The following is a 57,671-nucleotide window of genomic DNA, read 5'->3' as shown; positions in this document are numbered from 1 at the left end:
ATCATCTGCTCCAGCCATTGCCATACAGCGGGCGTCTCACGCGCCTCGGTCGGCAGCACCAGCGCCATTTCGCCGGTCGGCAGCGTCACCAGTTGCGCGTTGAAGAGATAGCTTTTGATCGCATCGGCCAAGCTTACCGCGCTGGCGGGCACCTCGACAATCTCGACGCAGGGCAGGGCGGCGCGCAGATCGGCGTAGAAGCCTTCCTTGTCGGCAAAGGCCAGTTCATGGGTGAACAACACCCGCTCATTGGCCACCGCCACCACATCATTGTGGAAGGCCCCAGCGGCAATCGCTTCTTCGGACTGCTGCACGAACAAGGTCCGCGCCGGGTCCAGTCCATGCCGCCGCGCGACCGCCTTGCTCGCCTCGACATGCTGGCGCGCGGGGAAGGGGCCGCCGGACTGGCCATAGACGAATATCTCCACCCCTGGCTCGTCATGCCGTTCGCACAGCCGCATATGATTGGCCGCGCCTTCATCGCCAAAGGGCGGCGGCACCGGGCCATGGACGGCAAAGACGCTCTGGTCGGAAAAGGCGACCCGCAATTGCGCCAGCGTTTGCGGCCATTCATGGCTGCGATGCGCCATCGTCACCAGGTTCGCGACGGTCAAGTGCGTGCGCCCGTCGCCTGTGTCGCTGGCGGGGGAGACCGTCGCCGCATTGGCCGCCCACATGGACGAGGCCGACATCGCCGCCGCGCGGATATGCGGCTCGGCCGCGCCGACATCGGTTCCAAGCTGCGCCAGCCACGCCCCATCGGGTCGCCATTGCGGCAGGAAGATGCCCTGCGTCAGCCCCAGCCGGATGTTGCCGCGCATCTTTTCGATACCCTGCAACGCCGCCGCGCGCGGATGCGACACCGCGCCTGCATTGCGTGCCGAGGCCAGATTGCCGACGCTTAAGCCCGCATAATTGTGGCTTGGCCCGATCAGCCCGTCGAAATTAATCTCGGTAACGCTCATGCCCGCCCCGCCATGGTAAAAGCCGCGCCCGGTTCCAGCCCGATCCGCGCTGCGCTTGGCCCATCGAGCGACACGACGCCGTCCGCTTCCTGCACGAAACCCCAGGTGCAGCGATAGTCAGTGAGGCGCCCGGTCGCGATCAGCATCTTGTCGCCGCCCTTCTCATGCGTCGCGCCCAGCGTCACGTCGCGCGCGCCCGCGATCGTCTTCAACTGGTCGATCTGCCCCACCATCGTCGGGCCACCATCGAAAATATCGACATAGCCCGCATTGTCGAACCCCTCGGTCTCCAACATCCGCATCGCTGCCCGGCCATTGGGATGGGGCAGGCCGATGACGGCGCGCGCGCTGTCAGTCAGCATCGCGGTATAGATGGGCGTTTTGGGCATCAGGTCGGCGATGAACTGGTTGCCGTTGACGGCATTAAACTCGTCCGCCTCCTGAAAGCTCATCCCGAAAAAGCGCCCGGCCAGCCCGTCCCAGAAGGGCGACCCGCCCGCTTCGTCGATCACCCCGCGCAATTCGGCAATCACCCGGTCGCCGAAACGCTGCCGATGCCCGCGAATATAGAGATAACGGCTGCGCGACAGCAGCAGGCCCAGCCCCTCGGCCCGTTCGCGCGGATGCAGGAACAGCCCGCCAACCTCGACCGACCCTTCCAGATCGGTGGTCAGCGACAGCATCTGCGCCCGGAATGTCCGGCCCAGTTCGCGACTATGCTGGGTCAGCATCCCCAGTCGGTAGGAATAGAAGGGCCAGCTTTGCCCCACGGTCGAGAAAATCTGGCATGTGCCGCGCACTTGCCCCGTCTCGACATTTTCCAGCACCATGACGATCAGTTCGTCGGCAATGCCCTCATCGTCCCGCGCCAGCGCCGCTTCGGTCCGCTCCAGCTTGGCGGCGAGCGCCTTGCGGTCGGGCGGCAGGTTGGTGAAGCCACCCCCGGTCAGCTTCGCCATTTCATAGAGCGTTTGCAAATCCTCCGCCCGCGCGGTTCGCATGATGAAACTCAAGCGCTTACCCTCTCTTCTTCATATCTTACATCGTCCTTGCGCGATCCGCAGCAGCGCCAGCGCCGACAATTGCGCCCGTTCGGGCAGGCTGTCGGCGATCAGAAATTCGGCATCGCTGTGGATGCTCCCGCCGCGCACCCCCATCGTGTCGACCACCGGCACACCGCAGGCCGCGATATTATTGCCGTCGCACACCCCGCCGGTATCGCGCCAGCCAATCTCCAGTCCCAGGTCAGCGCCGCATTGCCTGACCAGTCCGAACAGGCGCTCGGCCTTGGCATCCATCGGCTTTGGCGGTCGCCCGAAACCGCCATGGAGATGCAGGCTGACCTCATGGTCGCGCGCCACATCGGCGATCGTCCGTTCGATCAGCGCCCGTGCCGCCACCTCGTCCTGCGGCGTCCGGGGCCGGAAATTGACGCGCAGCACGGCATGGTCGGGCACGACATTATTCGGCCCGCCGCCCTCGATCTTCGCCGGATTGCACGAACAGCCGGGGCCGCTCCCGGCCTTGAGCCGCAGCGCCAGGTCCGCCGCCGCCAGCAGCGCGTTGCGGCCGTCATCGGGATTGCGCCCGGCATGGGCGCTGCGCCCGGTCACGACGATCGAGAAATTGCCGCTCCCCGCCCGCGCGCCCGCCAGCGTGCCATCGGGGAGGGCCGGTTCATAGGTGAAGGCCGCGATCTTGCCTGCCGCCACCGTCCGCAACAGGCCAGCCGAGGAGGGGCTGCCCACTTCCTCATCGCTGTTGAGGATGACGTCATAGCCAAGCATCTGCGCCGCCTCCGTCCCCTCGATCGCCCGCAACGCCGAGAGCATCACCGCAATCCCGCCCTTCATGTCGGCGACGCCTGGACCGTTCAGGACGCCCGGTTCGATCCAGCGTTGCGCCTGGAACGGGTGATCGGCGGCAAAGACGGTATCCATATGCCCGGTGAGCAATAGCTGCACCGGCGCGTGCGGCCGCACCGACAGATGGAGATGTTGCCCATGCAGGATGGTTTCGACCTGTCCGTCGGCGCGCATCGTTTCGACCGGCGTTGCATCGACCAGCGTCACGTCGCCCGGCAATGGCGCAAAGGCGTCGGCCAACGTCGCCGCCATCCGCGCCAGCCCCGCCAGGTTACGCGATCCGCTGTTGATCGCGGACCACTCCTGCACCTGCGCCAGCATCGGCGCATCCGCAGCCCGCTCCAGCATTGCAGCTTCGACCGTTGATAAGGGGTTCATGGCAAGGGTCTATCAGAGCGCGGCGCGCGTCTCCACCCCTGCGCGTCAGAAGTCGTAGGTCAGCGTCAATCGGCTGAGCGTATCGAAATCGCGGGCGCTCAGCAGCGTTTCCGATTCATATTGGACGTTATAGGACAGGGCAGCAGAGAGACGCGCCGCCACCTTCGTTTCGATCGACGTCAGGGAATTGAGCGAGTAGACTTCGCTTTCGGCATAGCCCGCCGCTGTCTGCTTGACCGTCAGCGTCGGCGACAAGCGCCATACCGCCGCCATCGACCCGCGCGCACCCAGCTTGGTCTCCCGCTCGCCGATCAGATATTTGGCGTGGCGGACGGACGGGCCGATATCGACCTGCAAATCCAGCGGCTGGCTGACGATCAGCTTGTAGCCGACACCGATCGACCCGGTATAGCGTTCGTCATAGCCGATCGACGTGTCCCGCTCGAACTGGGCGAGGCCATAGGCAAAGCCGCGCGGGTCGAACTGAAAGCGCGGTTCATAACCGGCGAGATAGCGTTCGCGCGATGTGACCCCGTTGGCGCGGCGATAATCCGCCGTCGCGCTCAGCTTGTGCGACCATTGGAGGCCTGCGCGGGTCGCCGTGGCCGTGCCGCTCAGGCCCAGCTCGCTGGTGGAGCCGGTCGACCGGAAACCACCCGCTTCGATCCGGCCGGTCCATAATTCGGTAAAACGCGCCTCGCGAATCACGGTGTCGTGAGTCGCCTTGGTTCGTTCCTTCCAGCTATTGACCATGCGCTGGATCTCGTCGCCGGACGCAGGATTGGTCTGCCGCGCGATCTTGGCGACGGTGGCGATCTCCGTCTCGCTGCCATTGGCAATCGCCGCCTCCAGCATTTCGCGCACCGACGGCGGTAGCAATATGGGGTCTGCGGCCATGGCGGGCGCAGAAAACAGGAAGGAGATCAGGATCAAACAAGCGCGCATGCGTCCGTCATACCCGCTCGACCGGAAAACTTAAGCCCCTAAGTGCCTGTTTTCCGCACGGCCCGTCGCAGGAACGGTGTCGCAACGGTTCAGATCAACGATTTGAATTCCTGCAGGATATCGCGGTAGAGCTTGCGCTTGAACGGCACGATAAGCTCCGGCAGCGATTCAGGGGTGGCCCATCGCCAGGCGCGAAATTCGGGATGCTTGGTCTGGATATTGATATCGCTATCCTGCCCCAGAAAGCGGGCGAGATACCAATATTGCCGCTGGCCGCGATATTTCCCGCCCCATAATTTGCCCAGCAATTCGGGCGGCAGGTCATAGAAATGCTCGTCCTTGGCCTTGGCGATGATCTCGACATGCTCCGGCCCAATGCCGGTTTCCTCGCCCAGTTCGCGCAGGGCCGCCGCCTTGGCGTCTTCGCCCTCGTCAATCCCGCCTTGCGGCATCTGCCAGGCTTCCACGACATTATCGAGCCGCTGGCCGACGAAGACCTTGCCATCCCTGTTGACCAGCATGATGCCGACGCACGGCCGATATGCCATTTCCCGTTCATTGGGCGTGGAAGCCATAAATCCCCTGAATCTTTCTCACATGATGCCACACACCCCAGCAGGGCATCGGGCCTAAGGATAAGCGCGCCGCCTGCGCGCGTCCATGGATCGAATCGCGCATGGCCTGATTTGCGACGGGCCGTTGGTCCACAATATGCCCGATAGGGTGGTTGGAACCCGGCCCGGTGCCGCGCATTGCCTCACCATGTCAACCAACGCCCCCGTCCTCCTCTGGCTCCGCCAGGATCTGCGCCTGTCCGATCAGGCCGCGCTCGCCGCTGCGGTGGAGGAGGGGCCGGTCATCCCGGTCTATATATTGGACGACGACACCCCCCGCACATGGGCGATGGGTGGCGCATCGCGCTGGTGGCTGCACCACAGTCTGACCAGCCTGGACGAGCGGCTGCGCGAGAAGGGGTCGCGCCTCATCCTGCGGCGCGGGTCATCGGCCGAGATATTGGCGCAACTGGCGCAGGAAACCGGCGCACGCCGCGTCCATGCCCTGCACCATTATGAACCCTGGTGGCGTAACGCCGAAAAGGCGGTAGCCAAGAGGCTGGACCTTTGCCTTCATGATGGTGGTCTGCTGTTGCCGCCCGGCGCCGTGCGGACCGGGGCAGGGGGCATTTATCGCATCTACACGCCCTTTTCCCGCGCGGTGATGGAACATATGCCGCCGCCCACGCCGACCCGCGCGCCAGCCACCATCCCGACACCTGATCAGTGGCCTGTCAGCGACACGCTGGAGGACTGGGCCTTACTGCCCACCAAGCCCGATTGGGCGAGCGGCTTCACCGAAGACTGGACGCCCGGCGAAGCAGGCGCACGCGCGCATCTCACTGCCTTTCTCGATGCAGTCGGCGATTATCCGGTCGCGCGCAATCTGCCCTCGGTCGAAGGCTCCTCGCGCCTGTCGCCCCATCTCCACTTCGGCGAGATATCGCCCGCCACCGTCTGGCACCGCGTCGCGGATTCAGGTCAGGATGCAACTATCTATCTCAAGGAATTGATCTGGCGCGATTATGCCCATGTGCAGATTTGCCAGATGCCGACCTATGGCTCGGAAAATGCCCGGTCCGATTTCGATGCACTGCAATGGCGCGACCTGCGCAGCGCCCGGTCCGACTTTACCGCATGGAAGACAGGTCAGACTGGCTACCCGATTGTCGATGCGGGCATGCGCCAACTTTGGGCAACCGGCTGGATGCATAACCGTGTGCGCATGATTGCGGCCAGTTTCCTGATCAAGCACCTTCTGATCGACTGGCGGCATGGCGCGCGCTGGTTCTGGGACACGCTGGTCGATGCCAGCTACGCCAATAACAGCGTCAATTGGCAATGGGTTGCGGGCAGCGGCGTTGACGCCAATCTCTTCACCCGCATCATGGCCCCGCTCAGCCAGTCGGAAAAGTTCGACGCCGCCGCCTATATCCGCCGCTGGGTGCCCGAACTGGCGGACCTTCGCGATAGCGTCATCCACGACCCTGACGCCCATGGCGCGCGCCCCGCTGCTTATCCGCCCAAGATCATCGACCATCGCGAAGGCCGCGAGCGCGCCCTGGCCGCCTATCGCCACGCAAAGGGGTGATTGCAGCGCCCGCCGGCTTCGGGCAGGAATGACGCCATGAATGCAGTCGATCCCCGCCGCGGCCGCCGCGCCTTGTCTGTGCGTCAACCGCCCCGTTCCGGCAAGCCCAGCCGGATGGGCCGCGCGCTGGGACCGCTCTTCCATCGTCTGCTCGACCGGATAGACCGGGGGCTGGATCAGGGGTCGCTCGACGCCACCCTGCCCGACGGCACGCGCCGGATGCTGGGCGGACGTGCGCCGGGACCGCATTGCGAAGTCCATCTCGTCCATTGGCGCGCGCTGGTGCGGCTGGCGACCGGCGGATCGGCGGGCTGGTATCGCGCCTGGGCGGCAGGGGAATGGAGCAGTCCTGATCCGGTGCCACTCTTTGCCCTGTTCATGGCCAATGCCGTCGCGCTCGGCCGGGTCGCGCGGCCAAATGGCCCGACCCGCTGGACCGGCCGCGCGATCCACTGGGCGCGGCGCAACAGCCGCACCGGATCGCGCCACAACATCGCCTATCATTATGACCTGGGCAATGATTTCTACCAGCTCTGGTTGGACGAACTCATGCATTATTCCAGTGCCTTATTCAGCAATCCTGACAGCGAAACCGAGACTCTGGAACAGGCCCAACGGCGCAAGGTCGATGCGATTCTCGACCGGCTGGCGCTCAAGGATGGCGATAGCCTGCTCGAAATCGGCTGTGGCTGGGGCGGCCTCGCCGAACAGGCGATGGAGCGGCAGGCGATCGCCTATACCGGCCTCACCCTCTCGACCGAGCAGGCCGACTATGCCCGCGACCGCCTCGGCTCCGGCGCGCAAATCTGCCTCACCGACTATCGCGATGCGCAAGGGCAATATGACGCCATCGCCAGCGTCGAAATGGTCGAAGCCGTGGGCCAGCGCTACTGGCCCGCCTATCTCGCCGCCATCCACCGCCTGCTCAAGCCCGGCGGCCGCGCCGCGATCCAATATATCCTGATAGATGATGCGATTTTCGACCGCTATGCGCGCGGCGCAGATTTCATCCAGAGCTACATCTTCCCCGGTGGCATGCTGATGTCCGAAAGCCGCTTCCGCGCGCTCGCTGAACAGCAGGGGCTGGAGTGGCGCGACGTCCACCGCTTCGGCCAACATTATGCGCAGACGCTCCGCCGTTGGCGCTTGCGCTTCGACCAGGCGATCGAGCAGGGCCTGCTACCCACCAGTTTCGACCAACATTTCGTGGCCTTATGGCGCTATTATCTGATGTATTGCGAAGGCGGCTTCCGCGGCGGCGGCATCGATGTGGCACAAGTGACGCTGGTGAAATCCGCCTAAAGCCGTCGTTCGTGTCGAGCGCAGTCGAGAAACGCCCGCGCTACGTTCAGCCCTCGACCCGCATACGATGCCCGGTAGGCGTGTCCGTCGCGACCAGTCCAACAATCGCGTCGGCGACGACTTCCGGCCCCTTGAGCGTCGCCGGGTCTTCGCCCGGAAAGGCCCGCGCGCGCATCGCCGTGCGGGTCGCGCCGGGATCGACGATATGGGTGCGGATGGCCGAGATATTCTTCATCTCCTCGCCATAGGCCCCCACCAGCGTCTCCAGCGCCGCTTTCGACGCGCCATAGGCACCCCAATAGGCGCGCGGGCTGACGACCGACGACGTCACCGCCACCACCCGCGCATCGCCGCTCTTGCGCAGCATCCCATCGAAGGCCGCAATCAGCGCTTGGGGCGCCGCGATATTGAGGGTCAACAGCCGCGCAAATTCCTTGGCGTCGATCGCCGGCACCGCCGCCAGCGCGCCCAGCGTCGCGGCGTTCAGCACCAATATATCGAGCGCGTCCCAGCGCCCGCCGATCGCCTGCGCCAGCCGCCCGATGCTTTCGCCATCAATCAGGTCGAGCGGCGCGATCGTCGCGCTGCCGCCTGCTGCATGGATGCGTTCCTCCACCTCTTCCAGACCGCCGGTCGTGCGCGCGGTCAGCACGACATGCGCGCCCGCCCGGCCCAACGCCTCGGCCGTCGCTGCACCAATACCCCGGCTCGCCCCGGTAACGAGCGCGAGTTTACCGGAAAGGGGGAGCATGTCAGTCATAGCATCTCGTCATTTTCAAACTGATTTATGATCCGTTCGCCCTGAGCTTGTCGAAGGGCCTCACTTCTAGAAGAAGAAAGGGGCTTCGACAGGCTCAGCCCGAACGGATCTTTTAGGTTCGGAGAAAAGCGCAAGGAAAGCCTGTCAGGCCACCCGCTCGGCGAGCAATTCCAACTGGTTGGTCACCACCACATCATCCTGATCGGTCAGCGCGGTGGGATAGTCGCCGGTGAAGCAGGCATCGCAATATTGCGGCCGCGTGTCGGCCCGCTTCGCCTCGCCCAGTGCCTTGTACAGGCCGTCGATCGAGATGAAGGACAGACTGTCGGCATGGATGAAATCCTGCATCCCGCCCACGTCCAGCTTGTGCGCCAGCAACTTGGTGCGTTCGGGCGTATCGACACCATAGAAGCAGCTATGCTTGGTCGGCGGCGACGCAATCCGCATATGCACCTCGGCCGCGCCCGCCTCGCGCATCATCTGCACGATCTTCAAGCTGGTCGTCCCGCGCACGATCGAATCGTCGATCAACACGATCCGCTTGCCTTTGATCAGCGCGCGATTGGCATTATGTTTCAGCTTCACGCCCAGATGGCGCACCTTGTCGCCCGGCTGGATGAAGGTCCGCCCGATATAGTGCGAGCGGATGATGCCCAGCTCGAACGGGATGCCCGATTGCTGGGCATAGCCGATCGCCGCGGGCACGCCGCTGTCGGGCACGGGGATCACATAATCGGCCTCGACCGGATTTTCGATCGCCAGTTGCGCGCCGATCGCCTTGCGGACCGAATAGACGCTCGACCCGTCGACGATCGAATCGGGACGGCTGAAATAGACATGCTCGAAGATACAGGGGCGCGGATGCACCGGGCCGAACGGCCGATGCGACCGAATTTCGCCTTCATTGGTGACGATCACCAGTTCGCCCGGTTCGATCGTGCGCAGATATTCGGCACCGACCACGTCGAGCGCCACCGTTTCGGACGCGAAGATCGTTGTATCGCCGAGCTTGCCCATCACCAACGGCCGGATGCCGAGCGGATCGCGGCAGGCGATCATCCCTTCGGGCGTCATGACGATCAGCGAATAGGCACCCTCGACCTGCTTCAACGCATCAATGAACTTGTCGAGCAAGGTACGATAGCTGGACGTCGCCACCAGATGGATGATGACCTCGGTATCCGACGTCGACTGAAAGATCGACCCGCGCCGAATCAGTTCGCGCCGCACCTTCATCGCGTTGGAGATATTGCCATTATGGGCGATCGCGAATCCGCCTGAGTTCAACTCGGCATAGAGCGGCTGCACATTGCGCAGCGATGTCTCGCCCGTGGTCGAGTAGCGCACATGGCCGCAGGCCGCGTCGCCCGGCAATCCGCGAATCACCTCATCCCGGTCGAAATTCCCCGCCACATGGCCCATGGCCCGGTGGGTATGGAAATCATGCCCGTCCCAACTGGTGATACCCGCGGCTTCCTGGCCCCGATGCTGGAGCGCGTGAAGGCCAAGCGCGACGATAGCGGACGCCGTATCAGCGCCCGAAACGCCGAAAATGCCGCATTCCTCGCGCAACTTGTCGTCGTCGAAGGGGTTCGTAGTCATCATGGGTGCGAGCGGTTCCATAGCCGTTCCTGACAACCCATAAGGAATATCCAGGGGCCGTCGTTGAGCGCGCATATAGTCACTCCAAGCCGCTTTGTCGCCCTCCTGTCACAAAAAAGCGTCGAGGCGCGATTTCGCTCCGCGGGGACTGCACCGCCGGACCCCGTCATCACGGCGCGATCAGCCATCCGGCCAGTGCCCCGCCAGCGACGATCGCGGGCGTCACCCATGTCCCCTTGACCCGCCAAGCCACGGCCAAAGCGGCCATGAACAGCAGGATCGCGAAGACCGGCTTGTCCACCCGCGCGCCCGTCGCCTGGGCCAATTGCACGAATGTCGCGGCGATGACGCCCACTACGGCCGCCGCTACGCCGGTCAGCATCCGGTGCAGCGCCGGATTTTCGACCACTGCTTCCAGCCGTTCGAAGAAGATCATCGAAAAGGCGAAGGCCGGCAGGAACATCCCTGCCGTCACCGCCAGCGCGCCGACCGGCCCGCCCGCAACATAGCCGACGAACGTCGCAAAGATGACCAGCGGCGCAGGCAATATCCCTGCCAGCGCGATCCCGTCGAGGAACGCCGAATCGCTGATCCACCCGCGCCCGACCGTATCGGCGCGGACATAGGGGATGGCGGTATAGGCGCCACCAAAGGTCAGCAGGCCACCCTTCAACCCCGCGATGAACAGCATCGCCACGGTCGCGGGCGCAGCGGCTACCATCGGCGCGGCCGTCTCTGCCTCACCCGCAAAATGGCCGATCATCCCTGCGCCGACGACCGGCACGATCAGCACTAGCGCGGCGATCACCGGCCTGTCGGCCAGCGCATAGGCGACTCCGCCCGCGATCAATATGACCCAGAATGGCACATCCACCAGCGTCGAGACCAGCGCCACCATGGCAATTACCGCCAGCATCCGATCCTCGATGATATGCTGACCAATCCGCACGACGGCCCGCAAGATGATGGCCAGCACCACGATCTGCACGCCAAGCAACACGCCCGCGAGTCCTGCATTGCCTGCGATCCAGCCGACATAAAGCCATCCCGCGACCATCATCAGCGCCAGTCCCGGCAGCATGAAGCCCAGCCCGGCAAGCAGCCCGCCCAGCCGCCCGCGCGCCATCATCCCCAGATGGACGCACAGCTCATGTGCTTCGGGTCCGGGCAATATCTGCAACACCGCGAGCAACCGGTTGAAGCGCCCGGACGTGATCCAGTGCTCCTCCTCGACCAAGGCCTGCCGCACCATCGCGATCTGCGCCACCGGCCCGCCAAAGGCGAGTACCCCGAACCGCAGGAATTTAAGGAACAGCGCGATCAGGCTGATGCGCGGCGGCTGTATGTCGGCAATCGGGTCGGTCATCTAACGCTCCTCACGCCGCAGGCGCGGCGAATGGAACGGACTTGGACGGACTCCGTCTGACCGGGCGTCCGTGCCGGCCCGATGGGTCTGGCTATCGACGAAGTAAGCGCGGATTGTCAATCTCGTCGCTGCGCTTCCCAAATCCCCGTCCATCCGCAAAACGCCCCACTGGCTTTGCCCTTCATGCCCCGCTACAGACGCAGCCCTGATGCATCGTTTCGCCAATCCCGCCCGCTTCCTCAAGATCGCGCGCCCATTGACGGGCTGGCTGTTCTGGCCGGGGCTTGCCCTGTTGCTGGCGGGCAGCGCCTGCGGCCTGTGGCTGACGCCTGCCGACTATTTGCAGGGGCAGACGGTGCGTATCCTCTACATCCATGTGCCTGCCGCCTGGCTCGGCATGGGCGGCTGGACAGGCATCGCCATCGCAGCGCTGATGCAACTGGTGTGGCGGCATCCGCTCGCCGCCGTGGCAGGCCGCGCGATCGCCGCGCCCGGTGCGCTGTTCACTGCCATCTGCCTTGCCACCGGATCGATCTGGGGCCGCCCGACCTGGGGCACCTGGTGGGAATGGGACGGGCGCATGACCTCCATGCTGGTCCTGCTGTTCCTCTATCTTGGCTATATCGCGCTCGCCAATGCCAGCGTTCGCCAAGGGGCCGGGCAGGGCGGCGTCAGCACCGTCACCGCCATCTTCGGCCTCGTCGGCGCGGTCAATATCCCGATCATCAACCGCTCGGTCGTGTGGTGGAACAGCTTGCATCAGGGGCCGTCGATCACGATGCGCGGTTCCAGCATCGACATGGCGATCCTGTGGCCGCTCGGCCTGACGCTGCTCGGCTTTACGCTCTGGTTCGGCGCAATCATACTGATGCGGATGCGCGCGATCCTGGCGCAGAACAAGGTCGAGGCGCGCATGCAGCGTCTCGCGAGAGGGTGACCCCGATGCAGCAATGGACCTTCGTCATCGCCGCCTATGCGGTCACCTTGCTGGGCACGGCAGCGGCAAGCTGGCAAAGCTGGCGCGCGATGTGCCGTGCCGAGGCCCAGGCTGAACAATTGGCGGACCGCGCATGAAGGCCAAGCATCAACGGCTGATCCTCGCGCTCGCCGCGCTGGTCGCGCTCATCGGTGCCGGCCTGCTGGCGGCGTCCGCGCTCAAGGATGAGGCTGCCTATTTCTATGCGCCGGGCGATGTGAAGACCAAGGGTGTCGAACCCGGTAAGGCGATCCGCCTGGGCGGCATGGTGGTCAAGGGCAGCCTCAAGCGCGGGGCCGATGGCATCACCATCACTTTCGATGTCACTGATGGCAAGGCGACCGTCCCCGCCAGATTCAGCGGCATCGCGCCAGACCTGTTCAAGGAGGGCAGCGGCGTCGTCGCCGAAGGATCGTTCGACGCCAAAGGCACCTTCATCGCCACCAACCTGCTCGCCAAACATGACGAACGCTATATGCCGCGCGAGTTGGAAGGCATGAGCTACAATGAAACCACCCGCGAGATCGAGGTGGATCAGTGAGGCTGCGCGATATTCTCATCCTCCCCTGGCAGGGGAGGTGGCAACGCGAAGCGTTGACGGAGGGGTGTCACGCTCTCGATAGCGGGAGACCCCTCCGTCTGGCCTGCGGCCAGCCACCTCCCCCACAGGGGGAGGGTCTTTTTTGCGTGGATAAGACCCCATGATCGCCGAAATCGGCCTCGCCGCGCTCTGGCTCGCCGCTGCGCTCGCGCTGCTGCAACTTGTCCTCGCTTTCACGGGCCTCAAGGGCAACAAGCCCGACCTGCTCGCCGCTGTGCGTCCTGCCGCCGTGGCACAGGGCGTGTTGACCGCCATCGCCTTCATCGCGCTCGTCACGCTTTTCCTGCGCTCGGACATGTCGGTGCTGCTAGTCGCGACCAACAGCCATTCGGCCAAGCCGTGGCTCTATAAATTCGCGGGCACCTGGGGCAATCATGAAGGCTCGATGCTGCTCTGGGTTACGGTCATGGGCGTTGCCGGGGCCGCCGTCGCTCTGTTCGAACGCGCGCTGCGCCGCGATACCCATATGGCGACGCTGGGCGGGCAGGCAGCAATCAGCCTTGGTTTCTACGCTTTCCTGCTCTTCTCCTCCAACCCCTTTGCCCGCATCGCCCCGGCCCCAGCGGACGGGCAGGGGCTGAACCCGCTGTTGCAAGATCCCGGTCTCGCCTTCCATCCGCCGACCCTCTACATCGGCTATGTCGGCCTCTCGGTCGCCTTCTCCTTCGCTATCGGCGCGCTGCTGACGCGGCAGGTCGATGCCGCCTTTGCCCGCGCGATGCGCCCTTGGGTGCTGGCCGCCTGGGTCATGCTGACGCTGGGCATCACAGCGGGCAGCTATTGGGCCTATTATGAATTGGGCTGGGGCGGCTGGTGGTTCTGGGACCCGGTCGAAAACGCCTCGCTGATGCCCTGGCTCGCCGCGACGGCCTTACTCCACAGCGTTACCGTGCTGGCGACCCGCGATGCCCTGCGTGCCTGGACGGTCATGCTGGCGGTCGTCGCCTTTTCCATGTCGATGGTCGGCACCTTCCTTGTGCGTTCAGGCATCCTCACCAGCGTCCACGCTTTCGCGGTGGACCCGGAACGCGGCAGCTTCATCCTCGGCCTGCTCGCCCTCTATATCGGCGGCGCGCTGGCTTTGTTCGGCTGGCGCATCGGTGCCGTGCGCGAAGGTGCGCCATTCGAACTGGTCAGCCGCGAAACCATGTTGGTTATCAATAACTTGCTGCTGACGGTCATATTGGGTCTGGTCCTGATTGGCACCCTCTATCCGCTGATGACCGAAGCCTTCGGCCACAAGGTCTCGGTCGGCGCGCCCTATTTCGACCGGATCGCCGGGCCGATCGCGCTGGCGCTGATGATCGCCATGGCCGTCGGGCCGCTGGTGCGCTGGCGCAGGGACGATGCGCGGGTGGTGACCAAACGTTTGTTAATCCCCTTTCTCATAGCGCTATCCTTGTCCGCTTCGCTGTCCGTTTTGGCTTGGGGCCGCATCGGTATCCTGCCCTTCCTCGGCCTCGTCATCGCCGGAGCCGTCGGCGTCGCCAGCCTTGCGCCGTTGTGGAAACGCAATCTGCGCCGCACCCCGCTCTTCACCTATGGGATGGTCATCGCGCATCTCGGCTGTGCCGTCAGCTTGGGCGGCATGGCCAGCGACTCCGCCTTCACGGTCGAGAAGCTGGTCGCCGCCCGCCCTGGCGACATGATCCAGACCGCAGGCTGGCAACTGCGATTCGTACAGATCCAACCCATCGCGGGCGATAACTGGACCGCGCTTCAAGCCGACATGGAGGTGCGTCGCGGCGGTCGCCCGGTGATGATCCACCCCCAGTCCCGCTTCTTCGCTTCGCCCCCGACCACCACCAGCGAGGCCGCTTTGCTCACCCGCTGGAACGGCCAGCTTTACGTCGTGCTGGGCGAAGAGGTCGAAGGTGGCCGCTGGCAGTTGCGCATCTGGTGGAAGCCCTTTGTCACCCTCATCTGGTTCGGCGGCATCCTGATCGCGCTGGGTGGCTTCCTTGCGCTGCTCGGCCGCGAACGGCGCGGCTGGTTGATGAAGTGGCGCGCCAGGGCGGCGACTGCATGAGAAAGCTCCTGATCTGGCTGCCGCTTGGACTTTTCCTCGGCTTCATCGCCCTGTTCGCCAGCGGCTTGTTCCAGCCCGACGACCGCGTCATCCATTCCCGCCTGGTCGGCCAGCCGCTCCCGGCCTTCACGCTGCCCGCTGCCGCCAGCGACCGGCCGCCGCTCGCCAGCGCGCAGATGGCGACCGGCCAGCCGCGTCTGCTCAATATCTTCGCCAGTTGGTGCGTCCCCTGTGCCGCCGAAGCGCCGCAGTTGCTGGCGCTCAAACAGGCCGGTGTCCCGATCGACGCCATCGCCATCCGCGACGCCCGGCCAGATGTCGATGCCTTCCTCGCCCGCTACGGCAATCCCTATGCCCGCATCGGCCTCGACGCCCGCAGCGCCGTCCAGATCGCGCTCGGATCGTCCGGCGTGCCTGAAACCTTCGTCATCGATGGCAAGGGGCGCATCGCCTACCAGCATATCGGCGACATCCGCGCCGACGATGTGCCGATGATCCTCGAAAAGCTGAGGGCCGCGCAATGAGACTCATCCTCGCGTTCCTCTTCGCGCTGATCGTGACCCCGCTCGCTGCCCAGACCGCGCTGCCGCCTGCGCCCTGGGCCGATCGGCAACTCGCCGACCCCGCACAAGAGCGCAAGGCCAAGGCGCTGATGGAAACCATCCGCTGCCTCACCTGCCAGAGCCAGTCGATCGCCGACAGCAATGCTAGCATGGCCGGTGACATGCGCTCGCAAATCCGCGAACGGATCATGGCGGGCGAGCAACCCGAAGCGATCCGCACCTGGCTGATCGCCCGCTATGGCGACTGGGTCAGCTACGAGCCCACCGCCGCCCCCATTCTCTGGCCGCTCTGGGGCGCGCCGTTGCTGCTGCTTGGCCTCGGCCTGCTGCTGCTGCGTGGCCGGATCAAGCGAAAGGCGCGGTCATGACCGGATGGTTCCTCGCCTTCGGCCTCGCGGCACTGGCCTTCCTCGCCATGCTGCTGCTCGGTCGCATTCCCCGTTCCGCGCGGGAGATCAGCGCGGCCGCGCTCCTGCTGGGGCTGGCGGGTTATGCGTGGCAGGGTAATCCCGGCCTCGCCGGTGCGCTGCGTTCGACCAAGCCGGTCGAAGGCCAGTTTGACGAGAAGTTGGCCGAAGAACGGCGCAACCTCGGCGAACGCTTTGGCCCGACCGGGCAATGGTTGATCCTGTCCGATGGACTTGGTCGTCAGGGCAAGACCAAGGACGCCGCCAACATCCTGCTGTCGGGCCTGCGCGCCAGGCCCGATGACGCCACGCTGTGGCTCGGTCTCGGCAATGCGCTCGTCGCCCATGCCGATGGCATATTGTCGCCGGGCGCGGATTTTGCGTTTCGGCGTGCCATGGCGCTCGATGCCGATGGCCTTGCCCCCCGGTATTTCTACGGGCTTGCCCTGGCGCGCAACAACCAGTTGCAGGCCGCGCGTGGAATGTGGGCACCGCTGGCAGAGAGCGCGCCCGAAGGCAGCCGGATCAAGGCGGAACTTCAAGCCAACATCGCGCGTATCGACGCCCTTCTGGCTCAGGATGGAACGGTCGCACCCTAGGCACAAAGCGTCGCATTGCGCACCCCTGGTGGGCATGATAGGGCGCGGCGGTTTGTGGGGTGGCAGGATTGTCCGTCATCGCCTCTCAACGGATGTCGACACAGTATGACCATTGCGTTTTTCCTGCATGGCTGACCTGCTTCCCAACACCGCGCCAACGTCCGGCGAGGAAGAAACAGGCCACGGCCATGCCCGGCAGAAGGCCACCGTCAAACTGGTGGTCGGCGCGATCGGCATCGTCTTTGGCGACATCGGCACCAGCCCGCTCTACGCCTTTCGCGAGACATTTGCCGGGCACCATGAACTGACCCTCGATCCCGACCATATATTGGGCGTTATCAGCCTGATGTTCTGGTCGATGATGCTGGTGGTGACGTTGAAATATGTCAGCATCATCATGCGCGCCGATAATAAGGGCGAAGGCGGCAGCCTGGCGCTGCTGGCGCTGATCAACGGCCAGACCAAGACACAGCGCTGGTCGCGCGGCATCGTCCTGCTCGGCGTGTTCGCGACCGCGCTCTTCTACGGCGACTCGATGATTACCCCCGCCGTTTCGGTCCTGTCGGCGGTCGAAGGGCTGGCCATCTACAATCCGGTTCTTGCCCCGGCGATCATACCCGTCGTGATCCTGATTCTGGTTGGCCTGTTTTGGATACAGGGTCTGGGCACGAACAAGGTTGCAACGCTGTTTGGGCCGATCATGCTGCTCTATTTCGTGACGATCGCGACGTTGGGCATATTGTCGATCATCAAGACGCCGGGCATCCTCTACGCCTTCAACCCTTATTGGGCCGTCATGTTCTTCGTTACCGATCCGCTGCCCGCCTTTTTGGCGCTGGGCGCGGTCGTGCTGGCGGTGACAGGGGCAGAGGCGCTTTATGCCGATATGGGCCATTTCGGCCGCAATCCGATCCGCGTGTCCTGGCTCGCCTTCGTGCTGCCCGCGCTGATGCTCAACTATATGGGCCAGGGCGCGCTGCTCTTCCGCGAAGGCGCGGCGGCGCTCGACAGCCCCTTCTACAATCTGGCACCGCAATGGGCACAGTTACCGCTGGTCGCCATGGCGACGATGGCGGCGATCATCGCGTCGCAAGCGGTCATTTCCGGGGCCTTCTCGGTGACGCAACAGGCGATCCAGCTCGGCTTCATGCCGCGCCTGCGGATTGCGCATACCAGCGCGGCGACGGCTGGCCAAATCTACATCCCCCTCGTCAACTGGGGCTTGATGGTGATGGTCATCCTGCTGGTGCTGACCTTCAAGACCTCATCCAACCTGACCGCCGCCTATGGTATCGCGGTCACTGGTGCGATGTTCATCGACAACGTCCTGCTGACCGTCGTGCTGTACCGGCTGTGGAACTGGAAATGGTATTATGCCGCGCCGGTACTGGCCGTTTTCTACATCGTCGATGGGGCCTATCTCGCGGCGAACCTGACCAAGGTGCCCGATGGCGGCTGGTTCCCGCTGCTGATCGGCTTCATCATCTTCACTCTGCTGACCACCTGGTCACGCGGTCGCCGCTTGGTGCAGGATCGTTTGCGCGAAGCCGCCATGCCGATCCCGGTGTTCGTGGCGTCCGCCGCCAACAGCGCGGTGCGTGTGCCCGGCACGGCGGTCTTCATGACATCGACGCCCGATGGCGTGCCTCATGCGCTGCTCCACAACCTCAAGCATAACAAGGTGCTGCACGAGCGGGTCATCCTGCTGACGGTCAAGATCAAGGATGTGCCGGTGGTCGAGGATGACGGCCGGTGCAAGCTGGAGGATCTGGGCCGGGGGTTCTTCCGCATGGTGCTGCAATATGGCTTCATGCAGGAACCCGATGTGCCCGCCGCGCTCAAGAATGTGTCGGGCTGTGGCCAGGCGTTCAAGATGATGGACACCAGCTTCTTCCTGGCGCGGCAAACCCTGCTGCCGTCGTCCAAACCGGGCATGCCGCTATGGCGCGAAAAAATCTTCGCCTGGATGCTCCGCAACGCGGAAAGCGCGATGGAATTCTTCCGCCTGCCCACCAACCGCGTGGTCGAGCTGGGCAGCCAGGTCGAGATATAGAAAAGGGCGCGGCCTTCGCAAAGGCCGCGCCCCACAGGCTTACGTCATTCCGCCGCTCAGGCGGCGTCGCGGTCCTTGGCGGTGATCTCCACAAGCTGACCGCCATTGATGGCGATCTTCTTGGGCTTCATCGCTTCGGGCACTTCGCGCAGCAGGTCGATCACCAGCAGGCCATCGGCCAGGTCGGCCTTTTCCACCCGCACGAAATCGGCGAGTTCGAACCGCCGCTCGAAGCTGCGGTTGGCGATGCCGACATGCAGATATTTGGACCGATCCGAAGCCGACCCTTCATCCTTGCGACCGATCACCTGGAGCAAATTCTGCTGTGCGGTGATGTCGATCTCGTCGGGACGAAAACCGGCAACCGCCAGCGTCACGCGATAGCGATCCTCCGACAGGCGCTCGATGTTGAACGGCGGGTAATTGTCACCCTGGCTCAACCGGGCATTGTTTTCGATCAGGTCGAACAGACGATCGAAACCGACGGTGGAACGACGATAGGGGGTAAGGTCAAATGCACGCATTGTCATAATCTCCCAAAGAGCAAAATGAACGTGCCGGACCCGAAACAGGCGTCCGGCGATACTGCGCCCAACCCCATATGGCGGCTGGACAGCGTGGATATGGTTTTGTGCCCGGAGGTTTCAAGAGGGCGAAACGGGCGTGAGACACACAGAAAAATGCGGCCCTTGGACCTTTTGTCCAATGGTGATCGTTTGGCGCGAAGGACAAATAAAAAGCGCCCGGATCGTGTTTTCACGATCCGGGCGCTTCATAGACGATTGCTCGTCTCCCCCTTGGTCTGCCTCAACCGCTTCTCAGCCCCCTAAGCTCGAAGCGGGATGCAGTATCCCTGAACCACGGCCTTTTACCTGTGCTTCTAGGGTCTTGCTATGACTGCGGCGGGCCGGAGTCACGGGCAAAATGGGCCGTCTGTGATTTTGCGGTGCGCCCTGTGGCCGTGATGCAACAATCTGGCAATGCTTGCCGTTCGGCCCCGCCATGCCTAGACGATCAGCCTATCCTTCCACAGGGGCCGTCCGCGCCACATGATTCTTTCCCGCTACGAACGCATGATCGCCAAGCGCTACCTTTTGCCCGGCAAGGGGGAGGGGTTCATCTTTCTTGTTGCCGGCATCAGCCTGGCTGCGGTGATGCTCGGCGTCGCCGCGCTCATCATCGTGATGAGCGTCATGAACGGCTTTCGCGCCGAACTGTTCGACAAGATTGTGGGGCTGAACGGCCATGCGGTGGTGCAGGGCTATGGCGGGCGCCTGCCGGACTGGCAGTCGGTGTTGGCGCAGGCGAGGGCGACGCCCGGCGTCACCAACGCCACGCCGATGATCGAACAGCCCCTGCTCGCCACCTTCAACGGCCGGGTGGAGGCCGTGCTGGTGCGCGGCATGACGGTGCCCGACATCCGCACCAACAAGACGCTCAAGGGCAAGGTGCTGGCGGGCACGCTTAATAACCTGACCGCCAATAGCAGCCGTATCGGCATTGGTTCGCGGCTGGCGGAAAATCTCGGCATCCAGTTGGGCGACAGCCTGACCATCATCAATCCGGCCGGTCGGGCCACCCCGTTCGGCACGGTGCCGCGCCAGGTCGCCTATCAGGTCGCCGCCATCTTCGAAGTTGGCGTTTATGACTATGACAAGGCCATGGTGGTCATGCCGATCGAGGATGCGCAGACGTTGCTGCTGCTCGGCGACGTGGTCGGCATGATCGAGGTCGAGACGGTCGATGCCGATCGGGTGGGCCAGATATTGCAGCCATTGGCGGCAAAAGTCGCGGGACGTGCCGTTGTCACCGACTGGAGACAGATGAACGCTTCGCTGTTCGAGGCGCTGGCGGTCGAGCGTATCGCGATGTTCGTCGTCCTCTCGATCATCGTGCTGGTCGCCGTGTTCAACATCCTTTCCTCGCTCATCATGCTGGTCCGCGCCAAGACGCGCGACATCGCCATCCTGCGGACGATGGGGGCCAGCCGGATCGGCCTGGTCAAGATCTTCATGACCGTGGGCGTCACCATCGGCACGCTGGGCATGGTGGCGGGCATGGTGCTGGGCTTCACCTTCCTCTTCTTCCGCCAGGGGATCGTCAACGCGATCCAGTTCGTGACGGGGCAAAATCTCTGGGATCCCTCGATCCGCTTCCTGACCGAACTGCCATCGCAGCCTGATCCGGTGGAAATCGCCAGCATCTGCATCATGGCGCTGGTGTTCAGCTTCCTTGCCACCCTTTATCCGGCCTTCAAGGCCGCCAATACCGATCCGGTCCAGGTGCTGCGTTATGAATGACATATTGAAGGTCACGGGCCTCACCCGCAGCTTCACCCAGGGCGGCGTCACGATCGAGGTGCTACGCGGCGTCGACCTCAATGTGGGGCCGGGCGAGATCGTGGCTTTGCTGGGGCCATCGGGGTCGGGCAAATCGACGCTGCTCCAGGCAGTGGGTTTGCTGGAGGGCGGGTTCGACGGTTCGATCCGTATCGGCGGCGAGGAAGCGGCCAAGCTCGACAATGACGGCCGCACCCGCCTGCGCCGTGACGCACTGGGTTTCGTCTATCAGTTCCACCATCTGCTGCCCGATTTCAACGCGGCCGAGAATGTGATCCTGCCGCAGGTAATCCGCGACGTGGACATGGGCGCAGCCAAGGCGCGTGCCGAATCGCTGCTGACCGCACTTGGTCTCGGCCACCGGCTCGACCATCGCCCCAGCCAATTGTCAGGCGGCGAGCAGCAGCGCGTTGCCGTCGCCCGCGCGCTCGCCAACCGCCCCGCGCTGGTGCTGGCCGACGAGCCGACCGGCAATCTGGACGAGCGCACCGCCGACATCGTTCTTGCCGAATTTTTAGGGCTGGTCCGTGGGGAAGGTTCGGCGGCGCTGGTCGCCACCCATAATGAACGGCTGGCGTTGAAGATGGACCGGGTGGTTCGCCTGCACGAAGGACGGCTGGAACAACATTAAGGCAAGGCGCGACACCAACAGGGGTGTCGCGCCTTGTCTATCACTGCGCCAATGCGGCCAGCTTCTCCGGGCCGATCGTCTGTACCGCAGACTTGAGTTCGTCGATATTGGCCACGGTGCCGCTGGCGGACAGCATGAAGCGATTGGCAATGCTCGTCGCATATTTGCCGTCGCGGCTTTCCTTATCCCAGCTTTCGTTGACCAACTGTCCATCGACCGTCTGGGTGCGCTCATAGCCGGTCGCTGTTTCGCGGTTGGACTGGACGTTGAACGCTGCGCCGATCCCGGTCATCGCGCCCATCGCCGCCATGTCGATGATTTCCACCTTCATTTCGTCGTCGCCTGCCCGATAACGTGCGCTGGCCTGCGCGCCGCCAGCCATTCCCGCGCTTTCGATTTCGGTCCGCTCGAACTGGCCGATTCGGTCAGGCAGCAACGCCTGTAGCGCGGACGGGGAAAGGGCGACGGCGGGCGCGCCAGTCTTGGCCGCGTCCTCCATCTTGCGCGCGGCTTCCTCCATCTTCTTGCCGGCGGCGTCGAGCTTGCCCAGATCGACCGTGCCGACACCCGGAATGGTCATTTGCCCATCGACTGTGGAGTCGCCCAACGACGGCGCGGCCAATCGCGAAAAGGGCGCAGCGACAGCACCGGCAAGGAGGGACAGCAATATGGCGGCGACGATCGTCACGACCGTATAAGGCATGGCCTTGTCGGCTGGTGCCCGCATCAATCGCGGCAGGCCGAGATACAGGAGATAGAGGCTGTAGAGCCCCAATATACTCAATATGCCGAGCATCGGCAGCAGCAGGAATATCCCGGCCAGCCAACTTGCCGTCGCCGAATAGGCCGCCACCTTGACCGCCTTGACCATATCCTTCTGGCCGCCGAACCGGGGTGCCAGCATGTTGATCAGCCAGGCCAGCACGAACAGGCCGATCAGCGAAAACACATATTGGGCAATGGCGCTGCCGACGGCGCCGACCAGCGATGGCCGGAACATGATGCCAAGCGCGCCATAGCCGAACATCTGGCCACCAATCAGCCCGGCCAGCGGTGGTATCGCGGCCAGGATCATCGCATAGCCAATGAAGATGCTGCCGACGCTGGCAGGTTCGGCGTCGATGACCTCCCATTCGCTTTTGGGTTTGATCAATATGGATTTCGCCCTGTCGATTAGTCCGGGGGGCGTGGAAACCGGGTTCATGTCCGTCATGATGGCCTTCTCCCTGTTTGTCGCGGAATTTGACCAGCAGGACGCCGCGAACGCAAGATCAATATGCGATTTCGAAGAATGATCGGCAGGGGGCTGGCGTCGAATCGCGGCAGGTGCATATTGGGGCCATGCCTCATGCCGCTTTCGTTCCCCTTCGTATCTTCTCCTCCTACACCATGCTAGAAGGCGCGATCGACCCCAAGGTCATCGCCAAACAGGCCAAGGCGCTGGGCTTTCCTGCCGCCGCCATCACCGACCGCAACGGCCTTTATGGCTCGATGGCCTTTTCCGACGCCTGCAAGAGCGACGGGGTGCAGCCGATCATCGGCGCGATGCTCGGCATCCTGCGGCCTGGCCGCCCGGCCAATGCGTCAGCGGTCCATGACTGGCTTGCCCTCTATGCGCAGGATGCGACGGGCTATGACAATCTCTGCGCGCTCGTTTCCATGGCGCATCTCGACCGGCCCTTGGAAGAAGTGCCCCATGTCGGCCTCGACGTGCTGGAGGGCCGCACCGAGGGCTTGATCGCGCTGACCGCAGGTGGGGAGGGGGCGTTGGCGCGCCTCTTTGCCGAGGATCAGCCGGACGCGGCTTTTGCCTATGCCGACCAGCTACAAGCCTTGTTTCCTGACCGGCTCTATATCGAACTGTGTCGCCGCCTCGATCCCGTCGAGGGTAAGGCCGAGCCGCATCTTCTCGATCTGGCCTATGCGCGCGACCTGCCTTTGGTGGCTACTAATCCGACCTGCTTTACCGAGCCGCATTTCCACGCGGCGCATGACGTCATGCTCTGCATCGCCGATAGCGCCTATGTCGATATGCCCGACCGGCGCACCAGTTCGCCCGACGCCTGGATGAAGCCGACCGGCGAGATGAAGCGGCTGTTCGAGGATCTGCCCGAAGCGCTCGCCAACACGCTGGTCGTGGCGCAACGCTGCGCGGTCGCCGCACCCAAGCGCAAGCCGATCCTTCCGAGCTTGGCAGGTGACATTGAGGGCGAGGCGCGGATGCTGCGCGACTTGGCGAGCGCAGGCCTTGATGCGCGGCTCGCCAAGCTGGGTATTATCGACAGTGCCGCCCGTCAGCCCTATCTGGACCGGCTCCAGTTCGAGACGGACATCATCATCCAGATGGGCTTTCCCGGCTATTTCCTGATCGTCGCCGACTTCATCAAATGGGCCAAGGATCATGATATTCCGGTGGGTCCGGGCCGTGGTTCGGGTGCCGGGTCGGTCGTTGCCTGGGCGCTGCTGATCACCGACCTTGATCCACTGCAACTGGGCCTGCTGTTCGAACGCTTCCTGAACCCGGAACGTGTGTCGATGCCCGACTTCGACATCGACTTTTGCGAAACCCGGCGCGGGGAGGTGATCCGTTACGTCCAGCAGAAATATGGCGTCGATCATGTCGCGCAGATCATCACGTTCGGAAAATTGAAGGCCCGCGCCGTGTTGAAGGACACCGGCCGCGTTCTGCAGATGAGCTATGGCCAGGTAGATCGCCTTGCCAAGCTGGTGCCCAACCACCCGACCGACCCCTGGACGCTGGAACGCTCCTTGAACGGCGTTGCCGAGTTCCGCGCGGAATATGACAATGATGCGCAGGTCAAACGGCTGATCGACTATGCGATGAAGCTGGAGGGCTTCCCGCGCCACAGTTCCACCCATGCGGCGGGCGTGGTGATTGGCGACCGACCGTTGCAGCAGCTCGTGCCGCTCTATCGCGATCCTCGGTCCGACATGCCCGTCACCCAGTTCGACATGAAATATGTCGAGGGCGCTGGCCTGGTGAAGTTCGACTTTCTGGGCTTGAAGACGCTGTCGGTGCTGCAAAAGGCGGTTCAGTTGCTGGCGGCGCGTGGGGTGACGGTCGATCTCGATACCCTCGCCTGGGACGATAGTGCCGTCTACGAGCTGCTTCAGCGTGGCGACACCGTGGGCGTGTTCCAGTTGGAATCGGAAGGCATGCGCAAGACGCTGGCCGCCGTCCGACCGACCAATTTCGGCGACATCATCGCGCTCGTCTCGCTCTACCGTCCCGGCCCGATGGACAATATTCCGATGTTCGGCCGTCGCAAGAACGGGCAGGAGGCGATCGAATATCCCCACATATTGCTGAAACCGATCCTCGAAGAAACCTATGGCATCTTCGTCTATCAGGAACAGGTGATGCAGGCCGCGCAGATCTTGGCGGGCTACAGCCTTGGCGATGCCGACCTGTTGCGCCGCGCCATGGGCAAGAAGGTCAAGGCCGAGATGGACGCGCAGCGCTCGCGCTTCGTCGAAGGCTGCGCCGCCAAGAGCGACATTCCCAAGGCCAAGGCGAACGAACTGTTCGACTTGATCGACAAATTTGCAGGCTATGGTTTCAACAAGAGCCACGCCGCCGCCTATGCGTTGCTTGCTTACCAGACGGCCTGGCTTAAGGCGCATTATCCGGCGGAATTTTACGCCGGGTCGATGGCTTTCGATATTCATCTGACCGACAAGCTGACGATCTTCGTCGATGATATGCGCCGCATGGGGCTGACCTGCCTTGCGCCCGACATCAACCGCAGCCAGGCGGACTTTTCGGTCGAGGCGGTGCCTTATGAAGGCGAAGACCCCCGTTTGGGCTTTGCCGTGCGCTATGCGCTGGGTGGCCTCAAAGGCGTGGGCGAGAAGGCGATGGACCAGTTGGTCGCGGAGCGCGATGCGGCCGGGCCATTCAAATCGCTGGACGATTTCGCTGACCGCATCGAACCGCGCCTGCTCAACCGGCGTCAGTTGGAAAGCCTGGCGGCGGCGGGGGCGTTCGATGATGTCCATCCCGATCGCGCGGGAGTCCATGCGGCGGCGGAAACGATTCTGGCTGTGGGCGTCAGTGCGGCGCAGGCGCGGGAGAGCGGGCAGGGCGGCCTGTTCGGCGACGTTGAGACGCCCCATGCCGATGTCCGCATTCCCCCGCATCAGGCCTGGACCGTGTCCGATCGCATGGCGCAGGAAAAGGAGGCGTTCGGCTTCTATTTCTCCGCCCATCCAGTCGATCGCTACCGCCATCTGGCCGATGCGCGTGGTGCGCGCAGCTATGGCGCGGTCTGTCAGCAGCCGGTGGGCATGCCGAACGAGGAAGGGCGCGTCATGACCATCATGGCGGCCATGGTGGAAGATGTGCGCTGGCGCGAAACCAAGCGCGGCGCGCGTTATGCCAACGCCACCTTCTCCGACAGTAGCGGCCAGTTTCAGGCCAGTTGTTTCGAGGAGGATGCCTGTAAGGCGATCGAGGAATTGGCGCGCGACGGTGATTGCGCCTTGCTGGTTGTCGAACTGGACCGGCTACCGGGCGAGGAAACGCCGCGCGTCACGGTGCGCGGCGTCGAACCTTTCCGCCAGATCGCCAGTGCCTCGCGCATGGAATTGACGGTCGATGTGGAAACGGCGGAGGCGGTTGCCAAATTGGCGGAGATATTGGGGCAGGCCGAAGGCGGGCGCAGCGAAATCTTCCTGCGCGCGCCGGTCAGCGATGGCCAGGCGGCGCGCGTCTTCTTGGGCGACAGGTTCAGCCTGGGCGCGGATCAAGTAGATGCAATCGGGGCTATCCGGGGTCTGACCATCCATCGCTTCGAGCGGATGGACGTGAAGGCGGACGGCTATAAGACGCGCACCCGCCGGTCGGGCATGCGGTTGGTGGGCTGATTAAAAGAGCCGCAGCTGCGCGCCTTCGGGCGGGCGGAACAGGTCGGTGCGCAAGGTCAGCCGCTCGTCGCCAAAGCCGGCCTTCCGGCGGGCCTTGACGAAGCGGCTGCGGATCAGGTCGGCCCACACGCCTTGCCCACGCATCCGGCTGCCGAAATTGGGGTCATTATCGCGCCCGCCGCGCAGGTCGCGGATGATGGCCATTACTTTGGCCGCGCGGTCGGGATGATGCGCGTCGAGCCAGGCGCGAAACAGCGGCACCACCTCATGCGGTAGGCGGACGAGGATATAGTTGATATCTCGCGCGCCCGCCGCTGCGACACGGGCGACGAGGCTTTCGATTTCATGGTCGTTGATGGCGGGGATGATCGGCGACATGTTGGCTGTCACGGGAATGCCCGCCTGCGCCAGTTGCGCGATCGCCTCCAGCCGCCGTTCGGGATGGGGTGCGCGGGGTTCCAGCGTGCGGGCGACCTTGGGGTCGAGCGTGGTGACGGAAATCATGACCGCCACCAGATTGTCGCGGGCCAGGTCCGCCAGCAGATCAATGTCGCGCAGGATGCGATCGGACTTGGTCGTGATGAAGGTCGGGTGCCGCGTTTCGACCAGCACTTCCAGCACCTGCCGCGTGATCCGCCAGTCCTTTTCGATCGGTTGATAGGGATCGGTATTGGTCCCCATCGCGATCGGCGCGACGCTGTAATTTTTCCTGGCCAGTTCGGTGCGCAGCAGGGCTGCTGCATCCGGCTTGGCGAAGAGCTTGGTTTCGAAATCCAGCCCCGGTGACAGGTCATGATAGGCGTGGCTGGGCCGCGCATAGCAATAGATGCAGCCATGTTCACAGCCGCGATAGGCGTTGATGGATCTGTCGAAACCGATGTCGGGAGAGGCGTTGCGGGCGATGATGGTGCGTGACCGTTCGACCGTGACTTCGGTGCGGAGTCGCGGGAGTGCGCCTTCCAGCATGGCCAGGTCGAGCCAGTCGCCATCGACCGCCCGCTGCGGTAGATTGAAGCGTTGGCTTTCGCCGTTGACGGTCGCGCCTCTGCCCTTTTCGATGGTCATGACCAAGATTAGAACAAATAAGGAACGATGGCAACAGGGTGGTCGAGCATCGGTTCGGACCAGAGCACTGGCGTCACGCGGGCGGCGTGCCTATAGCTAAGTGCATGGCATCAACCCAAAAGCACAAGACACCGGACAAGGTCCGCCCCGCAGGCTTCCCGACGCGCGATCAGGTGATGGATTTCATCACCACATCGGACCAGCCCGCGGGCAAGCGGGAGATCGCCAAGGCCTTCGGCCTCAAGGGGCAGGAGAAGATCGCGCTCAAGGCGCTGCTCAAGGATATGGCCGACGAAGGGCTGATCGACCTTGGCCCCGCGCGCGCCTTTCACAAGCTGGGCGGCGTGCCCAAGGTGACGGTGCTGCGGATCATTGATGTCGATGACACGACGCTGATCGCGACGCCCGAACGGTGGGAGGCCGAAGGCCAGCCCGCGCCGCGCCTGCGCATCGTGGAGCGCGGCAAGCGCGGCGCGCTGACCATCGGCGATCGCATCCTGGCACGGACCGAGGAAGCGGGGCGTGGCTGGGTCGCGCATCCGATGAAGAAGCTCGCCAAGGCGACCGAAATGCTGCTGGGCGTGGTCGAGGAGATGGCCGACGGCAAATTATGGCTGCGCCCGGTGGACAAGCGCATCCGCAAGGATACGCCGATCAGCGACGCGGGCACCGCCAAGAAGGGCGACCTCGTGCTGGCCGAGCCTTCCGGCCGCCCGCCGCGCATTTCTGCGCGGGTGACTGACATATTGGGCGACCCCTTCGCCCCGCGCAGCTTCAGTCTGATCGCCATTCACAAACATGGCATCCCCCATGTCTTTCCCGAAGCGACGGAGGAAGAGGCGCTGGTCGCCGCTGCCCTGCCGCTGCATGAGGAGAAGCGCGAAGACTTGCGCCACTTGCCGATCGTCGCGATTGATCCGGTGGATGCGCGCGATCATGACGATGCGGTGTGGGCGGAAGCGGACAGCGACCCGGACAATAGTGGCGGGTTTCGCGCGATCGTCGCCATTGCCGATGTCAGCTACTATGTACGCCCCGGCAGCGCGCTCGATCGGGAGGCACGCAAGCGCGGAAATAGTGTTTATTTTCCTGACCTTGTCGTACCGATGCTACCGCATCAGCTATCGTCGGACATGTGTTCGCTTCGGGCCGGACAGGACCGGGCGGCGATGGCGTGCCACCTGACCATCAATGCGCAGGGGAAGGTGACGGCCTGGCGCTTTAGCCGCGCGGTGATCCGCGTTGCGTCGGTCATGGCCTATGAGGATGCGCAGGCGGCGATCGACGGCACGGGCCAGCATGATCTGCTCGAAACGGCGCTCAAGCCGCTATGGGCTTGCTGGGCACTGTTGCACAAGGCGCGGCTGGCGCGCGAGCCATTGGCGCTCGACTTGCCCGAACGGCGGGTGGTGCTGGACGAATGGGGCAAGATCGTCAGCGTCGCTGTCCGCGAACGGCTCGATGCGCATATGCTGATCGAGGATTATATGATCGCGGCCAATGTCGCGGCGGCCAAGGCGCTGGAAGCGAAGAAGGCGCCGGTCATGTACCGCGTCCATGAACCGCCAAGCCGCGACAAGCTGGTGGCGCTCAAGGAATATCTGGCGACGTTCGACATTGAATTTGCGCTGGGGCAGGTGATCCGGCCCGCGACGTTCAACCATCTGATCAAGCGGGTGGGGGAAGCGGAAGCCAAGCCGCAGATCATGGAGCAGATTTTGCGCAGCCAGACCCAGGCCTATTATAGTCCGCAGAATATGGGGCATTTCGGCCTGGCGCTTGGCTCCTATGGCCATTTCACCTCGCCGATCCGCCGCTATGCCGACCTTTTGGTCCATCGTGCGCTGGTGGGGGCTTATGGGTTGGAACTACCCGCGCCCAAGGGCGGGACCATCCCCGACCGATCCTCGCTCAGCCAGGAGGATTATGAGAATATGGGCAAGGTCGGAGAGATGATCTCCGGCCATGAACGGCGCGCGATGGAGGCCGAACGCGATACGGTCGATCGCTATGTCGCCGCGTTCCTAGCCACCCATGTCGGCGAACTGGTCAAGGCGCGGATTACCGGGGTTCAGAATTTCGGCTTCTTCGCCACTGTCGATGGCCTCGGCGGTGATGGGCTGGTGCCGGTTTCGACCATGGGCGCGGAACGCTTTTTCTATGACGAGGCGGGCAAAGCGTTGGAAGGCGTCGAGAGCGGTGATCGCTATACGGTCGGCCAGCGGCTGGAACTGCGGTTGGCCGAGGCTGACCCGATCAACGGATCGCTACGCTTCGAGCTGCCCGATCATCCCGCGCCGCGCGGCGGGCCGATGAAGCGGGACCGGACGCGGCCGGGCAGCCATCGCGGGCGGCCGATCAACATCCGGCATATGGGGGCGAAGCGGGGCAAGCATAAGCGGTAATGTGAAGTTGGGAGATGGGTTCCCGCTTTCGCGGGAATGACGGTGGATGGATCGACGCTCTAGCTCAAGCGGTCGATCGATTCCGCGTCGAGCGCGCCGGGGATGACCATGATGGGGCAGGGCATTCGACCTGCGTCTGCTCCCGCAAAATGTGACACCAGAGGGCCGGGCGGACCGCTGGCGGCGGCACCCAATACCAGCGCGGCGACATCGTCCATTTCGTCGAGTGTTTCGCGCACGACGGCGACGGCTTCGCCCTGGCGGACGGTGATGCTGGGACGTATGCCGGATTCATCCATCAATGTTCCGGCTGCACTGGTCACCAGCGCCTCGGCGCGTTGCAGCGCTTCATCCTCCATCGTCGCCTGTACGCCGCCCCACTGGACAAATTCGGCCGGCGGAATCAGGGCGAGAATGCGGACGGTGCCGCCGGTCTTGGCCGCGCGTCGCGCGGCGAAGCGCAGCGCGGTTTCAGCCTCCGGCGATTCGTCCACGACAACCAGATATGCCCGCACTGAATATTGCCCCTGCAAAGATTTGATGGCCATGCCGTTCGGTCAATCGGACCGAACGAACCATAGGGGTGAAATGTGGGCCATAATCGGCTTTGGCGCAAGGCGTCCCTTGACCGTTCCGGCGAATGCGTGAAAACGAACAGCAAATGGCGCGTGCCGCATAATTGAAGAAGAGGCCTAGAACGCATGAGCAAGACGATCCAGATGCCCGCTTTGTCCCCCACCATGGAGGAAGGGACGCTGGCTAAATGGCTGGTCAAGGAAGGGGATACGGTATCGTCCGGCGATCTGCTGGCGGAAATCGAGACCGACAAGGCGACGATGGAGTTCGAAGCGGTCGATGAAGGCGTGATCGCCAAGATCCTGGTATCGGAAGGCTCCGAGGGCGTGAAGGTCGGCACCGTGATCGCGATCATCGCGGAAGAAGGCGAGGACGTCGCGACCATCGCTGCCGGTGGTGGCGAAGCTGCGCCCAAGGTCGAGGCGGCACCTGCCAAGGCGGAAGCCGAAGCGCCTGCCGCAGCGCCAAAGGCTGCGGCTGCGCCTGCCGCTGCTGCCCCCGCTGAGGGTCGGGTCAAGGCCAGCCCGTTGGCGCGCCGTCTGGCCCAGGACAAGGGCATTGATCTGGCGGCGGTCACCGGTTCCGGTCCCAATGGCCGCATCGTGAAGGGCGATCTGGACGGGGCCAAGGCAGACACGGCCAAGTCGGCCGCTGCGCCTGCTGCCGCCCCTGCCGAAAAGGCTCCGGCGGCCCCGGCACCGGCTGCGCCGACCGGCGCGCAGGATTTCGGCATTCCGCACGAGGTCGTGAAGCTGAGCGGCATGCGCAAGACGATCGCGCGCCGCCTGACCGAATCCAAGCAGCAGGTGCCGCACATCTACCTGACGGTCGATATCCAGCTCGACAAACTGCTCAAGCTGCGCGGCGAACTCAATGCCGGGTTGGCCAGCCGCAAGGTCAAGCTGTCGGTCAATGACCTGTTGATCAAGGCGTTGGGCGTCGCATTGACCGAAGTGCCGGAATGCAACGTCCAGTTTGCGGGCGACCAGATGCTGCAGTTCAAGCGCGCCGATATTTCTGTCGCGGTGTCGATCCCCGGTGGTCTCATCACGCCGATCATCACGGATGCAGGCAGCAAGGGCGTCGCCGCCATCTCCGACGCGATGAAGGATCTGGCCAGCCGCGCCAAGGACGGCAAGCTCAAGCCGGAAGAATATCAGGGCGGCACGGCTTCGCTGTCCAACATGGGCATGTTCGGCATCAAGCAGTTCGAAGCGGTCATCAACCCGCCCCAAGGCATGATCATGGCGATCGGCGCGGGCGAGAAGCGGCCGTTCGTGGTCGATGACAGCTTGCAGATCGCGACGGTCATGTCGGCTACCGGCAGCTTCGACCATCGCGCTATCGACGGCGCCGATGGGGCGCGGTTGATGAAGGCGTTCAAGGAACTGATCGAAAACCCGATCGGCATGTTGGCCTGATGCCGTTCGTCGATGAGCAGCCGCCGGAGCATCACCCGGCGGTGCGGGTCATCGCCATGCCCGCCGATACCAATCCCTATGGGGATATTTTCGGCGGTTGGTTGATGAGCCTGATGGATTCGGCGGCAGGATCGGTAGCCGCGCGCTACAGCCATGGCCGTGCCGTGACGATCGCGGTAGAGGGCATGACGTTCCTGCGCCCGGTCGTGGTCGGCGACGAGGTTTCGGTGTTCGCTACCCTCAAATCCGTTGGGCGCACGTCGATGAAGATTGCGGTAGAAGCGTGGCGTCGTGCGCGACATGACGACCGATCCTATCGCGTGACCCAGGCGACCTTTACCTTCGTGGCGATCGGCGAGGATCGCCAGCCCCGTTCCGTTCCGCCGATCGCGGAAGCCTAATTACAAGAAGCGAGTGTGACCCATGGCTGATACCTACGATCTCATCGTCCTCGGCTCCGGCCCCGGCGGCTATGTTGCCGCGATCCGTGCTGCGCAGCTTGGCCTCAAGACGGCCATCGTCGAGCGCGAAAATCTGGGCGGCATCTGCCTCAACTGGGGCTGCATCCCGACCAAGGCGCTGCTACGCTCGGCGGAAATTTTCCATTATATGCAGCATGCCAAGGATTATGGCCTGGCAGCGGACAATATCACCGCCGACATCGAAGCGGTGGTGAAGCGGTCGCGCGGCGTTGCCAAGCAGCTTAATCAGGGTGTCACCCACCTGATGAAGAAGAACAAGATCACCGTCCATATGGGCGATGGCAAGCTGGTGGCGAAGGGCAAGCTGTCTGTCACCAAAGATGGCAAGACCGAAGAACTGACGGCGAAGAATATCATCGTCGCGACCGGCGCGCGAGCGCGCGACCTGCCCGGCACGCCTGCCGATGGCAAGCGCGTCTGGACATACCGCCATGCCATGACGCCGCCGGAAATGCCGACCAAGCTGCTGGTCATCGGTTCTGGCGCGATCGGCATCGAGTTTGCGAGCTTCTACAACGACATGGGCGCTGATGTGACCGTGGTCGAGATGATGGACCGCATCGTGCCGGTCGAAGATGCGGATGTCTCCGCCTTCCTCGAAAAGGCGCTCAAGAAGCAGGGCATGACGATCATGACCGGCGCGGGCGTCAGCGACATCAAGGTGACGGACAAGGGCGTCAGCGCGAAGTTGAAGGACAAGGCGGGCAAGGAAACGGCCGCCGAGTTCAGCCATATGATCGTCGCCATCGGCATCGTTCCGAATACGGCCGACATCGGCCTGAAGGAACTGGGCGTCGAGATGGACGATCGCGGCTTCCTGAAGACCGACGCGATGTGTCGGACCAATGTGGACGGCATCTGGGCGATTGGCGACATCACCGCGCCGCCATGGCTGGCGCACAAGGCAAGCCATGAAGGCGTCATTACAGCCGAGGCGATTGCGGGCCAGCATCCCCACGCCATGGACCCGCGCAACATTCCGGGCTGCACCTATTGCCACCCGCAAATCGCCAGCGTCGGCCTGACCGAAGCCAAGGCGAAGGAAGCGGGTTATGAGGTGAAGGTCGGCATGTTCCCCTTTATCGGCAATGGCAAGGCGATCGCGCTTGGTGAGGCCGAGGGCTTCACCAAGACGGTGTTCGATGCCAAGACCGGCGAATTGCTGGGCGCGCATATGATCGGCGCGGAAGTGACCGAGATGATCCAGGGCTATACGATCGGCAAGACGCTGGAGACGACCGAGGCGGAATTGATGCACACGGTCTTCCCGCATCCGACCATTTCGGAATCGATGCACGAAAGTGTGCTGGCCGCTTATGGTCGTGCGCTCCATATCTGATCGCTGGACAGTTGGGAAAGGCGCGGGGGCTTTGGTCCTCGCGCTTTTGTGCGTGCTGGGTATCGCGGCGATACAGCAGGCCGGGTGGCTCGACAGGCTGAATACAGGTCTGATGGGCGCGGCTGGCGACGTGCGCGACAGTGCATGGGGCGGGCCATCCATTGCGCTGATGCGGCTGGCGACGGCGATTGGCGACACGATCGGCAGGATCGCGATATTGGCGGTGGTATTTTCCTTGCTGCTGTGGCGCGGGCGGCGTGCCGATGCGCGGTGGCTGGCGCTGATGATGGCGGGAGGCACGGCACTCAACCTGATCCTCAAACAAATATTTTCCGCGCCGCGCCCCGACCTGCTGCCGCATCTCGACATCGTCCATAGCTATAGTTTCCCCAGCGGCCATGCGGCGGGCAATATGATGTTGTTCGGGGCGCTGGCGATGCTGGCCGGGCGGCCGGTCTTTTACTGGATAGCGGCGATAATGACCGCGCTGATCGGGGTCAGCCGTGTGTGGCTGGGCGTACATTGGCCGAGCGACGTGATGGCAGGATGGATATTGGGGCTGGGCTGGCTGCTGCTGTGCCGCGTATGGCTACCAGCGCGGCGAGGGCAATAGCAGCGCCCGCGTGAGGCTGTCATACGGAGGCATACCGTCGGTGGTCACAAAGCCGTGAACCCAGAAGCTGTCGACTAAGGTCGCGGCGGCGATGACGAACAGCAGCAGGGCTGTGCCTGCGAACAGGCGCGGCGCGCCGCGGATCGGTCGGTCGGGCGAAAGCGCGATCAGGACCAGGGGCAGGATCGGCAGGAAATAGCGGCCCTGTGTTCCCTGAATATAGTCGGCCCCCAGCGGCGTGCCGGTCAGATACATGGCGGTTTCGATCAGCAGGGCGATGCCGCCCGCCATCGCCAGCCACCAGAGCCGCTGACCGATGCCGAAACGCGCGCCGGTGCCGGTCGCAACGCCCGCACCGAGCATCAACAGCGCCAGCGGATAGGCGATCAGCGGCAGCAGGATGGCGTTCCAGCCGAAGCGGCCGACGATTTGCAGCGCATAGACGGGCGCGCGCTCGGTGACGCTGGAGAGGAGGATGCGGACATAGGCCAGCGGATCGCGCAAGATGACGGCCAGTTGATCGGCGAGCGGCGCGGTCATCATCGTCTCGCCGGTGCGGCGCGACTGGATATGGTAGAGCGCCTGGCTGCCGCCGGACAATGTCATCCAGAGGATGAAGCCGATGGCCCCCACCAACATCGCCCCGATCAGTAGCCATGGCCGATAGTCGCGCCGGTCCTGCGGCCAGCGCAGGCCTGCCGCGATGATGGGGAGGTAGACGCCTTTGGCGAGGGCCAGAAGTGGCGCGGTGACGAACAATCCGGTGGCGCGGGCGGGGGATGCACCCATGAAGCCGATCCGCAACGCAAGCGCTAGGCCGAGAAAGGCGAGGCCGTTGATGACCGCATCGGGCGAGAGCGACCCGGTCTGATAGGCGAAGGTCGGGAGCAAGGCCGTTGCGAGCAGGGCATTGCGGCCGAAGGGGAGGCATTGAAGCGCAGCGATCAGCAGCAGCAGGCCGGTCGCCGCGTTGATGAGGCGGCCGACATAGAAGGCATCGCGTCGCGAGAGGTCGAGCGCGTCGGCGAGATACAGGCCGACCGCACCGGGGGCGTAGAGCGTGGGCGCGTAGCTCGCCACATTGGGAAAGTCGGCGAAGGCAGTGCCGGGCCGCTGCGCATCCGCGTCGCCGCTCCGTTCCAGCATGGTGCGATCGAAACGGCGCAACGTGGGCGGCACATCCGTCGGGAAGTCGACAGCGTGAAATTCCACGGCCGCGCGCGGCAAGGTCGCGCCGATCAGATCGCCGCGCTGTTCGGTCATCACGCGGCCCTCCGACAGCAGCAGCGCCTTCATATAATGCTGGTTTTCGTCGGGCACCTGAAAGGGCGGTGTGATCAGCGCGCAGAAAAGGGTGGCGATGGCGATGGCCGCCAGCATGATTTTTTCCAGGCCGACCCATGGCGCAGACAGCAGCATGTCAGCGTCTCGCGCGCCTTTTGTCCTGATCCGTTCGTTTCGCATCGCAGCCGCATAACGTCCTTTGGTCGCGATGCTAGAGTTTAGCCCTTAATATTTCCCGTGCGTAACAAAATTTTGCTGAAGCGGTCTATCCGTCGATGTCGTCGGCCGCTACGACGGGGGGATGGAGCCGCAGCCGACTGACGCGCCGTCCGTCGCTGGCCAGAATTTCCAGTTTCCAGCCGCTCTGTTCATGATCGAGAATTTCGCCCGGTTCAGGCACCCGACCCGCTATAACGAAGGCAAGCCCGCCCAACGTATCGACATCCTCGTCGACATCGCCCAGTTTCTCGTCAATTTCCTCGGCGACATCTTCCAGTTCGGCGCGGGCGTCGGCTTCCCACAGGCCGTCTTCCAGCGGGACCAGCATCGCTTCCGGGGCATCGTCATGCTCATCCTCGACCTCGCCGACGATTTCCTCGACCAAATCCTCGAAGGTCAACAGCCCCTCAGTGCCCGAATATTCGTCCAGTACGATGGCGAGATGGGTGCGCTTGGCGCGCATTTCGGCGAGCAGATCGAGCGCGCCCATGCTTTCAGGGACATAGAGCGGCTGACGGATCAGCGGTTCAAGCGTGTCGGGAACGGGGTCTTTCCCCGCCAGGATGGCGAAGGCATCACGGATATGGACCATGCCGACGATGGTATCGAGCGTGTCGCGATAGACCGGGATGCGGCTATGGCCCGCTTCGGCGAACAGCGCGGCGAGATCGGCGAAACTCGCTTTCTCCTCGATCGCGATGATGTCGGCGCGGGGCACGGCGACGTCATCGACCGTATGTTCGGAAAAATGGAGTAGGTTGCGGACCATCTGCCGCTCGATCGCCGAAAGATCGCCCTTGGTCGGCGGAGCCGCGCCGCCATCGTCCGCATCCCCGTCATATTCGTCGAGGGCCTCTTCCAGTTCCTGCCGCAGGCTGGTGGACTCGCTGTCACCGAACAGGAGCGACTTTATGCCGCTCCATAAGCCACCTTCGCTACTACTGTCCGATTCCTTGGAACCGTTGCCGTCCTTCGGGCTGCCCTCAGCCATAGTTAGTCCTAATCCCCTGTCATCATGCGATCCCCATAGGGATCGGGAAGTCCAAGACTGGCCAGCGCGGCGATTTCCAACGCTTCCATGGCCTGCGCCTCATTGTCGTCCATATGATCATATCCGAGCAAATGAAAAGTCCCGTGAACAATCAAATGCGTTGCATGATCAGCGAGGGAGATGCCCTTGTCGGCCGCTTCGGCGGCGCACACCCCCTCGGCCAGCACGATGTCGCCGAGCAGGACTTCGCCATCATCGGTATTGGCGGTGCTTTGCAGCAGGTCGGCCTGCACCATCGGAAAGGACAGGACGTTGGTCGGCTTGTCCTTGTCGCGATAGGCGCGGTTGAGTTCATGCACTTCGGCGTCGCTGGTCAGCTTGACCGCGATTTCATACAGCGCCTGGTCGGTCGCGAAGGCGGCATAGGGGCTGTGGGCGATGGCGGCGGCGACGGCGCTTTGGGCGAGCTGTTCCCAGTCCGAACCAGGCCAGCCATCTTCGTGGAGGAGAGCGACTTCAATCATATTGTAGGAATCTCATCATTCCGTTCGGTTCGAGCCGGTCGAGAATAATTCTCGACGGACGCTTCTCGACAAGCTCGAAGCTGCTCGAACCGAACGGGATTGGGGCATCGGCGACGTTAAGCATCCGGCCCCTCATAGGCCTGGACGATACGCCCGACGACGGGGTGGCGGACGACATCGCCGATGCCGAAGGGCACCATGGCGATCCCCTCGACACCCTCCAGCCGGGCGACGGCGTCGGCCAGGCCCGATGCGCCCGGTTGCGGCAGATCGACCTGCTTGGGATCGCCGCAGACGACCATGCGACTGCCTTCGCCGAAGCGGGTGAGGAACATCTTCATCTGCGCGATGGTGGTGTTCTGCGCTTCGTCCAGCACGATGAAGGCGTTGGCGAGCGTCCGCCCGCGCATGAAGGCGAGCGGCGCAATTTCGATCTCTCCGCTGGCGATGCGCCGTTCAACCTGCTCGGCGGGGAGCGTGTCGTAGAGCGCGTCGTAGATCGGGCGGAGATAGGGATCGACCTTCTCCTTCATGTCGCCGGGCAGGAAGCCCAACCGTTCACCCGCCTCGACCGCGGGGCGCGACAGGATCAGCTTGTCCACCGTGCCGGTGATGAGCTGGCTGACCGCCTGCGCGACTGCGAGATAGGTCTTGCCGGTGCCTGCCGGGCCTAGCGCGAAGATGATGTCGTTGCGGTTGAGCGCCTCCATATAGGTGACCTGGGTGGCCGAGCGCGGGACGATCGTCTTCTTGCGGGTGCGGATCATCACCGTGGGCGGTTCGGCGACATCATGGCGGATGATGCCGTCCAACGTCGGTTCCGAAGACATGGCGATGACGGCTTCGACCGCGCCGGTGTCGATCTGCTGCCCCGCGACAATGCGGTTGTAGAGGCCGGTCATGACGTCGCGCGCGCGAGCGGCGGCCTGCGCCTCGCCCTCGATCTGCAGCTTGTTGCCGCGCGCGGCGATGTAGACGCCCAGCCGATTTTCGATCGCGACGAGATTGCGGTCATATTGGCCGAACAACGTACCGAGCAGATGCGGCTTGTCGAAGATGACTTCGAGTTGCGCGCGTTCGGTCGATGGACCGCCAAAGCGGGTATTGGGTTTCTTGCCCATGGTCAGCCTCCCTTGCTCGTCATGCATCTCGTGAAGATCCGTCCCAGTGGGAGATCGGGGAGATGGCGTCCCGCCCATGCGGGAATGACGAGGCTTTGGTTCAAGCGGCTTTCCTCCTGCTATACTCGCCGGCCAGACTATTGGGACCGGCGCTGATGATATCGACTTCGATAAGGTCGCCGATCGCACTGTCGGGCGCGGTGACGTGGACGGACTGGAGCCAGGGCGTCTTGCCGATCAATTGACCGGGATAGCGGCCCTTGCGCTCCAGCAATATGTCGGTGCGGCGACCGACGGTGGCACTGTTGAACGCGACCTGATGCCGATTGATCGCAGCCTGGAGCCGGGCGAGGCGTTCGTCCATGACGGCGGCGGGCACCTGGCCGGCCATGTCGGCGGCAGGCGTGCCGGGGCGGGGACTATATTTGAACGAATAGCATTGGGCATAGCCGACGGCATCGACGATCTTGAGCGTATCCTCGAACTCCGCATCGGTCTCGCCGGGGAAGCCGACGATGAAGTCACCTGACAGGGCGATGTCGGGCCGGACGGCGCGGACCCGGTCGAGGAGGCGCAGATAGCTCGCCACATCATGGCTGCGGTTCATGGCCTTGAGAATGCGGTCATTACCTGACTGCACCGGCAGATGGAGGAAGGGCATCAACTTGGCGCAATCGCCATGCGCGGCAATCAGGCCGTCGCTCATATCGTTGGGGTGGCTGGTGGTGTAGCGGATGCGATGGAGGCCGGGCAGTTCAGCCAATCCGCGCACCAGCCCGTCCATGCCCTGCATCCGGCCCTTGTCATCCTCGCCCGACCAGGCGTTGACGTTCTGGCCCAGCAGGGTGATTTCCTTCACCCCGCCATCGACCAGCGCCTTGGCTTCATCAAGGATGGCAGTCCATGACCGGCTGATCTCCGCGCCGCGGGTGTAGGGCACGACGCAATAGGTGCAGAATTTGTCGCACCCTTCCATGATCGTGAGGAAGGCGGTGGGGCGTGCCTGCTTGGTGCGGGCGGGTAGGGCACCGAATTTGGACGCGGCGGGCATGTCGGTATCGACGGCTGCTTCGCCGCGTCCGGCCTTTTCGATCAGGTCGGGCAGGCGGTGATAGGCTTGCGGGCCGACGACAATATCAACGGTTTTGGCCCGGCGGCTGATCTCGCTGCCTTCGGCCTGCGCGACGCAGCCTGCGACAGCGATCATCGGGCGGGTGCCGTCTTCGCGGGTCATGCGGCCGATGTCGGAATAGACCTTGTCCACCGCCTTTTCGCGGATGTGGCAGGTGTTGAGGATGACCAGATCGGCATCCGTGCCGTCCGCTGCCGCCGTCATCCCCTGCGCGCCAAGCATCTCCGCCATGCGCTCGCCATCATAGACGTTCATCTGGCAACCGAAGGATTTGACGCGGAAGGTGGCAGGCGCTTTGGGGACATCGGTACGATTCATGGCCACCAGCTATATAGAGGGCGGGACAGAAGCGAAAGGGCGCTGGTGCAGCGCGATGCTGGTAGCGATCGCTTCGCGCGCGGTGGCCGCGATGACCTTTCGGTCGGCGCAGGTCGCGGGGTCGAAGGGCGGGAGGAAGCGCAGTGTCACTAAGAGCGATCCTTTGCGGCCGAGCATTTGCATGGCGTTGGTGCCTGCCGGTTCATCGCCATGCCAGGCGATCTCGCCGGTCGCTCCGCCATAGTCGATATGGACCGGCTGTATCAGTACTGAGCGAGGCGGGGGGAGAAGGACGGCAAGCAGGGAGGGTTTGAAGGGCAGCAGGCCGCTGCCGTCGCTGGTGGTGCCTTCGGGGAAAAGTGCGACCGGCTGATGCCCCTGTATGGCGTCACGCAGGGCGTCGAGTTGATGGGACAGCGCGCCGCGCCGTTCGCGGGCGACGAACAGCGTATTGTTCTGGGCTGCGAGCCAGCCGATCACCGGCCAGCGCGCGATCCCGTCATGCGCGACGAAGGCCGCGCCAGTGGTGCCGCCAAGTGCCAATATGTCGATCCAACTGACATGATTTGCGAGCAGAAACATGTCGCCATCATGCGGTTGCCCCGCAATCTCCACGCGCACGCCAACAGACCACGTCGCCATCGCCAGAAAGCGGCGTGGCCAAGGCGACCGTCGTCTGGCCAGTTTCCAGAGCAGGTGGGGGACAAGGCAGACAAACAGGCTGACGACCAGCGCTGCGATGCGGACCATGCGGCGCACAAGGGCCAGCGTCAGTTCTTCCGTTCGAGCGCGACGCCGTACAGTTCCATGCGGTGATCGACCAGTCGAAAACCCAGTTTTTCGGCGATCTGCTTTTGCAATTGCTCCAGTTCGGGATCGACAAATTCGATGACATTGCCGGTTTCGACATCGATCAGATGATCGTGGTGCGATTCCGGCGCAGCTTCGTAGCGGGCGCGGCCGTCGCCGAAGTCATGGCGTTCCAAGATGCCTGCTTCCTCGAACAGGCGGACGGTGCGGTATACGGTGGCGATCGAAATGCCGGGATCGATCATGGCGGAGCGTTTGTGCAATTCCTCGACATCGGGGTGATCCATGGCGTCGCTCAACACCTGTGCGATCACGCGCCGTTGTTCGGTGATGCGGAGGCCTTTTTCATGGCACAGGGCTTCGACGTCGATCTTGCGGTTCATGAAGGCTCGCTCAAATGGAAAGGCCGGAGGATAGCTTCATGCCTAGCGGCTTTTCTGCGGTCAGGAAAGGCCGGATACAGGAAAGGGGCGCATCAACGATGCGCCCCCCAATTCCCATATCCACGTCAGCAGACGCTTATTTCGCGGCGCGGGTCGTCCGGCGGCGCTTGGTGCCCAGGCCGATTTTCTTAGCCAGGTTACGGCGCTGTTCGGCATAGTTGGGAGCAACCATGGGATAGTCAGCCGGCAGGCCCCACTTGGCGCGATAGTCGTCCGGTGTCATCTGATAATGAGTCATCAGATGGCGCTTGAGCATCTTGAGTTTCTTGCCATCTTCCAGACAGACGATGAAGTCGGGCTTGATCGAAGAGCGTACCGAGACGGCGGGCTCCAGCTTGACTTCTGGCGCAGCGGCCGGCTCATTCAGTGCCGACAATGCACCATGGACATTCTGTATCAGAGTGGCAACGTCGGAGACGGCGACGCTATTGTTCGAGACATGTGCGGCGACGATGTCGGACGTCAAAGTAATGAGCAGTTCGCTCTGTGCCGATTCGGTTTCCATTTTTCTATTTCCTACGAAGGCTTTTTATAATGCGACCCGCCGGTGGAAATGGATTTCTACAGCGGTGTGTCTCCGCTAGACCTCACAGCCTCATTTCGCAAGGGGCTATAGGGTCATATTCGCATATCGATACGAAAGCTCAGAGCATCATGAAGTTGTCCATCATTGCCGCGATAGTAACCGGGGCGGCGATGCACATATTCGAACCCCGTTTTCTCGTACAGTTTTATGGCGTTATTTGATGAACGGACTTCCAGGTTCATCGACGTGATGCCCCTACGGCGAGCACGTAGCAGACTGTCGCGTAACAGGGCTTCGCCAACGCCGCGTCCGCGCCATAAGGGATCTACAGCAAGCAGAAGCAGTTCGCATTCATCCAATACTGACCGCACCAAAGCAAAGCCCAATGGCAGCGCATCGATCCGTACGATCGTCAGCCAAGTGCCGGGCATCATCATGGCACCCGCAAGCTGCGCGGAAGTCCAGGCTTCACCGAACACAGGATCGAAAGCAGCGTCCATTACGCCCATCGCATCGGCGATGGCATTCCGTTCGCCCTCATCATAAGTGTCGAAGATCAGCTCTGGCATCATGATGCTGCGCGCTCCGCGATCGTCTTGGCATCCGCACCCCGGCCGTAGAGGGGCGTCGAGAACAGGGGGGGCAGGTCGGCGATCAACGGATAGGCGGCCGCATCGGGATAGAGCGTCAGCGCGGTGCCGAAACCGCGTGTGGTGACCAGCGCTTCGGCCCCCGTGCCATAGATGATGGGAGCGCTGATCTGATCCGCGAGGATAGCGATGGGCGTGGACTGGACCGGGCCGGTTGCCGTGATCCCGTCGCTGGTGAAGGATTGCCAGAAAAGTTCGCCATGGCCGCCGGTTATGGTGACAATGATGGGTGCATCGCTGGCATGTTGCCGCGCCGCGCTGGCGGCGATGATGGACGGGGCGCTATAGCCGCTCAGCGGGAGTTGCCATGCCAGCGCAAGTGCGCGGGCCGCGGCTATGCCGATGCGGACGCCGGTGAAACTGCCCGGCCCTACATCCACCGCGATGGCATCGGCGCGCCCTCCGTTTGGCAAGGTGGCGATGGCCGGCAGCAAGGCTTCGGCATGGCCGCGCCCGACGATTTCATGATGGCGGCCGATGAGCGCGCCGTCTTCCAGCAACGCCACGGACAAGGCCTGTGTCGCAGTGTCGATCACCAGCAGGCGCAAAGGATACTCCCGTTAGGTTCCGCAAAAGAGCGGATTCGCCTAGCGGTTAGTCGATCAGTCGCGTTTTGCCAAATCGCATGCGCGGTTCAGACCGCGCGGACTTCCGTCACTTCGGGAACATAATGTTTGAGCAATTGCTCGATCCCGTTCTTGAGCGTCGCGGTGGACGAGGGGCAACCGGCACAGGCACCCTGCATCTTGAGATAGACGGTGCCCTTGTCGAAGCCGCGATAGATGATGTCGCCGCCGTCATTGGCAACCGCCGGGCGCACGCGCGTATCGATGAGTTCGCGGATCTGTTCGACGATTTCGGCGTCCGCAGGATCATCGCCGAAGCTTCCCTCATCGCCGGGCACGCTGATCTCCGCAGCAGAGCCTGCCTTGAACAGCGGCATGTTGGCGGAAAAATGTTCGAGCAGGGTCGCGAGAATATCCGGCTTTACATAAGCCCATTCGGAACCTGGCGCGATCGTGACGGAAATGAAGTCGCTGCCGAAAAAGACGCCGGTGACATCGCCGAGGCCGAACAGCGCATCGGCGAGCGGCGAAGCCTCGGCTTCCTCCGGCGTCGCGAAGTCGCGAGTGCCTGCGCCCATGACGGTGCGGCCGGGGAGGAATTTGATGGTCGCCGGGTTGGGCGTTAGTTCGGTCTCGATCAGCATGGGCGCTATGTGGAGGCAAGCAGGCCCAAGATCAAGCGGTGGGGAACTTCGTTGGCTGCCGTCGATTGATTGGGGGAAGCAATTGGAGAGCCGATATGAGCACCGAATCCGAAATTCGCGACCGTTTCTGGAGCGATCTGGCGAGCAGCCCGTTCCTGATGATCGGTTTGCAGAACAGCCATGAGCATAGCCTGCCGATGACGGCGCAGCTCGATCCCGATGCCAATCATTGCTTCTGGTTCTACACCAGCCGCGACAACCGGCTGGCCCCCGGCGGCCCGGCGATGGCGCAATATTCGGCCAAGGATCATGACCTGTTCGCCTGCATCGACGGGACATTGACCGAAGAGACGGATGCGGCGGTCATCGATCGTTATTGGTCCAAGCAGGTCGAGGCCTGGTATCCGGGTGGGCGGAATGATCCGAACCTGTTGATGCTGCGCTTTGACCTGGGCACCGCGGAAATCTGGCGCGCGGACATGTCGCTGACGGGCGTCTTCAAGATGATGTTCGGCGGCGATGTGCGCGACGAAATGAAGACCAAGCATGTCGAAATAACGCTCTGAGCCTTTTCGCCTGAAGAAATGAGCGGCCGCGACAGCATGTTGCGGCCGCTTGCTTTTTGTCTGCGCCTTCGCCATATACGTTGCAGCGCAGCAGAGGGACCATTTTGATTCCACAGCGATTGGCAGCGTGATCGTCCGCAAACCTATGGTGGCTGAAGCAGTCACAAAGGGCTCACGGACCGGCCAATGAGAGTCTGCGTCAAGCTTGAGGCTTCCCTTTTCACGCGGGTCGTTTCGTAACCCGCCTTAGCGCCCTTGCTGCGTCCGCAGATCAGGTTGGCGCATGGCCCACTTGTGAGTTTACACATGGAATTCAATGACTTTGGTCTGGCTGAGCCGATCATGAAGGCGCTCGCCTCCAAAAATTACGTTACCCCGACGCCGATCCAGCAAAAGGCCATTCCGGCGCTGCTGGAAGGCAAGGATCTGTGTGGCATTGCGCAGACCGGCACGGGCAAGACGGCGGCATTCGCGCTGCCCAGCCTCGATTATTTCGCCCGCAATCCCAAGGTGACGCCGCTCAAGGGTTGCCGGATGCTGGTGCTGGCACCGACCCGCGAGCTGGCGGCGCAGATCGCACAGAGCTTCCGCGACTATGGCCGTTTCCTCAAGCTGAGCGTCGAAACCGTGTTCGGCGGCGTGCCGATCAATAAGCAGATTCGCGTGCTGGCTGGCGGCGTCGATATCGTCGTCGCGACGCCGGGCCGCCTGCTCGACCTGATCGACCAGCGCGCCTTGACCATCAAGGACACGGAAATCTTCGTTCTCGACGAAGCCGACCAGATGATGGACATGGGCTTCATCCAGCCCTTGAAGCGCGTCGCCAAGATGCTGCCGCGCGAACGGCAGAATCTGTTCTTCTCTGCCACCATGCCCAAGGAAATCGAAGCGCTCGCCGCCCAGTTCCTGAACGATCCGGTCAAGGTCAGCGTCGCGCCGCAGTCGACCACGGCAGAGCGTGTGCGTCAGCGCGCGATCTTCGTGAACCAGGCGGAAAAGCAGGCGCTGCTCCATCTGATGCTCAAGAGCGAAGAGATTGACCGCGCGCTGATCTTTACGCGCACCAAACATGGTGCCGACCGTGTCGTGCGCTTCCTGGAAGGTGCCGGGATCGACGCTTTCGCGATCCATGGCAATAAGAGCCAGGGCCAGCGCACCACGGCCTTGCAGGCATTCCGCCAGGGCAAGGTCAAGCTGCTGGTCGCGACCGACATCGCCGCGCGGGGTATCGACGTGTCGGGTGTGTCGCACGTCATCAACTTCGAAATTCCCAATGTGGCGGAGCAATATGTCCACCGCATCGGCCGCACCGCGCGCGCCGGTGCCGAAGGCATCGCGATCAGCTTCGTGGCGGATGATGAACGCCCTTTCCTCAAGGCGATCGAAAAGACGACCCGCGTAAAGCTGGAAATCGAAGCGCTGCCTGAGAATTTCATGGAAGCGGTGCGCAACATGCCCAAGCCCGCAGCCCCCAAAAAGGGTCCGAGCCAATCGCCCCAGCAGCAGGCGCGTCGCGCCGATGGCCAGCGCAAATATCAGGACGGCCAGAAGCAATCGCGCGGCACGCCGGATCGGGCGCATCGCCCCGACTCCGAGGGTGGCGAGAAGCGCCCCTTCCGTCGTCGTCGCAGCGGCGGCCCGGTCGGCGCGCACAAGAGCGCCGTCCAGCGCACGGGCGCACCGCGCGTATAAAACAGGATCGAGCGTGTCGGGACGGGGTTCCGGCACGCTCCACCCGATGGGGGAAACAGTCTCCCGTCCTGACGATGATTGTCAGTGGCCATTCAGGAAAGTGCCGCTAGGCTGACAGGTCTATGCATTTTTTCCCCCGCCGTTCGGCCACTTCGCTCTCCGTTCTCGCTCTGTTGCTGTCGGTTTCGTCCGTGCCGCTTGTCGCACAGACGCAATCGCCGACCGCGCTTGCCAAGACGGGCGCTGCGCAGGCGCAGACGCGCCCCTGGCTATATGAAAATAGCGATGTGCCGATCGATGCCGCATGGCAGTTCGGCACGCTGTCCAACGGCTTGCGTTACGCCATCCGCCGCAACGGCGTGCCGCCGGGGCAGGTGTCGGTGCGGTTACGGATCGATGCCGGATCGCTGATGGAGCGGCCCGATGAAATGGGATACGCCCATTATATGGAGCATCTGACGATGCGTGGGTCGCGCCATGTGCCGGACGGCGAATCCAAACGTATCTGGCAAAGATTAGGTGTGACCTTCGGCAGCGACAGCAACGCCGTCACGTCGCCAACGGGCACAACCTACGCACTCGACTTGCCCCAAGCCACGCAGGCCAGCCTGAACGAAAGTTTGAAAATTCTTTCGGGCATGATGGCTGATCCCAACATCGTCGATAGCGCCATCGCCGCCGAGCGCGCCGTGGTATTGGCCGAGCGGCGGGAAAGCGAGGGCACCCAGATGCGGGTATCGGATGCCAGCCGCCAGCATTTCTTCGCCGGGCAGCCTTTGGCCGATCATTCACCCATCGGCACCGTCGCCACTTTGAACGCAGCGACGGCCAAGGCCATGGCTGCCTTTCACCAGCGCTGGTATCGCCCTGAAAATACGGTGATTGCGATAGCGGGTGACATCGACCCCGCGCAGGCCGAGCAGTTGATCCGCGACAATTTCGCGGCGTGGAGCGCAACGGGCAAGGGCGCGGCCATTCCTGACTTCGGCAAACCCGATCCAAAAAGCCCGGCGACGCGGGTGTTGGTCGAACCCGGTGCGCCGATCGGCCTGACCGCCGCCTGGCTGCGGCCATGGGAGCCGCGCGCTGACACGATCCTGTATAATCAGGACAAGCTGACCGACATGTTGGCGCTGCAGATCATCAGCCGCCGGTTGGAACAGGCGGCGCGGGCCGGGGGTAGCTTCCTGCAGGCGAGTGTCGAACAGCAGGATGTGAGCCGTTCCGCGGACGGCACCTTTATGTCGATCATTCCCGCCAATGATGATTGGGAAAAGGCGCTGGCCGATGTCCGCGCCATCGTGGAAGATGCCAAGGCCAGCCCGCCCAGCCAGCTGGAGATCGACCGCGAATATGCGCAGATGGATACGGCGCTGTCGATCCAGGTCGAAAATGCCGATACCGAGGCGAGCGCCAGGCAGGCGAGCGATCTGGTTAGCGCCGTGGACATTCGCGAGACAACCGTCAGTCCGCAGGCCGCCGTGGATATCTTCCGCGCCGGCAAGCCCGCCATGACGCCACAGAAGATATTGGATTCCACGCGGCGGCTGTTTTCCGCCGATGTGTTCCGCGCCCTGCTCGTGACGGGCAAGGTGGAGGTGGGAACGGACAAGCGCCTTGCGGCGGCGGTCGCTGCTCCGGTCAAGGCGGCAACCAATGTCCGGCTCGCCGAAAAGCCGGTGACGATGGATGACCTGCCTGCGCTTGGCGCACCCGCGTCGGTCGTGTCGCGCACGGCCACTGGTCTGCCGGGGATGGAGAGCATCACATTCTCCAACGGCGTCAAGCTGACCCTCTTTGCCAATGATGCCGAGACCGAAAAGGTGCGGATCAATGTCCGTTTCGGGCATGGCCAGCAGAGCTTTTCGCCGACCAAGCCAGTGCCAAGCTGGGCGGGAGGATATGCGCTCGTCGCCAGCGGTATCGGCAAGCTGGGCCAGCGCGAACTGGACGAACTGACCAATGGCCGCCGCATGGGCATGGAGTTCGGCATCGACGATGATGCCTTCGAATTGCAGGCGGTGACCCGACCCGCCGATTATCGCGACCAGTTGCGCCTGTTTGCGACCAAGCTTGCGGCACCCGGCTGGGACCCGGCACCGATCGAACGGGTCAAGACCGGGGCGATGCTGGCCTATGATGCCATGTCGCAGTCGGCCGACGCCGTGTTGGCGCGAGACCTGAACTGGTTGCTGCATGACAAGGATGTGCGATTCCGCACACCGTCGCGCGAAGAGATCGCGGCGCTTACGCCGCAGGCGTTCCGGGCGGTGTGGGAGCCGGTACTCGCGTCCGGGCCGATAGAGATCCAGATATTCGGGCATGTGAAGGCTGAGGAGGCGATCCAGGCGGTTGCCGCGACCTTCGGGGCGCTGCCACCCCGATCCGATACGCCGGCACCCGCCGCCAATCGTGCGATGCGCTTTCCAGCGCCTGTCAAAAATCCGGTGGTGTTGCGTCACAAGGGCGACAAGGATCAGGCAGCCGCCGTGATGGCCTGGCCGACGGCGGGAGGCTTTGCCTTGCAAAAGGAGGCGCGGCAGTTGGAGATATTGACGCAGATATTCAATGATCGCCTGTTCGACCGGCTGCGTTCGGCGGAAGGCGCGGCCTATTCGCCGAGCGTCCAGAATAGCTGGCCCTTCTCTTATGAAACAGGCGGTTACATTCTGGTCACTAGCCAGGTCCGGCCCGATCGCATCAATTATTTTTATGATGTCGTTAGCAGTACGGCTGCCGATCTGGTGAAGAATCCGGTCAGTGACGACGAATTGCAGCGCGCGGTGGCACCGATGCGGCAATTATTGACGCGGGCCAGCACCGGCAACGCCTTCTGGATGAACCAGATGGAAGGGGCGACTCACGATCCACGCTATGTCGAGGCGATGCAGCGTATGGGCCAGGATATGCTGACCGTGACGGCACCCCAGTTGCAGGAATTGGCCGCCAAATATCTTGTGCCCGGCAAAAGCTGGTCCGCCATTGTCTTGCCGGAGGGTGTGACGGCTAAATAATCTGGCGAGCGGCGGATTTTTGCTTGCGGTTTCCCCATGCCCGTCGATAGCCGCACGTTAGGATATAGGGCGTGGGATGCGATGACGTGATGGATATGACGCCATGAGCCTGCGACTCATTCTTTCGGTCGAGGCGCTGGAACCGCGCCTTTCGGGGATCGGCCGCTATAGCTGGGAACTGGCACAACGCCTCCCGCTGATGGATGACGTCGAAAAAATCCGATTCTACCGCAATGGCGAGTGGATCGTCGATCCAGCGAGCTTGCTGGTCGATAGGGCTGGCGGTCCTGGGCGGCATATTGTGTATCGCTGGCTGCGCAAGCATAGTAAATGGGCGCGCAATTTGCGGGACGCTTCGGTCATGCGGTCGCACCTGTTTCACGGGCCCAATTATTTTTTGCCGCCGCGCGGGGAGGGTGGCGTCATCACCGTCCATGACCTGTCGATCTTTCGCTATCCAGAAACCCATCCGGCGGCCCGACTGCGGCAGTTCGAGCGCTATTTTCGCCTCTCGGTCGAAAGGGCGGCGCATATCATCACGGACACCGAGACGACGCGCGCGGAAGTCGCCAGTTTTCTCGCGATCGATCCGGCATTGGTGACGGCGGTGCCATTGGCAGCCAGCCCTGACTTCCATCCGCGCGCCGACGCCGCGATTGCGCCGACACTGACACGCTATGGGCTGGTGCCTCAAGGCTATGCCCTGTGCGTTTCCACGGTCGAGCCGCGCAAGCGGATCGCGGAATTGCTGTTCGCCTGGGAGAAACTGCCGCCCAGCGTGCGGAACCGTTGGCCATTGATGGTGACCGGCGGGGCCGGGTGGCTGAGCGATGTGGTCAAAGAGCGGATGATCAAGGGCGCGCGCGAAGGATGGGTGCGCTATCTGGGTTTTGTACCCGATGCGGACTTGCCCCTGCTTTATGCGGGCGCAGCGCTGTTCGTCTATCCCTCGGTCTATGAGGGCTTTGGTCTGCCACCCGTGGAAGCCATGGCAAGCGGGGTGCCGGTGGTCGTTGCCGATGCGTCCTGCCTGCCAGAGGTAACCGGCGGCGCAGCGATGCTGGTTGCGCCGGAGGATATTGATGCCTTTGCCAGTCGTCTGGAGCAGGCGCTGGTCGATGACGGCTGGCGGGCGCAAGCGCGCACGGCGGGGCTTCGCGTGGCGTCCGGTTATAGCTGGGACCGCTGCGCGCGGGAAACTATGGACGTCTATCGCAAACTTCGCTGACCATTCAGTCGATGGCGCGCAGCGCGGCGAGGATCATGCGCGCCGACAGGGCACCAGCGGCCGCTGCGCTCAACTTTGGGCGCGACAGGCTACGATGACCCAGCCCGAACATGCAGGCGAGGACCACTTCCTCAGCGCCCTCCAGAGCCGCGCCCGACAAGTCGGGATTAGCCGCACAGGCAAAATCGCGAATATAGGTGCGGAACCGCGTACACATATTCGCAATCGTGTCGCCAACGGCCTCGTTCCGAAAACTTTCGGCCAATATATCGAAGGAAAGCGCCTCATTCTTTTCATCGATCGTATGCATCAGCAACTGTTCGAACGTTTGTTCGATAGACAGTTCGCCGGCCTTTAGCCGCTGGCGCAGAGCATCCATGTCATTGCACCATTGGTCCGCATCGGCATGAACCAGCGCCGCGATAATATCTTCCTTGCCCTTGAAGAGGCGATAGATCTGGCCGACTGACACTTGCGCAGCCGCAGCCAGTTCCGCCATCGATGTCTGGTGAAAGCCATGACTGTCGAACAATTCGCGGGCAGCAGCCAATATATGGGTTTTGCCTGGTTTCTCCGTGCTTGCCCCGCCCTTGCCATGTTGCACCGCAACCATTTTCTACTCCCCTATGATTTTGCCTCTTGAATATCCTGTGGCACGATCCTAATTGCAGGGCAAGCGGAATGAACGTTCATTCCGAAATCCTATCCACATCGAAATGGAATTCAAGCGATGCAAAAGGGGACATTCACCGGACTGCTGGCGTGCGCGTCAGCGTTGGCTCTTAGTGCGTGTGGCGAAAGTGCGCCGCCCGCGCCACCGCCGCCAGCGGTTGGCTTTGTGACGTTGACGACCGAGTCGGTGCCCCTGATCAATGAACTGCCTGGCCGGATCGTCGCATTGGAAACGGCCGAGGTTCGCCCGCAGATCAGTGGGGTCATTCGCCGCCGCCTGTTTGCTGAGGGCAGCATGGTCCGCGCGGGGCAGCTACTCTACGAGATTGAGGACGCACCCTATCGCGCAGCTCTGGCCCAAGCGCAGGGGGCGCTCGCACGCGCCAATGCCGCGATACGATCGACGGCGCTTCAGGCACAGCGCTACAAGGATCTGGTAGGCGTGAACGCGGTCAGCCGTCAGGAATATGACGACGCCACCGCGAGCGCCGAGCAGGCCAGAGCCGATGTTGCAGCGCAGCGTGGCGCGGTGCAGGCGGCGCAGGTCAATCAGGGTTTTACGCGGATCAGAGCCCCTATATCCGGTCGCATCGGCCGGTCCTTGTTCACGCCCGGCGCATTGGTCCAGACAGGCCAGGCCGATGCGTTGGCGACGATCCAGCGCAGCGATTCGGTCTATGTGGATATGACGCAATCGGCCGCCGAGATCATCGATCTCAAGCAGGCGATGAAAAGCGGCGGTGTGAGCGAGGCGAATGGTGCGCGCATTCAGTTGATGCTGCCCAACGGCAGTATTTACCCGATCGAGGGTCGCCTGCAATTTTCCGAGGTTTCGGTTGATCCCAGTTCAGGTGCCGTAACGCTGCGGGCCACCTTCCCTAATCCCGACGGCATTTTACTGCCTGGCATGTATGTCCGGGCCAAGCTGGTCGAAGGGCGCCAGAGTCAGGCGATATTGGTACCGCAGCAGGGTATTACCCGTGATGCGCGCGGTCGCGCCAGCGCGATGGTCGTCGGCAAGGATAATAAGGCCGAGATGCGGCAGGTCGAGGTGGCGCGTCCGGTTGGCGACAAATGGATCGTGACGAGCGGACTGAAGCCAGGCGACAAGCTGATTGTGGAGGGGCTGGTCAATCTGCGCCCCGGTACGGTCGTCACGCCCGGCGCACCGCAACAGGTGACAGCGGCACAGGCCGCGCCACGGGGACCACAGCAGGGTGGGGCGAACTAAGCCATGGCACGCTATTTTATCGACCGGCCCATCTTCGCATGGGTCATCGCCATCGTCATGATGCTGGCGGGATTGTTGGCGCTTCGCTCACTTCCCGTGGCGCAATTTCCTGAAATCGCGCCGCCTTCGGTCAGTATCTCCACAACCTATCCCGGCGCGAATGCCCAGACGCTGGAAAGCACGACGACGCAGATCATCGAGCAACAGCTCAAGGGCATCGACAATCTGCGCTATTTCTCCTCCACCAGTGACGGCGCGGGCAACCTGTCCATCACCCTGACCTTCGAGCAGGGGACGGATGCCGACATCGCGCAGGTGCAGGTCCAGAACAAGCTGTCGCAGGCGACGCCGCTATTGCCGCAGGAAGTGCAGCAGCAAGGGCTGCGCGTCACGAAATCGACGTCCAGCTTCCTGCTCGTCATGGCGGTCTATGCCGATGACGGAATTCACGACCAGCAGGATGCGGGCGACTTCGTCGCATCGACCCTGCAAGATCCGATCAGCCGTGTGGACGGTGTTGGCGATACCCAGTTGCTGGGTGCGCAATATGCCATGCGGGTGTGGCTTGATCCCTATAAAATGGCCAATCTGGGGGTTACGACCGGCGACGTGAAAGCCGCCATTCAGGCCCAGAACGCACAGGTTTCCGCCGGGCAGATTGGCGGTACGCCGTCGCCGGAAGGGCAAGCGTTGAACGCCACCATAACGGCGCAGTCGCGTCTGCGCACAGCCGAGGAATTCCGCGCCATCCGCCTGCGCAGCAATAGCGACGGTGCGGTGGTGCGCCTGTCGGACGTAGCGCGCGTGGAACTGGGGTCGGAGAATTATAGCTTCGGAGCCAAGTTCAACGGTCACCCGGCTGCTGGATTTGGCATCAAGCTCGCACCGGGCGCGAACGCGCTCGATACGGTTGAAGGCGTCAAAAATCAGATCAAGGCGCAGTCCAAAAACTTCCCGGCCTGGGTCAAATATGATTTCCCGGTCGATAACTCGACCTTCGTGCGCCTGTCGGTAGAGCAAGTCATCCACACGCTGATCGAAGCTATATTGCTCGTGTTCGTGGTGATGTTCCTCTTCCTCCAGAATTGGCGCGCCACGCTCATCCCGACGATTGCGGTGCCGGTGGTACTGCTGGGATCGCTCGCGATCCTCAGCGCGGCGGGGTTCACCATCAACACGCTGACTCTGTTCGGCATGGTGCTGGCGATCGGCTTGCTGGTCGATGACGCGATCGTGGTCGTGGAGAATGTCGAGCGCCTGATCCAGGATGAGGGGCTTAGCCCCAAGGAGGCGGCCAAAAAGTCGATGGACGAGATCAGCGGCGCGCTGATCGGCATCGGCCTGGTTCTGTCGGCCGTGTTCCTGCCAATGGCCTTCTTCGCCGGATCGACCGGCGTTATCTTCCGGCAGTTCTCGATCACAATCGTATCCTCGATGATCCTGTCCGTCCTGGTCGCCCTGATCCTGACACCGGCCCTGTGCGCCACGATCCTCAAGCCCGCCAAGCATGACCATGCGGACAAGAAGGGCTTTTTCGGCTGGTTCAACCGGACCTTCGACAAGGGCGTCAAGAGCTATGGCCGGAATGTCGAAAAGATTGAACATCGTTGGGGCCGGAGCATGCTGGTCTATGCAGCAATCATCGTCGGGATGGTGTTCATATTCCTGCGCCTGCCCAGCGGGTTCCTGCCGGAAGAAGATCAGGGTTCCTTGATCAGCCAGGTGTCATTGCCTTCGGGCGCGACGCTGGAGGAGACGGAACGTACGCTGGCACGGGTGCGCGACCATTTCCTGCAGAAGGAAAAGGATAATGTTGCTGCGGTCTTCACCATTTCCGGCTTCGGCTTTGTGGGGCAGGGCCAGAATGTCGGCATCGTCTTTGCCCGGATGAAAGACTGGTCGGAACGCAAGGGCGCGGACAATAGCGTCATGGCGGTGGCCCAACGCGCGAACATGGCGTTCAGCAAGATTTCGGCGGGCATGGCGATCGCTTTCGTGCCGCCGGCGGTGCAGGAACTGGGCAACGCTTCCGGCTTTGACCTTCAATTGCTCGATAATGGCAATGTGGGTCATGAAAAGCTGCTGGCGGCGCGCAATCAGCTATTGGGTATGGCGATGGCCGATAAACGTCTGGCGCAGGTCCGCCCCAATGGGTTGGAGGATACGCCGCAGCTCAAACTCAATGTCGATCAGGCCGCAGCGGGTGCATTGGGCATCGCCCAGGCGGACGTCAACGACACGATCAGCACCAATATGGGCAGCAGCTACGTCAACGACTTCATCGATCGTGACCGGGTGAAGCGGGTGTTCGTGCAGGCCGATGCTCCATTTCGCGCATCGCCTGACGCCATCGGCGCGCTGCATGTGCGCGGTAGCAGTGGCGTGATGGCTCCTTTGTCTTCGTTCGTCACATCCGAATGGACCCAGGGACCAGCCCGTCTGGAACGCTTCAACGGCGTCCCGTCGATGAACATCATGGGCGCGCCCGCACCTGGCGTGGCGAGCGGCACGGCAATGCAGGCGATGGAAGAGCATATCGCCAAGCTGCCGCCGGGCATCGGCTATAGCTGGAACGGCATTTCCTACGAGGAAAGGACGTCCGGCGGCCAGGCAGGTTATGTCTATGCACTGTCGCTGCTGATCGTCTTCCTGTGTCTTGCGGCGCTCTATGAAAGCTGGTCGGTGCCGATCGCCGTCATGCTGGTGGTGCCATTGGGCGTGCTGGGTGCTGTCATCGCTGCCACACTGGCAGGCCTCAACAACGACATCTATCTGCAGGTCGGTTTAATCACCACCATCGGCGTATCGGCGAAGAATGCGATCCTGATCGTCGAGTTCGCCGAGGATAAGATGCGCGAGGGGCTGTCGCCTGCGGCGGCGGCACTGGAAGCTGGCAAGCTGCGCCTGCGGCCGATCCTTATGACGAGCTTCGCCTTCATCTTCGGCGTGCTGCCATTGGCCCTGTCCAACGGCGCGGGCGCAGGCGGTCAGAATGCGATCGGCTGGGCCGTGGTCGGCGGCATGTTGTCGGCGACAGTGCTGGCGATCTTCTTCGTCCCCGTCTTCTTCACCGTCGTAAAGCGGCTGTTCCGCGAACATAAGACTCATGAAGCGGCCGACGACCGGGCAACGCCCGCCGCGCCGCAGGAGGCATGATCATGCATACTAAAAAGGCGCTGGGCGCCATCACCCTGTCACTGGCGCTCGCCGCGTGCGACATGGCACCCAAATATGTCCGGCCGCAACTGGCCGTCCCGGCAATCTCGCCGCAAGGGCCGGCCTATGGCACGGATAACGGAGCAGCGATTGTCCCGGCCGATACGGCGTGGCGCGATTTCTTCACCGATCCGCGCCTCGCGCGGGTGATCGAAACGGCGCTGGCGAACAACCGCGACCTGCGCCTTGCCATGGCCAATGTGGAGCAGGCACAGGCGCAATATAAGGTGCAGCGGGCCGACCAATTGCCTGCCCTCTCAGCCAGCGGCACGGCGACATATCAGGACTCGCCCTTTTCGCTCGCCGGATCGGGTCGGACGGACCTTTATCAGGCACAGGTCGGCATTTCCGCCTGGGAAGTCGATCTGTTCGGTCGCGTACGGAACCTTAGCAAATCGGCGCAGGAACAATATTTCGCCAGCGTGGAAACCCGCAATGCGGCGCAAACGGCGTTGATCGCGGAAATAGCGACGGCCTGGTTGACCTTGGCAGCCGATCAGGAACAGTTGCGGATCGCGCGTGATCTGGAGCAAGCGTTCGGCAATACGCTGGAACTCAACCGAGCGCGTTTCGCCAAAGGCATAGCGTCCGAGCTGGACGTGCGGCAGGCGCAGACCAGCTATGATGCGGCCCGGTCGACCATCGCCGAAACAACGACATTGGTGGCGCAGGATCAGAATGCGCTGAACCTGCTCGCGGGGACGACCGTGCCCGCAACCGATCTGCCCGAAGGTTTCCCGACGGCGAGCGCGACGATCGAAAATCTTCCCGCTAATATCGCGTCGGACGTGCTGCTGCGCCGCCCGGACATCGCGTCGGCGGAGCATCAATTGCTGAGCGCTAACGCCAATATCGGCGCGGCGCGGGCTGCGTTCTTTCCCAATATATCGCTGACGGCGGCATTTGGTTCGTTAAGCCTTGGCCTGTCCAACCTGTTCGGGTCGGGCAGCAGTTTCTGGTCGGTGGCACCGACCGCCTCCTTGCCGATCTTCGACTTCGGGAAGAATAAGGGCAATCTGGCTTATGCCAAGGCGACCTATGACGCGATGCTGGCGACCTATGAGAAGAGCGTGCAGACGGGGTTCCGCGAAGTGGCGGATGCACTGGCCCGGCGCGGCACGATGGGGCAGCAGCTTGAGGCGCAGACGTCGCAACGTGATGCCGCGCGGGTCGCTTATACTCTGTCCGAAGCGCGCTTCCGGGCTGGGGTCGATGGCTTCCTGACCACATTGGATTCTCAGCGGGCGCTATCCAATGCGGAACAGAGCCTACTGACTACGCGCCTGACTCGCGCCACGAATATGGTCGAACTCTATCGGGCGATGGGTGGCGGGCTGAAATAGCAGCGCGATGAGAGAGCGGCGATTAGGCGGATATATTTTCCTGTCCTGCCGCGAAACATAGCGGCTATGATCAGGTCATAGCATTTGTGGATGTGTACCAACGCTCATGACTCCAGACCTAGACGCCATTGTCGCCGATATCATCGCTACAATGGCGCAGGCGGAGGAGCGTGGTGCCGTCGCGGCCTATATCCCTGAGCTTGCCAAGGTGGACCCCGCCCAATTCGGCATTGCCATCATTACCGCCGATGGACGGATGATCACGGGTGGCGACGCTGATACCGGCTTTTCAATCCAGTCGATTTCCAAGGTCTTTGCCCTGACCCTCGCGCTCGGCAAGGTCGGCGATCAGCTATGGGAGAGGGTCGGACGGGAACCGTCGGGCAATGCCTTCAATTCCATCACCCAGTTGGAGCATGAGCAGGGAATCCCGCGCAACCCCTTCATCAATGCAGGCGCGATCGTGGTCACCGATGTCAATCTGGGTGGGCATCAGCCGCGCGTCGCGATCGGCGAGATGCTGCGCTTTCTCCATTATCTGTGCGAAGACGACAGTATCGCGATCAATGAAGCGGTGGCCGCGTCCGAAATGGCGACTGGATTTCGCAACGCCGCTCTCGCCAATTATATGCGCGCCTTCGATAATGTCCGCCATCCCGTCGACCTGGTGCTGGGCAGCTATTTTCATCAATGCGCAATCGAGATGAGTTGTCGGCAACTCGCTCTGGCGGGGCGGTTTTTGATGCTGGACGGCCAGCATCCGGGCGGGGGCAGGGTGGTATCGCCACGCCGGGCGCGCCGGATCAATGCGCTAATGCTGACGTGCGGCCATTATGATGCATCGGGCGATTTTGCTTTTCGCGTTGGCATTCCCGGCAAGTCCGGGGTTGGCGGCGGCATATTGGCCATCGTGCCTGGCCGCGCGTCCATCGCAGTCTGGTCACCGGGCCTCAACGCCAGCGGCAACAGCCAGATTGGCACGCAAGCGCTGGAGGAACTGGCGCGGCATACGGGCTGGTCCGTGTTCAGTCCGCCCGTCGTGCCAGATTAGAGCGTTTTCCACCCGATCTGACTTGGCAGTGGTTCCCTTGCGGCGAGGTTGTGATTCAGACGTCCTGCTGGTGGCAGGAGGCCAGCATGGATGGCACGAACGCTTTCGCAGGATCT

The 57,671-nt window shown here is 63.0% G+C and carries 50 protein-coding genes (1 of these 50 running past the window's edge); 26 read left to right on the top strand and 24 right to left on the bottom strand.

The genetic code is table 11. The features are described from left to right. The 5 genes from V2I08_RS12110 to V2I08_RS12090 all read right to left on the bottom strand — a co-directional run. Window positions 1-965, bottom strand: partial view of an N-succinylarginine dihydrolase gene (locus V2I08_RS12110; RefSeq protein ID WP_349635330.1) — the 5' portion only. The gene continues 295 nt to the left of window position 1, outside the view; 965 of the gene's 1,260 nt are visible here — the first part of the coding sequence; the start codon lies at window positions 963-965; the stop codon falls past the left edge of the window. Continuing rightward, complete coding sequence (locus V2I08_RS12105; protein WP_349635329.1) at window positions 962-1,978, bottom strand: arginine N-succinyltransferase; 1,017 nt, start codon at window positions 1,976-1,978, stop codon at window positions 962-964. Before V2I08_RS12105 ends, V2I08_RS12110 begins: the two co-directional genes overlap by 4 nt. Window positions 1,979-1,996: 18 nt before the next feature. Next, window positions 1,997-3,208: a hydrolase gene (locus V2I08_RS12100; protein ID WP_349635328.1), complete on the bottom strand. Its 1,212-nt coding sequence runs from the start codon at window positions 3,206-3,208 to the stop codon at window positions 1,997-1,999. 45 nt (window positions 3,209-3,253) lie between these two features. Beyond that, window positions 3,254-4,153, bottom strand: a complete 900-nt coding sequence (locus V2I08_RS12095; RefSeq protein ID WP_349635327.1) for a DUF481 domain-containing protein — start codon at window positions 4,151-4,153, stop codon at window positions 3,254-3,256. Between the two features lie 89 nt (window positions 4,154-4,242). Next, window positions 4,243-4,728 (bottom strand): RNA pyrophosphohydrolase, encoded by a 486-nt coding sequence (locus V2I08_RS12090; RefSeq protein ID WP_349635326.1) that lies wholly within the window; start codon window positions 4,726-4,728, stop codon window positions 4,243-4,245. 187 nt (window positions 4,729-4,915) lie between these two features. Between V2I08_RS12090 and V2I08_RS12085 the strand changes: the two genes are divergently transcribed. Next, window positions 4,916-6,298: a deoxyribodipyrimidine photo-lyase gene (locus V2I08_RS12085; RefSeq protein ID WP_349635325.1), complete on the top strand. Its 1,383-nt coding sequence runs from the start codon at window positions 4,916-4,918 to the stop codon at window positions 6,296-6,298. A 36-nt stretch (window positions 6,299-6,334) separates the two neighbouring features. Next, window positions 6,335-7,600, top strand: a complete 1,266-nt coding sequence (locus V2I08_RS12080) for a cyclopropane-fatty-acyl-phospholipid synthase family protein (protein ID WP_349635324.1) — start codon at window positions 6,335-6,337, stop codon at window positions 7,598-7,600. A 46-nt stretch (window positions 7,601-7,646) separates the two neighbouring features. Here V2I08_RS12080 and V2I08_RS12075 read toward each other — a convergent pair whose 3' ends face one another. The 3 genes from V2I08_RS12075 to chrA form a co-directional block, all read right to left on the bottom strand. Next, window positions 7,647-8,360 (bottom strand): SDR family NAD(P)-dependent oxidoreductase, encoded by a 714-nt coding sequence (locus tag V2I08_RS12075; protein ID WP_349635323.1) that lies wholly within the window; start codon window positions 8,358-8,360, stop codon window positions 7,647-7,649. Window positions 8,361-8,504: 144 nt separating this feature from the next. Beyond that, window positions 8,505-9,965 carry an amidophosphoribosyltransferase gene (gene purF / locus V2I08_RS12070; RefSeq protein WP_333972528.1) on the bottom strand — a complete coding sequence of 487 codons (1,461 nt, stop codon included), beginning with the start codon at window positions 9,963-9,965 and terminating at the stop codon, window positions 8,505-8,507. 166 nt (window positions 9,966-10,131) lie between these two features. Then, window positions 10,132-11,328: a chromate efflux transporter gene (gene chrA / locus V2I08_RS12065; RefSeq protein ID WP_349635322.1), complete on the bottom strand. Its 1,197-nt coding sequence runs from the start codon at window positions 11,326-11,328 to the stop codon at window positions 10,132-10,134. A 208-nt stretch (window positions 11,329-11,536) separates the two neighbouring features. On the opposite strand from chrA, the gene ccmC reads away from it, so the two are divergent. From ccmC to V2I08_RS12025, 8 genes are all read left to right on the top strand, one after another. After that, window positions 11,537-12,265 carry a heme ABC transporter permease CcmC gene (gene ccmC / locus V2I08_RS12060; protein WP_349635321.1) on the top strand — a complete coding sequence of 243 codons (729 nt, stop codon included), beginning with the start codon at window positions 11,537-11,539 and terminating at the stop codon, window positions 12,263-12,265. A gap of 5 nt (window positions 12,266-12,270) precedes the next feature. Continuing rightward, complete coding sequence (locus V2I08_RS12055) at window positions 12,271-12,402, top strand: hypothetical protein (protein WP_349635320.1); 132 nt, start codon at window positions 12,271-12,273, stop codon at window positions 12,400-12,402. Beyond that, window positions 12,399-12,845: a cytochrome c maturation protein CcmE gene (ccmE, locus tag V2I08_RS12050; protein WP_349635319.1), complete on the top strand. Its 447-nt coding sequence runs from the start codon at window positions 12,399-12,401 to the stop codon at window positions 12,843-12,845. The genes V2I08_RS12055 and ccmE overlap by 4 nt, the downstream gene beginning before the upstream one ends. A gap of 160 nt (window positions 12,846-13,005) precedes the next feature. Beyond that, a complete protein-coding gene (locus tag V2I08_RS12045) occupies window positions 13,006-14,934 on the top strand; it encodes a heme lyase CcmF/NrfE family subunit (RefSeq protein WP_349635318.1) in 1,929 nt (642 codons plus the stop codon). Next, window positions 14,931-15,458, top strand: coding sequence for a redoxin family protein (locus tag V2I08_RS12040; protein ID WP_349635317.1), 528 nt, complete (start codon window positions 14,931-14,933; stop codon window positions 15,456-15,458). The genes V2I08_RS12045 and V2I08_RS12040 overlap by 4 nt, the downstream gene beginning before the upstream one ends. Then, a complete protein-coding gene (locus V2I08_RS12035; RefSeq protein WP_349635316.1) occupies window positions 15,455-15,865 on the top strand; it encodes a cytochrome c-type biogenesis protein in 411 nt (136 codons plus the stop codon). Before V2I08_RS12040 ends, V2I08_RS12035 begins: the two co-directional genes overlap by 4 nt. Next, window positions 15,862-16,503 carry a cytochrome C biosynthesis protein gene (locus V2I08_RS12030; RefSeq protein ID WP_349635315.1) on the top strand — a complete coding sequence of 214 codons (642 nt, stop codon included), beginning with the start codon at window positions 15,862-15,864 and terminating at the stop codon, window positions 16,501-16,503. The genes V2I08_RS12035 and V2I08_RS12030 overlap by 4 nt, the downstream gene beginning before the upstream one ends. Before the next feature lie 127 nt (window positions 16,504-16,630). Further along, on the top strand, window positions 16,631-18,556 hold the full coding sequence (locus V2I08_RS12025; RefSeq protein WP_349635314.1) for a potassium transporter Kup: 1,926 nt from the start codon (window positions 16,631-16,633) through the stop codon (window positions 18,554-18,556). Window positions 18,557-18,612: 56 nt separating this feature from the next. Here V2I08_RS12025 and V2I08_RS12020 read toward each other — a convergent pair whose 3' ends face one another. Then, on the bottom strand, window positions 18,613-19,086 hold the full coding sequence (locus V2I08_RS12020) for an Hsp20 family protein (RefSeq protein ID WP_171899275.1): 474 nt from the start codon (window positions 19,084-19,086) through the stop codon (window positions 18,613-18,615). A gap of 519 nt (window positions 19,087-19,605) precedes the next feature. On the opposite strand from V2I08_RS12020, the gene V2I08_RS12015 reads away from it, so the two are divergent. Together V2I08_RS12015 and V2I08_RS12010 are read left to right on the top strand one after the other, a co-directional pair. After that, window positions 19,606-20,856 (top strand): lipoprotein-releasing ABC transporter permease subunit, encoded by a 1,251-nt coding sequence (locus V2I08_RS12015; RefSeq protein WP_349635313.1) that lies wholly within the window; start codon window positions 19,606-19,608, stop codon window positions 20,854-20,856. Then, window positions 20,849-21,526 (top strand): ABC transporter ATP-binding protein, encoded by a 678-nt coding sequence (locus V2I08_RS12010; RefSeq protein ID WP_349635312.1) that lies wholly within the window; start codon window positions 20,849-20,851, stop codon window positions 21,524-21,526. Before V2I08_RS12015 ends, V2I08_RS12010 begins: the two co-directional genes overlap by 8 nt. 40 nt (window positions 21,527-21,566) lie before the next feature. On the opposite strand, the gene V2I08_RS12005 is transcribed toward V2I08_RS12010, so the two are convergent. Further along, a complete protein-coding gene (locus V2I08_RS12005) occupies window positions 21,567-22,739 on the bottom strand; it encodes a Yip1 family protein (RefSeq protein WP_349635311.1) in 1,173 nt (390 codons plus the stop codon). Between the two features lie 128 nt (window positions 22,740-22,867). On the opposite strand from V2I08_RS12005, the gene dnaE reads away from it, so the two are divergent. Further along, window positions 22,868-26,413, top strand: a complete 3,546-nt coding sequence (dnaE, locus tag V2I08_RS12000) for a DNA polymerase III subunit alpha (RefSeq protein ID WP_349635335.1) — start codon at window positions 22,868-22,870, stop codon at window positions 26,411-26,413. On the opposite strand, the gene V2I08_RS11995 is transcribed toward dnaE, so the two are convergent. Continuing rightward, on the bottom strand, window positions 26,414-27,478 hold the full coding sequence (locus tag V2I08_RS11995) for a PA0069 family radical SAM protein (protein WP_349635310.1): 1,065 nt from the start codon (window positions 27,476-27,478) through the stop codon (window positions 26,414-26,416). 104 nt (window positions 27,479-27,582) lie between these two features. Between V2I08_RS11995 and rnr the strand changes: the two genes are divergently transcribed. Next, window positions 27,583-29,883, top strand: a complete 2,301-nt coding sequence (gene rnr / locus V2I08_RS11990; protein ID WP_349635309.1) for a ribonuclease R — start codon at window positions 27,583-27,585, stop codon at window positions 29,881-29,883. Between the two features lie 59 nt (window positions 29,884-29,942). On the opposite strand, the gene V2I08_RS11985 is transcribed toward rnr, so the two are convergent. After that, window positions 29,943-30,398 (bottom strand): universal stress protein, encoded by a 456-nt coding sequence (locus V2I08_RS11985; protein ID WP_069067086.1) that lies wholly within the window; start codon window positions 30,396-30,398, stop codon window positions 29,943-29,945. Between the two features lie 186 nt (window positions 30,399-30,584). Here V2I08_RS11985 and V2I08_RS11980 point away from each other — a divergent pair, with 186 nt between their 5' ends. The 4 genes from V2I08_RS11980 to V2I08_RS11965 are packed head-to-tail and all read left to right on the top strand — an operon-like array spanning window position 30,585 to window position 34,314. Further along, window positions 30,585-31,880 carry a pyruvate dehydrogenase complex dihydrolipoamide acetyltransferase gene (locus V2I08_RS11980; RefSeq protein ID WP_349635308.1) on the top strand — a complete coding sequence of 432 codons (1,296 nt, stop codon included), beginning with the start codon at window positions 30,585-30,587 and terminating at the stop codon, window positions 31,878-31,880. Then, window positions 31,880-32,281, top strand: coding sequence for an acyl-CoA thioesterase (locus V2I08_RS11975; RefSeq protein WP_037474587.1), 402 nt, complete (start codon window positions 31,880-31,882; stop codon window positions 32,279-32,281). The genes V2I08_RS11980 and V2I08_RS11975 overlap by 1 nt, the downstream gene beginning before the upstream one ends. Window positions 32,282-32,303: 22 nt before the next feature. After that, window positions 32,304-33,701, top strand: a complete 1,398-nt coding sequence (lpdA, locus tag V2I08_RS11970; RefSeq protein WP_349635307.1) for a dihydrolipoyl dehydrogenase — start codon at window positions 32,304-32,306, stop codon at window positions 33,699-33,701. Then, window positions 33,679-34,314 (top strand): phosphatase PAP2 family protein, encoded by a 636-nt coding sequence (locus tag V2I08_RS11965; RefSeq protein WP_349635306.1) that lies wholly within the window; start codon window positions 33,679-33,681, stop codon window positions 34,312-34,314. Before lpdA ends, V2I08_RS11965 begins: the two co-directional genes overlap by 23 nt. On the opposite strand, the gene V2I08_RS11960 is transcribed toward V2I08_RS11965, so the two are convergent. The 11 genes from V2I08_RS11960 to V2I08_RS11910 form a co-directional block, all read right to left on the bottom strand. After that, window positions 34,291-35,733 (bottom strand): DUF2142 domain-containing protein, encoded by a 1,443-nt coding sequence (locus V2I08_RS11960; RefSeq protein WP_349635305.1) that lies wholly within the window; start codon window positions 35,731-35,733, stop codon window positions 34,291-34,293. The genes V2I08_RS11965 and V2I08_RS11960 overlap by 24 nt on opposite strands. A gap of 130 nt (window positions 35,734-35,863) precedes the next feature. Further along, window positions 35,864-36,808, bottom strand: a complete 945-nt coding sequence (locus tag V2I08_RS11955; protein ID WP_349635304.1) for a hemolysin family protein — start codon at window positions 36,806-36,808, stop codon at window positions 35,864-35,866. Window positions 36,809-36,816: 8 nt separating this feature from the next. Then, window positions 36,817-37,332, bottom strand: a complete 516-nt coding sequence (ybeY, locus tag V2I08_RS11950; protein WP_349635303.1) for an rRNA maturation RNase YbeY — start codon at window positions 37,330-37,332, stop codon at window positions 36,817-36,819. 116 nt (window positions 37,333-37,448) lie between these two features. Beyond that, window positions 37,449-38,453 carry a PhoH family protein gene (locus V2I08_RS11945; RefSeq protein ID WP_310223852.1) on the bottom strand — a complete coding sequence of 335 codons (1,005 nt, stop codon included), beginning with the start codon at window positions 38,451-38,453 and terminating at the stop codon, window positions 37,449-37,451. Between the two features lie 100 nt (window positions 38,454-38,553). After that, window positions 38,554-39,903 (bottom strand): tRNA (N6-isopentenyl adenosine(37)-C2)-methylthiotransferase MiaB, encoded by a 1,350-nt coding sequence (gene miaB / locus V2I08_RS11940; RefSeq protein ID WP_349635302.1) that lies wholly within the window; start codon window positions 39,901-39,903, stop codon window positions 38,554-38,556. Between the two features lie 9 nt (window positions 39,904-39,912). Beyond that, window positions 39,913-40,671: a lysophospholipid acyltransferase family protein gene (locus V2I08_RS11935; RefSeq protein ID WP_349635334.1), complete on the bottom strand. Its 759-nt coding sequence runs from the start codon at window positions 40,669-40,671 to the stop codon at window positions 39,913-39,915. Window positions 40,672-40,673: 2 nt separating this feature from the next. Then, window positions 40,674-41,096 (bottom strand): Fur family transcriptional regulator, encoded by a 423-nt coding sequence (locus V2I08_RS11930; RefSeq protein ID WP_037474568.1) that lies wholly within the window; start codon window positions 41,094-41,096, stop codon window positions 40,674-40,676. Window positions 41,097-41,232: 136 nt separating this feature from the next. Beyond that, window positions 41,233-41,661: a MucR family transcriptional regulator gene (locus V2I08_RS11925; protein WP_349635301.1), complete on the bottom strand. Its 429-nt coding sequence runs from the start codon at window positions 41,659-41,661 to the stop codon at window positions 41,233-41,235. A 113-nt stretch (window positions 41,662-41,774) separates the two neighbouring features. Continuing rightward, on the bottom strand, window positions 41,775-42,254 hold the full coding sequence (locus V2I08_RS11920) for a GNAT family N-acetyltransferase (protein ID WP_349635300.1): 480 nt from the start codon (window positions 42,252-42,254) through the stop codon (window positions 41,775-41,777). Beyond that, entirely contained in the window at window positions 42,251-42,880 is a 630-nt protein-coding gene (gene tsaB, locus V2I08_RS11915) for a tRNA (adenosine(37)-N6)-threonylcarbamoyltransferase complex dimerization subunit type 1 TsaB (RefSeq protein ID WP_349635299.1), read from the bottom strand. The genes V2I08_RS11920 and tsaB overlap by 4 nt, the downstream gene beginning before the upstream one ends. A gap of 86 nt (window positions 42,881-42,966) precedes the next feature. Beyond that, the gene (locus V2I08_RS11910; protein ID WP_310223876.1) at window positions 42,967-43,542 is read right to left on the bottom strand and encodes a NifU family protein; all 576 of its coding nucleotides are present in this window, start codon (window positions 43,540-43,542) and stop codon (window positions 42,967-42,969) included. Between the two features lie 95 nt (window positions 43,543-43,637). On the opposite strand from V2I08_RS11910, the gene V2I08_RS11905 reads away from it, so the two are divergent. The 4 genes from V2I08_RS11905 (at window position 43,638) to V2I08_RS11890 (ending at window position 50,042) form a co-directional block, all read left to right on the top strand. After that, complete coding sequence (locus V2I08_RS11905; RefSeq protein ID WP_310223877.1) at window positions 43,638-44,108, top strand: pyridoxamine 5'-phosphate oxidase family protein; 471 nt, start codon at window positions 43,638-43,640, stop codon at window positions 44,106-44,108. Window positions 44,109-44,414: 306 nt separating this feature from the next. After that, window positions 44,415-45,800, top strand: coding sequence for a DEAD/DEAH box helicase (locus V2I08_RS11900; RefSeq protein WP_313924243.1), 1,386 nt, complete (start codon window positions 44,415-44,417; stop codon window positions 45,798-45,800). A 122-nt stretch (window positions 45,801-45,922) separates the two neighbouring features. Then, complete coding sequence (locus V2I08_RS11895; protein ID WP_349635298.1) at window positions 45,923-48,814, top strand: insulinase family protein; 2,892 nt, start codon at window positions 45,923-45,925, stop codon at window positions 48,812-48,814. Between the two features lie 103 nt (window positions 48,815-48,917). Further along, window positions 48,918-50,042 carry a glycosyltransferase family 1 protein gene (locus V2I08_RS11890; RefSeq protein ID WP_349635297.1) on the top strand — a complete coding sequence of 375 codons (1,125 nt, stop codon included), beginning with the start codon at window positions 48,918-48,920 and terminating at the stop codon, window positions 50,040-50,042. A gap of 4 nt (window positions 50,043-50,046) precedes the next feature. Here the strand turns inward: V2I08_RS11890 and V2I08_RS11885 are convergent, their stop codons facing one another. Next, window positions 50,047-50,655, bottom strand: coding sequence for a helix-turn-helix domain-containing protein (locus tag V2I08_RS11885; RefSeq protein WP_349635296.1), 609 nt, complete (start codon window positions 50,653-50,655; stop codon window positions 50,047-50,049). A gap of 117 nt (window positions 50,656-50,772) precedes the next feature. Here V2I08_RS11885 and V2I08_RS11880 point away from each other — a divergent pair, with 117 nt between their 5' ends. The 4 genes from V2I08_RS11880 (at window position 50,773) to V2I08_RS11865 (ending at window position 57,555) form a co-directional block, all read left to right on the top strand. Then, window positions 50,773-51,945 (top strand): efflux RND transporter periplasmic adaptor subunit, encoded by a 1,173-nt coding sequence (locus V2I08_RS11880; RefSeq protein WP_349635295.1) that lies wholly within the window; start codon window positions 50,773-50,775, stop codon window positions 51,943-51,945. 3 nt (window positions 51,946-51,948) lie between these two features. After that, on the top strand, window positions 51,949-55,101 hold the full coding sequence (locus V2I08_RS11875; protein WP_349635294.1) for an efflux RND transporter permease subunit: 3,153 nt from the start codon (window positions 51,949-51,951) through the stop codon (window positions 55,099-55,101). Window positions 55,102-55,103: 2 nt separating this feature from the next. Further along, a complete protein-coding gene (locus V2I08_RS11870) occupies window positions 55,104-56,504 on the top strand; it encodes an efflux transporter outer membrane subunit (protein ID WP_349635293.1) in 1,401 nt (466 codons plus the stop codon). Between the two features lie 106 nt (window positions 56,505-56,610). Beyond that, complete coding sequence (locus tag V2I08_RS11865) at window positions 56,611-57,555, top strand: glutaminase (RefSeq protein ID WP_349635292.1); 945 nt, start codon at window positions 56,611-56,613, stop codon at window positions 57,553-57,555. The last annotated feature ends 116 nt before the right edge of the window (window positions 57,556-57,671 follow it).

The sequence above is a fragment of the Sphingobium sp. MK2 genome, assembly GCF_040170545.1.
Lineage (GTDB): Bacteria > Pseudomonadota > Alphaproteobacteria > Sphingomonadales > Sphingomonadaceae > Sphingobium.
This window is presented reverse-complemented; position numbering and strand designations above follow the sequence as displayed.

Bases quoted from the DNA above. Each gene is read 5' to 3' on its own strand.
- V2I08_RS12100 (WP_349635328.1), bottom strand. From the start codon at position 3,208: ATGAACCCCTTATCAACGGTCGAAGCTGCAATGCTGGAGCGGGCTGCG.
- V2I08_RS12095 (WP_349635327.1), bottom strand. From the start codon at position 4,153: ATGCGCGCTTGTTTGATCCTGATCTCCTTCCTGTTTTCTGCGCCCGCC.
- V2I08_RS12090 (WP_349635326.1), bottom strand. From the start codon at position 4,728: ATGGCTTCCACGCCCAATGAACGGGAAATGGCATATCGGCCGTGCGTC.
- V2I08_RS12085 (WP_349635325.1), top strand. From the start codon at position 4,916: ATGTCAACCAACGCCCCCGTCCTCCTCTGGCTCCGCCAGGATCTGCGC.
- V2I08_RS12080 (WP_349635324.1), top strand. From the start codon at position 6,335: ATGAATGCAGTCGATCCCCGCCGCGGCCGCCGCGCCTTGTCTGTGCGT.
- V2I08_RS12075 (WP_349635323.1), bottom strand. From the start codon at position 8,360: ATGACTGACATGCTCCCCCTTTCCGGTAAACTCGCGCTCGTTACCGGG.
- purF (WP_333972528.1), bottom strand. From the start codon at position 9,965: ATGATGACTACGAACCCCTTCGACGACGACAAGTTGCGCGAGGAATGC.
- chrA (WP_349635322.1), bottom strand. From the start codon at position 11,328: ATGACCGACCCGATTGCCGACATACAGCCGCCGCGCATCAGCCTGATC.
- ccmC (WP_349635321.1), top strand. From the start codon at position 11,537: ATGCATCGTTTCGCCAATCCCGCCCGCTTCCTCAAGATCGCGCGCCCA.
- V2I08_RS12055 (WP_349635320.1), top strand. From the start codon at position 12,271: ATGCAGCAATGGACCTTCGTCATCGCCGCCTATGCGGTCACCTTGCTG.
- ccmE (WP_349635319.1), top strand. From the start codon at position 12,399: ATGAAGGCCAAGCATCAACGGCTGATCCTCGCGCTCGCCGCGCTGGTC.
- V2I08_RS12045 (WP_349635318.1), top strand. From the start codon at position 13,006: ATGATCGCCGAAATCGGCCTCGCCGCGCTCTGGCTCGCCGCTGCGCTC.
- V2I08_RS12040 (WP_349635317.1), top strand. From the start codon at position 14,931: ATGAGAAAGCTCCTGATCTGGCTGCCGCTTGGACTTTTCCTCGGCTTC.
- V2I08_RS12035 (WP_349635316.1), top strand. From the start codon at position 15,455: ATGAGACTCATCCTCGCGTTCCTCTTCGCGCTGATCGTGACCCCGCTC.
- V2I08_RS12030 (WP_349635315.1), top strand. From the start codon at position 15,862: ATGACCGGATGGTTCCTCGCCTTCGGCCTCGCGGCACTGGCCTTCCTC.
- V2I08_RS12025 (WP_349635314.1), top strand. From the start codon at position 16,631: ATGGCTGACCTGCTTCCCAACACCGCGCCAACGTCCGGCGAGGAAGAA.
- V2I08_RS12020 (WP_171899275.1), bottom strand. From the start codon at position 19,086: ATGACAATGCGTGCATTTGACCTTACCCCCTATCGTCGTTCCACCGTC.
- V2I08_RS12015 (WP_349635313.1), top strand. From the start codon at position 19,606: ATGATTCTTTCCCGCTACGAACGCATGATCGCCAAGCGCTACCTTTTG.
- V2I08_RS12010 (WP_349635312.1), top strand. From the start codon at position 20,849: ATGAATGACATATTGAAGGTCACGGGCCTCACCCGCAGCTTCACCCAG.
- V2I08_RS12005 (WP_349635311.1), bottom strand. From the start codon at position 22,739: ATGACGGACATGAACCCGGTTTCCACGCCCCCCGGACTAATCGACAGG.
- dnaE (WP_349635335.1), top strand. From the start codon at position 22,868: ATGCCTCATGCCGCTTTCGTTCCCCTTCGTATCTTCTCCTCCTACACC.
- V2I08_RS11995 (WP_349635310.1), bottom strand. From the start codon at position 27,478: ATGACCATCGAAAAGGGCAGAGGCGCGACCGTCAACGGCGAAAGCCAA.
- rnr (WP_349635309.1), top strand. From the start codon at position 27,583: ATGGCATCAACCCAAAAGCACAAGACACCGGACAAGGTCCGCCCCGCA.
- V2I08_RS11980 (WP_349635308.1), top strand. From the start codon at position 30,585: ATGAGCAAGACGATCCAGATGCCCGCTTTGTCCCCCACCATGGAGGAA.
- V2I08_RS11975 (WP_037474587.1), top strand. From the start codon at position 31,880: ATGCCGTTCGTCGATGAGCAGCCGCCGGAGCATCACCCGGCGGTGCGG.
- lpdA (WP_349635307.1), top strand. From the start codon at position 32,304: ATGGCTGATACCTACGATCTCATCGTCCTCGGCTCCGGCCCCGGCGGC.
- V2I08_RS11965 (WP_349635306.1), top strand. From the start codon at position 33,679: ATGGTCGTGCGCTCCATATCTGATCGCTGGACAGTTGGGAAAGGCGCG.
- V2I08_RS11960 (WP_349635305.1), bottom strand. From the start codon at position 35,733: ATGCTGCTGTCTGCGCCATGGGTCGGCCTGGAAAAAATCATGCTGGCG.
- V2I08_RS11955 (WP_349635304.1), bottom strand. From the start codon at position 36,808: ATGGCTGAGGGCAGCCCGAAGGACGGCAACGGTTCCAAGGAATCGGAC.
- ybeY (WP_349635303.1), bottom strand. From the start codon at position 37,332: ATGATTGAAGTCGCTCTCCTCCACGAAGATGGCTGGCCTGGTTCGGAC.
- V2I08_RS11945 (WP_310223852.1), bottom strand. From the start codon at position 38,453: ATGGGCAAGAAACCCAATACCCGCTTTGGCGGTCCATCGACCGAACGC.
- miaB (WP_349635302.1), bottom strand. From the start codon at position 39,903: ATGAATCGTACCGATGTCCCCAAAGCGCCTGCCACCTTCCGCGTCAAA.
- V2I08_RS11930 (WP_037474568.1), bottom strand. From the start codon at position 41,096: ATGAACCGCAAGATCGACGTCGAAGCCCTGTGCCATGAAAAAGGCCTC.
- V2I08_RS11925 (WP_349635301.1), bottom strand. From the start codon at position 41,661: ATGGAAACCGAATCGGCACAGAGCGAACTGCTCATTACTTTGACGTCC.
- V2I08_RS11920 (WP_349635300.1), bottom strand. From the start codon at position 42,254: ATGATGCCAGAGCTGATCTTCGACACTTATGATGAGGGCGAACGGAAT.
- V2I08_RS11910 (WP_310223876.1), bottom strand. From the start codon at position 43,542: ATGCTGATCGAGACCGAACTAACGCCCAACCCGGCGACCATCAAATTC.
- V2I08_RS11905 (WP_310223877.1), top strand. From the start codon at position 43,638: ATGAGCACCGAATCCGAAATTCGCGACCGTTTCTGGAGCGATCTGGCG.
- V2I08_RS11900 (WP_313924243.1), top strand. From the start codon at position 44,415: ATGGAATTCAATGACTTTGGTCTGGCTGAGCCGATCATGAAGGCGCTC.
- V2I08_RS11895 (WP_349635298.1), top strand. From the start codon at position 45,923: ATGCATTTTTTCCCCCGCCGTTCGGCCACTTCGCTCTCCGTTCTCGCT.
- V2I08_RS11890 (WP_349635297.1), top strand. From the start codon at position 48,918: ATGAGCCTGCGACTCATTCTTTCGGTCGAGGCGCTGGAACCGCGCCTT.
- V2I08_RS11885 (WP_349635296.1), bottom strand. From the start codon at position 50,655: ATGGTTGCGGTGCAACATGGCAAGGGCGGGGCAAGCACGGAGAAACCA.
- V2I08_RS11880 (WP_349635295.1), top strand. From the start codon at position 50,773: ATGCAAAAGGGGACATTCACCGGACTGCTGGCGTGCGCGTCAGCGTTG.
- V2I08_RS11875 (WP_349635294.1), top strand. From the start codon at position 51,949: ATGGCACGCTATTTTATCGACCGGCCCATCTTCGCATGGGTCATCGCC.
- V2I08_RS11870 (WP_349635293.1), top strand. From the start codon at position 55,104: ATGCATACTAAAAAGGCGCTGGGCGCCATCACCCTGTCACTGGCGCTC.
- V2I08_RS11865 (WP_349635292.1), top strand. From the start codon at position 56,611: ATGACTCCAGACCTAGACGCCATTGTCGCCGATATCATCGCTACAATG.